Genomic DNA, 50,422 nt, shown 5'->3' with positions numbered 1-50,422 from the left:
GCGACCCCCCCCCCCCCCCGCCCCACCACCCCCACCGGCGCCCGCCCCACCGGGCCCGCCCCCCCGCCGTAGACGGCGAGGGCGACGCGGTGCGGGCGCAGCGTCGGATAGCGGGCCGGGGCGCTCTGGCGGACGGTGACGGCGCTGAGGCGTCCGGCGTCGTCGACGGCGATCCGCGGGGTCAGCGTGGTGACCTGCTCGCGGCGCAGCCACAGCTGGGCCCAGCCGGTGAGGTCCCGTCCGCTGGCCGTGGACAGGGCGGAGAGCAGATCGTCCAGGGAGGCGTTGGCGAAGGCGTGCCGGGTGAAGTAGGCGCGCAGGCCGGTGCGGAAGGCGTCCTCGCCGACCCAGGCGACGAGCTGACGCAGCACCGAGGCACCCTTGGCGTAGGAGATGCCGTCGAAGTTCAGCAGGGCGAGGGCGGTGTCGGCGACGTCGACGGGTGCGACCGGATGGGTCGAGGGCCGTTGGTCGGCGGCATAACCCCAGGCCTTGCGGCCGACGGCGAAACTCGTCCAGGCGTCGGTGAACCGGGTCGCCTCCGCGGTGACCCGGTAGCCCATGTACTCGGCGAACGACTCGTTCAGCCACAGGTCGTCCCACCAGCGCATGGTGACGAGGTCGCCGAACCACATGTGGGCCATCTCGTGGGCGATGACGACCGCGCGCAGCTGCCGCTCGGCGTCGGTCACCGCCGACCGGTAGACGAACTCGTCGCGGAAGGTGACACAGCCCGGGTTCTCCATCGCCCCGGCGTTGAACTCGGGGACGAACGCCTGGTCGTACTTGCCGAACGGGTACCGGTCGGCGAAAAGCTCGTGGTAGCGGTCCAGGCAGGCCCTGGTCACCTCGAGGATCTCCGCCGCGTCGGCCCGCAGATGCGGTGCCAGCGCCCGACGGCACAGCAGCCCGAGCGCGATCCCGTCGTGGGTGTCCTCGATGACGTGGTACGGCCCGGCGACCACGGTGACGAAGTAGGTCGCCAGCGGCGGCGTCTCGGTGAACTCCCAGCGTCCGGGCGCGGTCTGGTGGCCGGCGCCGTTCGCGCGTACCACCCAGTCCGGCGGCGCCAGCACCACCAGACGCACCGGGGCCTTGAGGTCCGGCTGGTCGAAACAGGTGAAGATCCGCTGGGCGTCGTCGAGGAACGTCTGGGCGTAGAGGTAGACCTCGCCGTCCTCGGGATCGTTGAACCGGTGCAGCCCCTCGCCGGTGTTGGAGTAGCGCATCGTCGTCGTCGTGACGAGCTCGTTGGACGCGCCGAGCTCGTCGAGCATGATCCGGTTGCCGTCGAGCGCCGCCGCCCCGAGCACCCGCCCGTTGAGCCGCAGCTCATGCACCTCCACCGCCTTGAGCTCGGCGAAGCCGCCGGTGGGGTGCTGGGGATCGCGCAGGCTGAACCGCACCCGGGTCGTCGAGCCGAACTCCGTCGACGTGCGGGCCGCCGTGAGGTCCAGCTCGATGTCGTAGCCGTCGACGCGCAGCAGCCGCGCGCGGGCGATGGCCTCGTCCCGGGTGAGCGTGTACATACCGCGAACCTACGAGATGTGGGCCGGGCCTGGTCAGCGGATGGCCGCGCGGGTGCGGCGCAGCCAGAGCAGCCCCACGATCGGCAGGATGACCGGGATGAACAGATAGCCGCTGCCGTAGGTGGACCACACGGCCTGGTCGGGAAAGGCATCGCTGTCGAGCACACTGGCGGTGCCGACGGCGAGCACCCCGACCAGCTCCGTGGCACAGGCGGCCACCGCGACCTGATGCCAGCGCCGCCCGCGCCGCGTCAGCGCCACCGTCGCCACGACATAGACCACGGCGGCGAACGCGGACAGCAGATAGGCCAGCCGGGCATGGTCGAACTCGGTGGCGATCTGGACCGCGGACCGCGAGCAGGCGGCCACCGCGAAGATCGCGTACACGGTCACCAGAATCCGCCCCGGCCCGCTCGCCGTGCCGCCGGTCAGGGGAACCTCAGCCACCGGTGTTCTCCCAGACCTGACCCATCCGGATGACCACCATCGCGGCCGCGAGAAACGCGACACCGAGCACCGCGCTACCCCAGCGCGTACGCTCACCCGCCGTCCACCAGACGCCCGCCGGGAGCACCAGGACCGAGCCGATCAGATACAGCACGAAGACAGCCGGTTCCCCCGCCTGCTCGCCGCCGATCAGCTTCACCACCGCGGCGACGGCCTGGGCGAGCAGGACGAGTTCGCATCCGCCGCTGGCCACCAGCACCCCCACCCCCACGGCCCGGTCCCGTGCTGTCTGCACCAGGCAGACCAGCGCGACGACCAGCGTTACGCTGATCACCGCGGCCTCAAGACCAGTGATCATCCATGCCCCCTTCGCCGTCGAGGTGCCTCCGGCCAGCTACTACCGATGGTAGGACTCGCCGAGCTGGCGACGACCCACGGCAGGTGGCGACGACCCACGGCAGGTGGCGAGGCGCGACGAGACGCGGTGAGACGCGGTGAGGTGGGCGGGGGCGGGGCGGCCGGTGGGCATCGATGTGCGGCTGGGCGTGGGCCTGGCGCTGTTGCTCGCGGTCACCGTCGGGGTCCTCACCTGGGCCCGGGTTCCGGATGGTCTTCTCCGTCGGCGCGGTGTCACCCACAGTGCGCACCCTGGTGGCGCTCGCCGGCAGCCTCATCGGCGGGACGATGACCGCCTGCACCCTCACGGGTCGACGTCTCGGAGACGGACTGCGCCGCCGCTGGGACGAGGTCGAGGCCTGGCTGGCGCTCGGCGCGTCACCGCGCCGAGCGGTCCTGGACATCGCGCGCGACAGCGTCGCCGAAGCGCTCGTCCCCGCGTTGGACCAGACCCGCACGGTCGGGCTGGTCACGCTGCCCGGGACGTTCGTCGGCGCGCTGCTCGGCGGCGCGTCGCCGGCCGGGGCGGCCCGCTTCCAGCTCGTGGTCCTCGTCGGCATGCTGTGCGCGCCGACCGCGGCGCCGATCAGGACGCCGCGGGCTCCAGCACGAAGAGAGGAATCACCCGGTCGGTCCTGCGCTGGTAGTCGGCGTAGTCCGGCCAGACGGCGACGGCACGTTCCCACCAGCGGACCTTCTCGTCGCCCGTGACCTCCCGGGCGACATAGTCCCGACGGTCGGCGCCGTCCTGCAGCTCGACGTGCGGATCGGCCACGAGGTTGTGGTACCAGACCGGATGCTTCGGCGCGCCGCCCTGCGAGGCGACCACCGCGTACGCACCGTCCTGCTCGACCCGCATCAGCGGCGTCTTGCGGATCTTCCCGGACCTCGCGCCCGTGGTCGTCAGAATGATGACCGGTACCCCGCGTAGTTCGTTACCGCGGGTCCCGCCGGAGCTTTCGTACTCGGCGACCTGATCGCGGACCGGAGCCGCCGGGCTGGGTTCGTACTCACCGGTGAGTGGCATTCCCCCAGTCAACCAGTCGGCCCCGTCCGCGGGAACCAACGCCGGTGGAATGACCGGGCCTGCCGGGTGACGGAGTCAGGAGCTGAACAGCATACGGGCGAAGCCGCCGTGCTTGGAGCGGCCATGGCCCTGACCGTGGCCCCAGGCCGGCTGGCCGTAATGACCGGGCTGGGCGTAGGGCGCCGGCTGCGCGCCGTAGTGACCGGCCTGCGGGTAGCCGCCAGCCGGGGGGTAGGGCGCGGCGGGCGGCGGCGGGGCGGCCGGCTGGCTCCACTGGCCCTCGAGCCGGGTCAACGCCTCCAGCTCGCCGTAGTCGAGGAAGATGCCGCGGCACCCGTCGCACTGCTCGATCTGCACGCCGTTGCGGTTGTACGTCCGCATCGCCGCGTGACACTTCGGGCACTGCAACGTGTAGCTCACGGATGCCACCTGCCGTTTCGGTAAGCGCCAGAGATCGGACCCTGACGCGAGCGTACCGGCCCGATGGCGCACCGACGCCGGCGAGTCACCTTCGCGACCGTGGTCCGCGCCCGGCGCCACTCAGGAGTGCGCCTCATGGATGCGGGCGCAGGCGGCGACGAACTCCCGGTCGACGTCCTCCAACGGAGCGGCCGTGCCAGCCGGGCCATGATCAGATGTGCTGTCCTGGCCAAGGCCGAGGTGGGCGGCGACGGCGGTCGCGGCGTACTCGACGGTGAGCGCGCGGGCTGGCAGGTCGAGCACCGGCCACGGGTCGTCGTCGGCCGGGACGGCCGGTCCGCCGCCAGCGCGATAGGCGTCCAGCAGGCTCGCCCAGCGTTCCAGTGAGAGCAGCCCGCAGGCGAACCACGCCGCGGGGCGGGCCAGATCCCAGGCGGGATCGCCCAGGCCAAGGTCGTCCACATCGATGATGCGCCAGCCGACACCGGGCATCTCGACGAGTTGGCCGAAGTGCCAGTCACCGTGCACCACGGTCGTCGGACGCCCCGGCCGGGACGCGGTCGGGCGGCCGAGCGTGTCATGGGCGGCGAGGACGGGGGCGACCAGCGGGTGGGCTGCGTGCGGGCGGAGCCGGGTGACCCGGTCGGTGAGGCGGCGCAGCACGTTCGCCGTGGGCACGGTGGCGAGGTCGTCGAGGCCGACGGGCTGGCGGTGGAGCCGGGCGAGCAGTGCGCCGGCCCGAGCCCAGGGGGCGGCGTCGACGTCGCGCGCGCCGAGTGCGCGTCCCGCGGGCCAGGCGCTGACCAGCTGGGAACCGACCTGCGCCACGAACGTCGCCGGCTGCCCGGCCAGAGCGAGCGGTCCGAGCAGCACCTCGCGCAGCGCCGGGCGCGCGGCGACCCGCAGCCGAGCGGCCAGCGACCGCGGGTCCGTGCCGATCGGATGCGCCTTGAGCATGATCTCGCCGCAGCGCACGATCAGCCGGTCATCGCGGCGGGACTCCACCACCGGTGTCCACGGCGCCGCCTGGGACGGGACGTCCGCGGCGGGTGCGAACAGCTCGGCGAGACGCGCCATCGCGGCAGGCAGATCCTCCGCCGACCCACGGGACGTGGGCCCGTCGGGCAGGGTCTCGCCGGGGGTGGTCTCGCCGGGGGTGGTCTCGCCGACCATGGTCACAGCATCGGCTTGCGCAGCCGCCAGATGCACTCGGACGGCCACCGCCGGGCCCACGCCTCGTCCTCGCGTGCACCGGAAGCCGTGTCCGCGCCGTCCTGGCCGTCGAACGCCGCCTGGCCGTCGAAGACCGCCTGGCCGTCGAAGACCGCCTGGCCGTCCTGGGTGGGGCGGGGCGGGCGGGGTTCGAGAAGGTCCTCGATGACGAGTCCGCTCTCGCGGAACAGTCGGATCCAGGTGCCGTAGGGCAGGTTCATGCTGACCAGGCCGTCCGCCTCGGGGACCAGGCGCAGACCGAAGTAGTCGCGGATCAGGCGGGTGCCGGGGGAGTCCCGGCCGGGGCGCACCGTGACCTCGTAGATCGGGCTGACATGGCTGAAGGCCAGCAGGCCACCGGGCCGCAGCACCCGCGCCGCCTCGGGGATCGCCCGGATCGGGTCGGCGAAGCTGAAGGCTCCGTGGTCGGCGAAGACGATGTCGAACGATGCCTCGGCGAACGGCACCGCCTCGGCGCTCGCCTGCACCAACGGGAAACCCAGCCCGGTGTCCGCGGCGAGCCGACGGCTGTGGCTGAGCTGGCGTTCCGAAAGGTCAAGCCCGACGGCGCGAGCGCCCCGGCGGACCAGCGCGGTCGACCACTGCCCGCCGCCGCACCCCATTTCCAGCACATCCCGACCGTTGACCTCACCCAGAACACCGAGGCGCGATTCGGGAATCTCCCACAGGCCCCAGGAGATATCGCCGGTGAACGCCTGGCGGCGGATCTGCGGTCCGTTCAGCCGCTGGTACTCGTCCGAGATCTCGTTCCAGCGTTCCCGGTTGGTGCGTACATGTGTGTCGACCACAGTGCCCTCGTCCTCCTCCCGGCGGACGCGGCGCGGGTCAGGCCGGAGCCGAGGGTGCCGGGTCGCCATGCGGGACATCGTCGTCCGGTCCGTCATCGTATGAGACGGGTACGGAGCACCTTTCGGTCGACCCTTCGTTCGCACACTGCCGAGGCCCGGCGAAGAAAATCGGGACACCGAATTCCTCGCCCGAGCCCCGGCAGGATCGCGCACATCCGTGCGGGTCAGTCCCGGGGTTCGGCGACGACGACCGCGGTGTGGGTGTCGCCGGTGGTGCGGGCGCGCACGGCGACGGTGTCTCCGGAGTGGATGTCGGTGACCTTCGCCGCCTTCTGGTCGACGCGGTACTTCGTGTCGCCGGTCAGGACGTAGGTCGCGGCATACCCGTCCTCGCTGGTGACACTGAGCGAGGTCGGGCTGATCGCGGTGACCTTGCCGCGCTGGCCGTTGACGACCTGGTATCCCTTGTCGGTCCTGACGGTCGCCTCGCCGTGCAGGGCGTTCTGGCGCAGTTGGCGGGCCTCGGCGAGCCGCGGGTGGTCGCGGCCGAGTCGCCGGCCCGCCGGTGCTTCGGTGTCCGGTGCGGTGGCGGGCGCCGACGCGGCGGTGGGGGCGGGGGTGTCCGCGGAGGCCGCGGTGCCGGTGAGTCCCAGGCCGACGCCCAGTCCGAGGCCGAGCATGCCCACCGACGCCACGGCGACACCTCGCCGTGTGCTCATGAACCTGCGCATCGTTACCTGTCCTTCCACCCGTCCGCACGCCGTGGTGACGGCGTGGCGCGCCGATGTGGCGCGCTGCCCCCACCACGGTGCCGTGCCGACATGTGAACCAGATGCGAACCGTGTCCGGCTCCGACGCGAACGCCGATGCGAACGCCGACGCGAACGTCGGTGGGGATACCGGTGCGAACGCCGTGCGGATGTCGGTGTGGGGTGGATCAGCGTGGTCCGGACGGTGTGGTGTGCGGTCGATCCGGCCGTGGGCGCGGCGGCTGCCCGGTGGCGTGCGCCGTGCGGCCGAGCGCGCGGCGACCATGTCCGCGGGATGGCCGGGGATCACCTGATCGGGGGCCTGGCCTGCCCGGAGGTGATACGCGCGGTGGTGTTCGTACGCGCGACCGCCCGGGCCAGGGAGATCGAACTCCTGACCCGGGCGGTCGTGGTGCGGGTGCGACGCTCAGACGCGGGTGGCGGCCCGGCCGTTCGCGTCGGGGGTGGGCTGGGTGGGGACCGGCGAGCGAGCCGCTCCCGTCCAGCTGGGTGCCTCGTCGCTCTTGGGGGGCAGCGACGGGGCGAAGTTGTCCCCGAGGCGTTGCAGGGCGGCCCGGGCGAAGATCTGCTGCTCCGTGCAGGTGCGCTCCGAACGGCCGCGGCCGATGAAGCTGACCGTCCAGTGCAGCAGGGTGGTCAGGCGGTGCTTGAAACCGATGATGTAGACGAGGTGCACGGCAAGCCAGACCAGCCAGGCGAGGAAACCGCTGAACTGGACGCCGCCGATCTTGGCCACCGCGCTGAACCGCGAGATGGTGGCCATGCTGCCCTTGTCGTGGTACTTGAACGGGTTGCCGGTGCGCTTGCCGGCGACCCAGCCCTGGATCTCCTTGGCGGCATGCCGGCCGCCCTGGATGGCGACCTGCGCGACGCCGGGAAGCCGGTCGAGGCTCATCATGTCGCCGATGACGAAGACCTCGGGGTGACCGGGCAGGGTGAGGTCGGGCAGCACCTCGACACGGCCGGCCCGGTCGATGCCGGCGCCGGTCTGCTCGGCGAGCTGCCTGCCCAGCGGGCTCGCGGCGACACCGGCGGCCCAGACCTTGCAGACCGACTCGATGCGGCGGCGGGTGCCGTCGGCGTCCTCGACCTCGATGCCGGTCGCGTCGACGTTGACGACCTTCGCGCCGAGCTGCACCTCGACGCCGATCTTCTCCAGCTTGTCCTGCGCCTTCTCGCCGAGGCGCTCGCCGAAGGGCGGCAGTACGGCGGGGGCGGCGTCGAGCAGGATGACCCGGGCCCGGGTCGGGTCGATGCTGCGGAAGTCGCGGCGCAGCGTGCGGCGCGACAGCTCGGCGATCTGCCCGGCCATCTCGACGCCGGTGGGGCCCGCGCCGACCACGACGAACGTGAGCAGGCGCTCGACGTCGGACGGGTCGGTGGAGGCCTCGGCGAGCTCGAACATGCCGAAGATGCGACCGCGCAGCTCGAGGGCGTCGTCGATGCTCTTCATGCCCGGGGCATGGGTGGCGAACTGGTCGTTGCCGAAGTACGACTGCCCGGCACCGGCGGCCACGACGAGGCTGTCGTAGGGCTGCACGGTGGTACGGCCGAGCAGCTGCGACGTGACGGTACGTGCCTTCACGTCGATCTCGGTGACCTCACCGAGCACGACCTGGGCGTTGTCCTGCTTGCTGAGGACCTCACGGGTGGTCGGGGCGATCTCGCCTTCCGACAGGATGCCTGTCGCCACCTGGTAGAGCAGGGGCTGGAACAGGTGATGGGTGGTCTTGGCAACCAGAGTGATCTCGACGGGCGCCTTGCGGAGAGCCTGTGCGGTGAACAATCCGCCGAAGCCAGAGCCGATGATCACCACGCGGTGCGGGGAGCTCCGGCGCCCCTCGAGCCGTTCCGGTTCGCCGGCGTGCCCAGTGTGGGCGCTGTCCGTATTCACGATCCTTCTCCGCTCAACCTCTTGACTCCCAGCGGTGCCCGTTGGCGCCGCGGAGACCGTATCCCCACGAGCACACGGGTCTCCCCTGACTATTTTCCGCCCTGTGCGCGCCCTGGCATCGTGTTCATCGTCACCTCACTCCGCGACGGTGGGACTCGCCTGGACTCACATTGTGTGGTGTGGAGCACATCCGATCCGGCGGGCGATTAGACCTAGCCCGGACGGCGCGCCGTGGGCGGTTGTTCTGTGGGCGGTGGCCCGCTCGTGGGGCAAAGCCAGGAAATGAGCCGTGCCGCGTCCGGCGACCACCATACCGCCCCTACCCCGCCCGGACCGGGTGGGGCCCGGCGGGCCCGCTGGCCTGCGGCGTCAGGGTTGGCCTGGCCTGTCGTGGGCCTGTCTGGGCCACCCGGCGCACCGGTGCACCGGGCGAACGGGGGTGCATGGGCGCGGTTCTCCGCATCGGTGTATTCCGACAGTGCTTTGTTCGGTGGATGTCCGGCGCGCCCTTCCGTCGGGTCCATCCACCCGCGCCCTCGACGCGTGCACCTTCACGTGAGAGCGAGAGGTATACACAGGATTCCGTCGGGTGACGATGCGTGTTGGTCCTTTTCCTGCCTCCGTCTGGCCTGGGTTGTCGTCGGCGGTGGGCTGTCGCCTGCGGTGATTCCCTGTGGACGGGCGTGGGTGGGCGTGGCCACGACGGCCTGGGCCGACCGGGGGTCGGCGGGTGGTGGTGACGCTGCGTGTGACTCGCTGGCCCGGCTTCGGTCGTCCAGCGCGATCTGGCGGACCCGCGTGGTGACGAATGTGGTGAGCATGGACAATTCTTTTACCGTCCGTGGCCACGCTGGGCTGGTCGAACAGGTGCACTGCCGCGAACGGCCTGGTTGCCGCGAACGGATGGGTTGCTGCGAACGGGGAGAGTGACGATGGCTGACGTACCCGGATGGGCATCGGGAGTGGACGTCGACCGGCCGAGCGCCGCGCGCATGTACGACTACGCCCTGGGCGGCTCGCACAACTTCGCCGCCGACCGGGAGGCCTACGCGGCGGTCGTGCGGACCTTCCCCGACGCGCCGCTGGTGGCCCGCTCGAACCGGCTGTTCCTGCACCGGGCGGTGCGCCACATCCAGACCGAGTTCGGCATCAACCAGTTCCTCGACCTCGGCTCGGGCGTGCCGACTGTCGGCAACGTGCACGAGATCGCCCAGCATCTCGACCCGCGGGCGCGGGTCGTCTACGTCGACATCGACCCGGTGGCGGTCGCCCACGCCGAGATGCTGCTCGCCGACAACCCCGGCGCGGCGATACTGCGCGCCGACGTGCGCGACCCGGCGTCGGTACTCGGCTCCGAACAGGTCGCCGCCCTGCTCGACCTGAGTCGCCCGGTCGCCGTCCTGATGGTCACCGTGCTGCACTTCATCCGCGACGACGACGATCCCGCCGCCATCGTCGCGGCCTTCCGGGACGCGACCACGGCGGGCAGCGCGGTGGCCGTGTCGCATCTGGTCGCCGACGACTGGGATGACGAGTCCCGCAACGTCCACGGGGTCTACGACCGGACGTCCACCGGTATCAACCCGCGCACCCGGGAGCGGATCGCCGGGCTGCTCGAGGGCTACACCCTGGTCGAACCCGGTCTGGTGCACCTGCCGAGCTGGCGTCCTGATCCGGGGTCGGCCGCCCTGGATCCACTGGTGGACGACCCGAGGCGGTCCGTGGCACTCGCCGCGGTCGGTCGCCGCTGACGAGCCGCCGGATGGACCGGACACAGACGGCGACGGCGGTGCGCGCCCAGGGGGTCGACGGCTTCGCCCGGGCCTGGGCGCGCGCGATCGCCGGGGCGAGCTTCCCGGACGCACCGCGCGTCGACGTCGAGCGGTGGCTGCACGGGCTGTCCGAACGGCTCGTCGACATCGTGCTGCGCGAGCCGTTCGTCGCGCGGGACGCGGCCGACATCGCCGCCGCCCTGCTCGAGCACACCTACGGTGCCAGTGACGTGCTCGCCGCGACCATCGAGGTCTGCGGCACCCACCTGCGCACCGCGCTGGAGTCCGCGCCCGGTCCCGAGCTCACCGATCGGATCGCCGCCCTGCAGGGCGCGTTCGCCCGCGGCTACACCCACGCGCTGCGCGAGCGCATCCTCGCCGACCAGGACCTGATCCACCGGGCCGCCCGGCGGGCCACCACCGAGCGGGTCCAGCTGATCTTCTCCGCGCCGACGGTCGGCATCGTCGTGGCCGACGAGTCCGGTCGCATCCAGGACAGCAACGACGCGTTCGCGCGGATGGTGGGGGTCTCGCGGGCCCGGGTGATCGGGCGGTCGCTACCCGACTTCGCCCACCCGGACGACGCGGCCCGCCTCGCCGCGGCCCTCGCCGACCAGCGCCGCGGCCCCGCGACCCGGCCACACGGCGAGACCCGGCTGCGCAGTGAGACGCGCCTGGGTGGCCCGGACGGCGGGGTCGTGCGCGCCGAGCTGTCGACGTCGTGCCAGTTCAGCGGCGGTCGGTGCGAGGTGCAGCTGACCCTCGTCACCGATGTGACGGACCGTCACCAGTTCCAGGAGTCGCTGCGCTACCAGGCCCGGCACGACGCCCTGACCGGACTGCCGAACCGCATCGCGCTCGGGGAACGGGTCGACGAGCTCACCGCCCGGGGCCAGTCCCGCCGGATCGGACTGTGCTTCGTGGACCTCGACCGGTTCAAGGCGGTCAACGACGACCTCGGGCACGAGGTCGGCGACCGGCTGCTGGTGGCCGTGTCCGCTCGCCTGCGAGCCACGCTGACGGACGGGCAGATGCTGGTCCGGATGGGCGGGGACGAGTTCGTCCTGCTGCTCGCCGACACCACCGGGATCGAGGACGTGACCGCGGTGGCCGCCCGGGTGCTGGCCGCGCTCGCCGAACCGATTCTGCTCGGCAGCCATGTGCTGACGGTGGGGGCGAGTCTGGGGCTGGTCGAGAGCGAGGTGCTCGAAGGCGACTTCGACGATCTGATGCAGGCCGCCGATCGGTCGCTGTACCGGGCCAAGGACGCCGGCCGCGGCCGTTGGGTCGTGTTCGACGCCGACCATGACAGCGGCCAGGCCAACCGGCATGTGCTGGCACCGATGCTGGCCAGCGCCGTGCGCGACGACGAGTTCGTCGTTCACTACCAGCCGATCGTCGCGTTGGGGCCGGGGCGGACGAGGTCGATGGTCGGCGCGGAGGCGCTGGTGCGCTGGCGCCATCCCCGCTTCGGGCTGCTGCCACCGGAGATGTTCCTCGGGTCGGCCGAGAACAACGGCCAGATCGCCGCGCTTGGCCGTCGGGTGCTCGAACTGGCCTGCGCCGAGGCGGCCCGCTGGCGGATCGACCACCCTGGGTATGCCCGGTATGTCAGTGTCAATCTCAGCGTGGGGCAGGTCCGCGCGCCGGGTCTGGTGGACGAGGTGGACCGGATTCTCGTGGCCACCGGACTGCCGGCGGATCTGCTGCAACTGGAGTTCTCCGAGGCGATGCTGCTGGGCCCGACCGGCGATGTGACCCGGGTGCTGGGCGATCTGGCCGAGCGGGGGGTTCGCCTGGCGCTCGACGACTTCGGCACGGGCTACGCCCACCTCGCCCGGCTGCACCGGTTGCCGTTGCACACCCTCAAGCTCGCCGGCCCGCTGGTGATCCGGGACGGGGACGCGGCCGCCGACCCGGGCACCGCGACCACCCTGCACGCGCTGGTCGCGTTGGGGCACGCGCTCGGGCTCATCGTCACCGCCGAGGGAGTCGAAACCGAGAACCAGGTCGAGCGGCTGCGTCGAGCCCGTTGTGACGCCGCGCAGGGCTACCTGTTCGCCCGTCCGCTGCCGCCCGAGAGACTGCGGGCCTGGCTGTCGTCCGAGGCACTGTTGGCGCCGGCGCAGTCAGGGAGCTGACAGTGCGGAATCTGTCACTGCCGGGTCTGGTTCGGCGTCGCCTCATAGGCTCGCGGAATGCGATCCTCGCGCGCCAGTCGCCCATCCGTGGTCGGGGTGACGCTGGGGCTCGCCGCGATGAGCGTCGGCCTGCTGGTCGGCTGCTCGTCGGGCGGGTCCGGGGTGGCCAGCGACGTCCGGGTCACCACGTGCACGCGCGACCCGGACAACCACCGGGCGGTGGTGCAGGGGACGGTGCGTAACAGCTCGTCCAAGCGGTCGAACTACGTCATCCAGATCGACGTCCGGGCGAACGACAGCAAGATCGAAAGTGGTCTGGCCTCCGTGCTGCGGGTCGCGCCGGGCGAGATCAAGACGTTCACCTCCCGCCCGGTCGGCGTGGACGTCCCGAGCGGAACCGCGCTGCGATGCACCGTCGCCCATGTCGGACGGATCGCCGCCGAGTAGCCGGGCCGAGTAGCCGGCTGGTGGCTACGGGTGATCCGGCTCAGCCGTGTGGCACGGGGCCGATCTGGGGCGCACGGACAAGGGCGAGCTGGTGGTGGCGGGCCCGCGGCGGCGGGACGGGTAGCCGCTGTGGCCAGCCTCCGTAGCCGAGCGTCGCCGGCTCGCGGACGATCTGACCGGTCAGCGTCGCGGCCGTGCTCACCGACGCACCGCCGATCTGGGCGGACGGCCCGTCACCGACGATCCGTGGGCCCGCGACCAGACCAGGACCGCCCGGGCGGTCGGGGTCGGGGCTGCCGGGGATGGCGCCACCGCGGAGCAGACCGACCCGGGCGGCGATGCCGAGGCTGTAGAGCAGGGCCCGGACCCGGGCGTCGATCTCGTCGCGGATGGAGCGGACCTCGTCGAGGGAGCACCCGGCCGGATCGTCGATCTCCCAGGCCAGGTACCGGGCATGCGGATACTGCGGGACCGCGTCACCACACCCCATCGTGATGATCACCGAGGCGGATCGCAGCGCGTCGTCGGTGAGCGGGGTCGGCTGGTGCGCGGACAGGTCGATGCCGAGTTCGGCCATGACCGTGACGACCACGGGTGGCGTCCACGGCGCGGGGCAGGTGCCCGCCGAATGGGCCTGGATGCGACCGTGGCTGTGCTGACTGAGCAGTGCTGCCCCCATCGGCGAGCGGCCGGCGCCCCGCGTGCAGACGAACAGCACCTCGGGGGCCTCGGTCTCAGCCGGCGCCGTGGCCATGGCGGGATAGGCGTGCGTCATGTCGGCCTCCGCGCCCGCAGGGGCGCGGTTCTGTCTGAAACTGTCGAAAGGGTGACAAAAGGGTATCTGTAGTAATCGTCCACCGGATTGGCCGGATGGAGGGTGATGGCGGTCTTCACGTCGAATGCGGGCATTGTGCTCATCCTACCGGGAGATGTGAAGGCCATCCGCTGATTATTGACCCGAATCACGCCGTGTCGGGCTGATCGTCGCGGTTGTATCGGAGCGGTCAGTACTACTGCTCGATCTGTGGCCTGGTCGGCTCCGTCGCCTGGTCGGCGCCGTCGCTCGGCCGGTGCCGTCGTGCGGATGGAGGCGGGGCCGCGCGCGGGCCGGCGCGGGGAGAGGCCGGGCCGGGACGGCGGTCGATCGGGTGTGCGTGGGTGGCGGGGACGAGGGCGACGCCGGCTGGGCAGCGTCCGCCGTCGTGCCTGTCCGCCGCGAGCCCCGGTCATCGTCGCATCATCAGCGCGTCGCCGAGCAGGTAGGCACCCACCATCTCGAAGTTCGTCGGCGCCAGTGTGATGTGCGCGACGGCGCTGTGGACGTCCCGGAAACAGCGATCCAACCGGCTGCCCTCGGCCAGTGACCGGGTGCCGGCCAGGCTGTGCAGGCTGTCGACGGCCCGGACGGTGTGCTCACCCACGGTGGCCGCGGCCAGTCTGATCAGCGCGGACAGGTCCTCGCCGCCGAGCGGACAGCGCAGTTCGGCGTGGTTGGCCGCGTCCTCGAGCATGAGCTCCGCGGCGCGCACCAGGCCGGCGGCCCGGGCGAGCCCGGCCTGCACGGTGTGGCTGGCGGCGAGGGTCTGCGTCCCCCGGGCGGGAACGGCGCCGACGGCGATGCCGGGAAAGGCGCTCAGCGCGTCCTGCGCGATTCCCAGGACGGTGGACGCGGTGGTGAACGGCCCGAAGTCGTAGTAGGCGATGGGATAGCCCCGCGAGGGCCGATCCTGCGGCGGGCGGCGGAGCAGGCTCCCGTCGACGCAGAACTCGGCGGGGACGAACAGATCGTCGGCGGTGAAACTCACGCTGCCGGTGCCGCGTAGCCCCATCGACCGCCAGTCGTCGTCGAATCGCACCGCGTCGGCGGGCACGAAGAGCATGCGCGTGGCCGGCGGCCGGGCGGCGTCCTCGGTACCGCAGGCGGGGCTGGTACCGCCGGCGGGGTTGCTGGCGTCCGCGGCGTTGGTGAGGGTGCTGGCGCAGACCAGCCAGTCGGCGTGGGTCGATCCGCTGGCGAACGACCAGCGGCCCCGAAGCCGGTATCCGCCGGGTACCGCCTCGGCCTGTCCGGTCGGGTTGATGCCGCCGACCACGAGGCCGTCGGATTCGGCGAACAACAGCCTGGAGACCTGCTCGGGCAGGTAGTCCGACATCCGGGAGATGACGCCCTGCACGCCCATCTGCCAGGCCACCGACGCGTCCACGCGGGCGAGTGCCTGCAACACGGCGGATCCGGTGCGGACGCTGACGCCGCCGCCGTCGAACGACGGGGACACCCACATGCGGTGGATGCCCTGTTCCCGCAGCGCGTCGAGGACGGCCGGGGATGTCACCCGTTCTCGTTCGGTCCGTTCACGCTCCTGGGTCAGCACCGGAGTGACGGCGTCGACACGGGCGAGCCACTGTTTCGTCTCCTCGTGCGAGTGCGCGGAACCGCTCCAGAACACGTCAGCCACCTACTCTGCTCGTCGGCTCGTATCGGCTCTGCGGGAAAGGGTCAGAACAAAGGTGCCGGCCGCCGGTGGGCCGGTCGGTTTCCGGCGTTTTTCGGGTCGGCTCAAAAATTACCAACTCTGTTGACGCCCGGCTACGAACAGAAGTCCGGACGCCCGAAGGTGCCAGCACCTGGTGGCCGCCGCGCGCCCTGGTTTCCGGGGCGCCGCGCCGCTCCGGAACAACAGTAACGACGCTGAGCTGCGGCGACATCACCTTCATCCCTTCTCGTTGCCTGGACCCACCCGCGGATCACGGACACATTGCGGGCCTCTTGCGCCGCAACTACGGGCTGATGGTAGCAATTTCGACGCAGATGCGGAACAAGCTCGCGTGTGGCGCCCGTGCCGGCGGATTCATGCCCGAACGGGGTAGGGGGCCACCCCCCGTATGTGGCGTGGTCGGATGAGGGGTGGCGGCGTCGGCGGCGGTCGCGCTCCGGTATCGATCGCATCGCCAAGGTGAGTCATCGTCGCGGCAACTCCTTCGATACATCCACCGGGTAGGATTTATTCATGGTCCTTAGTATTCGTAATCAATTCACCGGGATTGTGAGCGAAGTTGTCCACGGCTCCGTCATGGGGACCGTCGCCATGGAGATCTCCGGTGGGCACACGCTGACGGCCACCGTCACCATGGATGCGATCAAGGAGCTGGGCGTGGGCGTGGGCAGCCCCGTCGCCGCTCTGATCAAGTCAACGGACATCTCGGTGGCCATCCGCGAAACCGCTGGTCTGAGCATCCGCAACAAGCTGCGCGGGACGCTCGTCGACCTCGACTCCGGCGGCGCCATGTCGGTGGCGCGCATCGCGCTGGGCGAGGGCCTGGAGATCACCGCCGCCATCACCCGGGCCGCTGCCGAGGAGCTCGGGCTTGAGCCGGGTGTCGAGGTCACAGCATTGATCAAGTCGACCGAGGTCTCGTTCGCCGCGGTCTGACATCCCCTGTTCTGGCCGGTCGGAACAGCATTCCGACCGGCCAGAAAACCCTGTCGAGGGCCGCGTCCAAGGCGGGTGGATTTCCGGGTCGGCGGGTCGGCGGGAATCTGTTCCGGGCCAGGACGGATAATGCATCCCGGTCCATCGGAATGTCACCGCTGACGCCGCGCGGGGCGCCGATGTGACCCGTGGTACAGCGGCTGATGGCGCGCGAGAACCGTCCGGTGGGGGTGGTTCGAGCCCGCCGTGGGCACCCCCGTGGGAACACCCCGGTGCACCCGGGGGGAACCGGCCCCTGGCGCGCATCACACTGAATTCGCTGGCCAGCGGGGTATGCCCGGATGGGCACGCCCACCGGTCGCCGCCGGCTCCTAGGTGCACCCGTCGGCCGGCCCGAACGGGCGGCGCGCGGTGCCACGAACATCCGACGGGCCACTCGCCGATGGGGTGGGGGGCGGCGAGCGGCCCGTCGGGCTGAGGCGTCCCCGTCGCAGGGGCGCCTGGTCCGAACCAGCCGATGGCTGGTGGCTGGTGACCGGTGACCGGTGACCGGTGACCAAGGGGCAGGGGTCGGGGTCGGGTGCGGTGACCCGGCGCGGTCAGCCCTCCGCGGACCGCGCCGGGCCGTGTGTCGAACCGGCTAGTCGCCTGGCTGCCGGTCCTGGCCGTCGGTGTGTGGTCGGGTCGTCGGGCGCAGGGCGCTGCCGTGCAGGAGCAGGAAGCCGGACGGCCGATGATCACCTGGTCGGACGGGCGTCGGCGCGTCGAGGTTGTCGATGGCGTGCGCCCGCACCGCGACGAGGATCAACTCCCAGATCGTCGTGGGCAGCCGACGCTCCCGCTGCTCGTCCTGCCGTGCGCCGACCCGGATGATCACTTCGTCGGGCAGGCCGCGGGCGACCTGACCGTGGCCCAGACTCCACGACGTCCAGCCGTTCTCTCCGTCGGCGACGGCGAGCAGATCGAACCGTCCCCGCCGGACGTCGTCGACGAACTGCGACCAGAGCCCGTGGGGCATCCGCAGTTCGCATGTCCGACCGGCGTACCGGTAGCGGATGATCACAGTGTTGTCGCGGCAGGTGAACCGCAGCCCGGGAGCGCAGGCCGGCCGTCGCCAGTACGGCAACGCCCCGGCGGCGGCCCGCACCGCCGTGTGCTGGCCGGTCGTGTGCTGGCCGGTCGTCCGCGGGTCGGTCGTCCGCGGGTCGGTCGTCCGCGGGTCGGTCGTCCGCGGGTCGGATGGTGCGGGGTTGGTCGTGGGAACAGGGTCCGGGAGAGGACCTGGGATTGCGATGCGTGCGGTCCTCTCCCGGTGTGCCTCACCGCCCATACACGCCCGCGTGGCGATCCGCCCACCGCGATGGGGGATCGAATGCGAGCGGGGCAGCAACCCTCGGCGGAATCCGCAGTCCCAGGAGGAGAATCCCGTTGTACTCACCAGGAGCCCTCCTCGCCTCGGTAGCTGGGACGCGGTCTGTGCGTCCGCCGGTGAACACATCACACCGTGCTGGGCCGATCCCGCAAAGAGCGCAACCATCAGGTGCGGCCCTGCACGTCCCCCTTGCACCGTGGCAGGCCACCGCTGGTGCGGCCACCAGCCGCGGTCGTCAGGCCAGGTGTGGCCGTCGGTCGTCAGGCCAGGGGTGGCGGGGGGACGGCGCCGTGCATCGCCGTCAGGCCGCCGTCCGCGGGCAGGACGGCGCCCGTGATGTAGGCGGCGTCGGCCGACGCGAGGAACCAGATGGCCGCGGCCTGCTCCCGGGCAAGCCCCCAGCGTTGCAGCGGGACGCGCCGGCTGGACGCCTCGACCAGCCCCGGGATGTCGCGGTGGCGGGCCATCAGCGGTGTCTCGGTCAGGCCGGGGGCGATCGCGTTGACCCGGATGTGCGCGGCGGCGAGATCAAGTGCCGCCGCCCGGACCAGATTGATCACCGCGCCCTTGGACGCGTTGTAGGCCCAGTTGCCCGGGTCGGCCGCGAGCCCCGCGCTGGACGCCGTCACGACGATCGCTCCACCACCGGTGGCCCGCAGCGCCGGCACACTCGACCGGATGCCGATCGCGACGCCGCGCACGTTGACCGCCAGGATCTCGTCGAGCCGGGCGATCGCGCCCTCGTCCTCCCAGGGCAGGGTGCCGCCGATCCCGGCGTTGAGCACCGCGATGTCGAGGCGGCCGAAGTGCTCCAGCGCCGCGCGCACCATGGCCGTGCCCGTCTCCTGCCTGGACACGTCCCCGACCAGCGTGACGAGCTCGCCCGGTCCGGCCAACCCGTCAGCCCGGGCGGCTCGGGCCAGATCCTCGAGGCGGGACCTGTCGTTGTCGACAGCCACCACGTCGCAGCCGCGCTCGGTGAACAGGTGCACGCACGCGCGTCCGATCCCCGACGCCGCGCCGGTGACGATGACCGACGACCGTGCCACGCTGCCTCCGAAGGTCCGTGGTCCCTCGGTGACAAGCGTCCCCGGTCGAGGTGAACGCAGGGTCGCCGGGCAGTGACCCCTGCGCGTCGGCTCAGATGCGCGACGGTGGGCCGGATACGGACAACATCGAGACCAATCCGGGCTCGGACACGTGCTGGAACGGCGAAACCGCCATCACCGGTGAGTTCGTCTTCAACGGAACATCTCGGCCCGGCGTTGATAAAACCGCAATAATGTGACGCGCGTGATGACGCCGCCGGGGGCGCCCGTCAGGGGAAACCCGGCCGTGGTCGGCCGAGTCCGTCGAATGTGCTTCGACCAGGACGGTGCTGTGCTCGGCGGGTCGTTCGGGGTCGAGGCGAGCCGGAGCTTCGTTGGCCGGCTCGTCGCCTCGGGCATCGCGGTTCGGTGTCGGGCGGCCGGGATCGAGCGGCCGGGATCGTCGTCCCGGTTCGGCTCAGACGCCCCGGGTTCGACTCAGTCGTCGATGACGGCGGTCCACCTGCGGTCCCGTGAGGTGGCGGCGCCGAGTTCCTGGAGCCGCCGCAGGGCGGCGGTGACCTCGGACGACGGAAGGTCGAGCGTGTGCGCGAGGACGCGGGCGCGCAGTGGCCCGTTCGCGCAGCGCAGAGCGGCTCGTACGCGCGCGCCCGTCCGGTCGGTGCGGCCCGCGAGCTCGGCGCGGTGCCGTAGGTCCTGACGAGGCAGCTCTATGCCTAAGCCGCCGTCCGACGGGCCGACGATGGTGACGTGGTCCACAGAATGCATTAGGTCACTCCCGCAATTAGTGCTGACATCTATAACGATGCAACAAGAAAGCGGCTTGTTTCCTGCGACCTGCATCGCTTTACTGCGGGTAGTTCCAAAAATACTGTATGTATGCAGATTTTGTGGCGGTGCTGAATTGATAGCGTCGGCTCAGGGTACCGGTCGAGGGCGCACGGTCGAGCCGTCTCGGTGGCACTGGGCGTGCCTCGGCGGGCCTGGTGCAAAACGATGCCGCCCCGGTCGGTTCAGCCGGCACCCAGCGGGACGATGACATCCGCCGCGAAGCGCCGCATTTCGTCGATCGCCTCCCGGGAGCGAGCCCACGGCTGGACGATGATCCGGGTCACTCCGGCCCTGACGTAGGGCTCGATGTCCTCGGGCCGGCGCACCTGGCCGCTGATGGTGACCTCCAGCGGGTCGGTGCGTCCCGCGCGCTCGGCGAGGGCGGTCAGGCGCTCCAGGGATGCCGGTAGCTGCTCGGCGGTGTGGTTCATCGGCATCCAGCCGGTGCCGTACGTGGCGGCTCGGCGCAGTGCCGCGGCTCCGTCCCCGCCGATGTGCAGCGTCGGTCCGCTCGGGCGCACCGGTCGCGGTTCGAACGTGACCGGACCGAAGTCGAAGAACCGGCCGTGATGCTCGACGACCTCCTCGGTCCACAGCCGGCGCAGGACGTCGAGGATCTCGTCGATCCGTGCGCCGCGGGTGTCGAAGTCGAGGCCGAGCGCGTCCCACTCCGCCCGCAGCCAGCTCGCGCCGACCCCGAGGGCCAGCCGGCCACCGGAGAGGATGTCCACCGTCGTCGCCGCCCGTGCGGTGAGAAAAGGATGGCGAAGTCCAATATTAAACACATTTGTACCGATTTTTATCCTGGTGGTCTTCGCCGCGATGAAGCTCAGCATCGCCAGGGCGTCGTGCACCGGGACGTTCGGCGGGATCGGCGGATGGTCCGACCCGGCGAACGGGCTCCCGCTCGTCTCGATCGGCACGACCACGTGCTCGGGCACCCACACCGACTCGAACCCGAGCAGGTCGGCCTCGACCGCGACGTCCACCCAGGCCTTGGGGTTGACCGATCCCAGATGCACCCCGAACCCGGGTGTGCGCGGTCCGGACGCGATCCCGCTGGCCGTTGCGGGGGAAGAAGGCGAGGTCACGGGCACGATCCTCTCGACAGGTTCGGCCCTCTCGGGCAGGGGGCCCGTTCCGGTTGTACCGCAGGGCGATGCCGGCGGGCGCGCGGATCGTGGGCGGGGTCGCGGGTGCGTGTCCGCCTCCGACCGGCGGCGGCGGAGAGCCCGGACGCCACGGGATAGCGAATGTGGATTGTGCGATTGGGATAGTGTGATCAATGGTTGCCGGCGGCTGACGGGCCGAATATGGTGGCGGAACGGGCTGCGAGGAAATACCCAGGAGGGATTCTCCCATGCCGACCGCCACGCCGGAAACGGCGCACAGCTTCGAGGTCTTCACACACTACGAGCGTCTGCAGTGGAAGGTCTCCGACCTCGATCTTGACAACATCCGTCGCGATCTGGTCCAGCCCGCCTACATTCCCCTTGTCAAGGGCGTGGTGATGGGTGAGGCCACCTCTCTTCCCGGTCTGCACGGATTCCTCAGCGAGTTCGACGACGACTACGACTGCTCGGCCTTCGTCGCTGTCTGGGCCTATCAGGAACTCCAGCACCACTACGCGTTCCGGGCGTGGCTGCGAGGGGTCGACGTCCACATCGACCAGGCGAGGATCGAGGCGTTGCGGGAGCCGTACGAGGCCGGCGTCACCCCGAGCGCGACACTGACCACGAACGTGATCTCCGAGATCATTGTCAACACGGTCTACCGGGCGTTGTCGGAATGGGTCGAGGAACCCGTTCTGGCCGATCTTTTCCTGCGGGCGAGCCGGGACGAGGCGGGGCACGCCCGCGAGTTCCTCTACTATCTGAAGCGCCGGCTGGAGCAGCACCCACACGAGCTGAAGTCGGTGCTGGAGCGCATCCACTTCTACGTGACGAGCGCCCGGCTCAATCACCCGGTGGGCGTCTACAAGCACCAGCGGGTGGAACAGATGCGGGGCTACGAGACCGTCGACGACGTCATCGACGTCTATCTCCAGATCTCCGCGCCCGACGCCCTGGACAAGCTGCAGGCGAAGCTCCGGCGCATGCTCGGGACGGCCGTGGGTCTCGATCTCAGCCGCAACTCATCCATCCGTGGCGCCATGGCCGACCTGGCCGCGGCCGAGACGCCCGCCTGACCAGCCCGGGTCCGACCCGGCCATCCGACCAGGCAAGGAGTGTCAGCATGACCACCGCCGTGTCCCGAGACGAGATCCTTCGTACCGTCACCGAGATCGTGCATCGCGAGATCGGCATCCCACTGGACCGCCTCGCACCGGACTCGGACCTGCGGGGAGCCGAAGGCGCGGACTCGGTGAAGGTTCTCGTCATGATCTCGCGGGTCGAGCGCACCTACGGCATCGAGATCGACGACCAGGACGTCTTCACCCTCTCCTCGATCAACGACGTCGTCCGCGTCGTCCAGGCCGCCCTCTCCGAGCCGGCCCTCTGACCGAGCCCCCGCACCGGACATTCATTTCCGTGCGATGGGATGGGCGAACGTATTCGCACCTCGCTGACCATATGGCCGTGCTGATCGATCGATCCTTCTGATCGTCGTGGCCGTCCGGGACATCCTGGCCCAGGTGGATGCCCCGGACGGCCTTCCGGATTCTGATCGCGCGGGATCGATGGCGCCAGACGTCCGGCCGGATCAGGTGCTGGCCGGATCAGGTGCTGGCCGGATCAGGTGCTGGCCGGATCAGGTGCCAACGAGATCAGGTGCGGACGAGATCAGACGGGGAGAGCAGGACGAGGTGGCGGGTGGCGCGGGTCATCGCGACATAGCGGTCGACCGCGCCGGTGATGCCGACGCCGAAGGTCTCCGGGTCGACCAGGATCACCAGATCGAACTCGAGGCCCTTCGCGAGGGTCGGTGTCAGCACCTGAACGCGGGGAAGAGACCGGACGCGTTCCGACGGCTGGAAATCCGCGGTGCCGATCACGCAGGCAGTGCCCTCGGACCGCCCGTCCAGCCAGTCGATCAGAATGCTCTCCAGGTCGCTCACCGCCGCCCGGGTGACGGGCAGGCCGCTGGCGCGAATGGACGTCGGCACGTTGGCGTCGGGCAGCGCGGCGCGGATCACCGGTTCGGCCTGGGCCATCACCTCCTGAGGCGTCCGGTAGTTGATGCTGAGCGAGGCGAGCCGAACCTCGTCGAAACCGACCCGGGCGAGGCGTTCCCGCCAGGTCTCGGTGAAGCCGTGGCGGGCCTGAGCGCGGTCGCCGACAATGGTGAAACTGCGTGACGGGCAGCGGGCGAGCAGCATCTGCCACTGCACGTCGGTGAGTTCCTGGGCCTCGTCGACGACGATGTGCGCGAAGGGGCCGGCGAGCAGGTCGGGGTCGGTGCGGGTGAACGCGTCCGCGTCGACCAGGGCGTCGCGCATGTCCTGGCCGACGAGCATCGTCGCAGCCCCTTCGTAGTCGTCCTCGGCCGCGAGCAGACTGTCGACGACATGGGACATCCGTTCCCGCTCGGCCGCCGCCGCGGACGCCTGCTGGCGGCGCCGACGGGCGGACCGCGGGTCGCCGAGGCGTTGGCGGGCGAGGTCGAGCAGCGGCAGGTCGGCGTTCGTCCACGCCCGGGGGTCGGCGCGGCGCAGCGCCCCGACCTCCTCGCGGCTCAGCCACGGCGCACATCTGCGCAGGTAAGCCGGCACGGACCACAGGTCGGCGACGATGTCGGGTGCGTCCAGCAGCGGCCAGGCCCGTGCGAACGCGCCGCGGAATCCCCGGTCACGCAGCAGGGCCGCGCGCAGCTGCTCGGGGGGAATCTCCTCGTAGCCGTCCCCGTCGGGATCGCCGACCAGGACGTTGGCGAACTTCTCCTCGAGGATCGTGAGCAGTTCCTCGAGGACCTGGTCGCGTGCCTCGTTGTGCGGGGTGCCGACCTGCGCCACGTCGAACGCCTGCGCCCAGTCGTCGGCGGTGAGTCGGACGTCCGACCACGGAGTCGTGATCGTCACCGTGGCCGTCGGTGGCTCCTGGTAGAAGCGCACGGCCGTGTCGATCGCCTCCACCCAGCGTGCCGACGCCTTGAGCCGCTCGACCAGCGCCGCGGGCTCCTCGGCACCGTCGACCGCTCCGGGGACGCCGGGGCTTTCGGGGACGAGGTCGCGCAGGGTGCAGGTCTGCACGCCCTCCTCACCGAGACTTGGCAGGACGTCGGCGGTGTAGACCAGGTAGGGCTGGTGGGGGCCGACGACCAGCACACCGCCGCGTCGGCGCTGGCGCAGGCGCGGGTCGGCGTAGAGCAGGTAGGCGGCGCGGTGCAGGGCGACGACGGTCTTGCCGGTGCCGGGGCCGCCGTCGACGACCAGCGCGCCACGCGAGCCCGCGCGGATGATCGCGTCCTGATCGGCCTGGATGGTGCCCAGCACGTCCCGCATCCGGGGCGAGCGGCTGCTGCCCAGGCTCGCGATGAAGGCGGACTGGTCGTCGAGCGCGGCATGCCCTTCGAGCGTCCCAGCTTCGCCGGTGCCGTCCGTGCTGAAGACCTCCTCCCAGTAGTCGGTGATCCGTCCGAGGGTCCAGCGGTAGCGGCGTCTGCTCGCCAAACCCATCGGGTTCGCGTGGGTCGCACCGAAGAACGGCTCGGCGGCGGGGGAGCGCCAGTCGAGCAGCAGCCGCCGCCCGGCCTGGTCCAACAGGCCGAGACGACCGATGTACACCGGCCCGTCTGGGCTGTCTGGGCTGTCTGGGCTGCCGGCGTGGACCATCCGGCCCAGGCACAGATCCAGGCCGAAGCGGCTCAGTGTGCGCAGCCGGTCGGTGAGGCGGTGCACCTCCAGGTCGCGGTCCATCGCGGCCTGACCCTTGCCGCCTGGCCGGCGACGCGCCTGGACGAGACGTTCGGTGAGCTCGGCGATCTGCCGCTCGAGGCTGGCCGTGATGGCGGCGAAGTGCCGATCGTCGTCGCCGACCAGAGCCTCGTCGCCCTTCGCGGCGAGATGCTCGGGCAGGTCGAACGCGCTGGTGGTGAGGGAGTTCAACAGCGTCAGCTCCAGCTTTCGGTCGGAGGTCGCGGACGACCACTGCGCGCGGACCGGGCACCCGTTCCACCACGGATGCCAGCCACGGCTGGCGATTCTGCGGCATCCACCGGGTCTTGCGGCAAGCCCCCCACCGTGCTATAGCTTAGAAGTGGCAGAGAGTGGGCCCGCAACTTCTGGGGTCACGACTTCTGGGCCCACAGGTTCTGGGGTCACAGGTTCTGGGGTCACAGGTTCTGGGGTCACCGCTCAGGTGGCCGAGAAGCCGCCATCGACGAAGAGCGTCTGCCCGGTGATGTAGGCGGCCGACGGGCCGGCGAGGAAAACCGCGGCACCCACGAAATCCGAGAGTTCCCCGTTGCGCCCGATCATCGTACGGGCCGCGAGGGCTTCCGCTCGCCCAGGGTCCTCGAAAACGGCGGCGGTCATGGGTGTCCGAACAAATCCGGGTGCGATCGCGTTGCAGCACACCCCGTGTTTCGACCAGGCCTCGGCCTGCGATCTGGTCAGCGCGGCGATGCCCGCCTTGGACACCCCGTACGCACCGCTGTTCCCGAACGCCCGAATCGTCTGCTGCGACGCCAGATTGACGATCCGCCCCCAGCCGCGCGCCGCCATCGCCGGCCCGTACCGTCGGCCCAGCAGATAGGGCGCGTCCAGGTTCACGGCCATCGTCTGATCCCACTGCTGGTCGGTGAGGTCGCCGAACGGCGGCCGTAGGTTCACGCCTGCCGCGGTCACCAGGATGTCCGGTTCGCCGAACGGCTCGGCCGCGCGCTCCGCCACCCGACGCAGCTCCGCTCGATCCGCCAGGTCAACGCTGATGCCCTCCGCCGCGCCCCCGGCGGCGCGCAGTTCGGCCACCACCGCGGTGAGCGCGTCGGTGCGGCGGCCCAGTGCGACGACCTGGGCTCCCGCCCGGCCGAGTGCGCCCGCGATGGCCCGGCCGATCCCGGAGGTGGCCCCGGTCACCACCGCCGAACGTCCGTCCAACGAGAACAGGTCCGTCAGGAAATCTCCCACCGCGCACCTCTCATCCGCCACTGGCTAGTGGTCATGGGCGGAGAACGCCCACCGAATCATGTCAAGGTCGAACTCGTCGTCGATTTTCTCCGTCGCCTGGATCTCCGTGAACCACTGGTGTTCGGTCGTCGGCTGGGAAAGCTCTGGATCGGCCACCTGGCAGCTGTAGTACTGTTGGGATTCGCCGCCCGGGCGGTCGAAACTGTCGATCCTGTGGCCGATTCGAACAGTCAGGCCGGCGCGGGCGTGGAGTATCCACCGCAGTTCGCCCGGAACGTCCTTGACGGCTGTCATGTCATAGCGGGGCAGCGTCCAGGGGTCCGGGCTGAGCAGGACGCTGCCCTGGCCGCTGAGAAGCACGGGTGAGACGAGCAGGAGAAGCGGCTGTGCTCGAGGATGGCGACTGGAGTGGACATAGTCGTGGGCGCCCTTGAGGAATCCGAAGACCGATTTCACCTGTGCAGGAACAGGAAACCAAGAGTCAGGGCTGCTGTCAGTGTCGCCAGGGCTATCAGCGGAATCGCCCCGAGCAGAATCCGGCGGGCCGGGAACGGGCCTTTTGGGCCGCGCATCACCTCGGGCACCGTCGGCGTCGGCGTCGGCGTCGACGCCGTGGGGGCGGCCAGGGCGAAGGGGGTGGCGCTGTGCGGGTCGAGGATCAGCACGTCCGGGCCGCTGCGGCTGACCAGGGCGACCAGGTCGGGTGACGGGTTGGGCCATCTGCCGAAGTCCAGCAGGTTCAGCAGGACGGCGGCCCCGGCGGCCGTGCCCGTGAGCAGTGCGGTGACCAGCGTGAGCAGGGATTCCTTCGCCTCGTCGGCGGCCAGGCTGCCCACCACGACGTCCCCAGGCCACGGCCAGGGAGCGGTGGCCTCGGCGGTCGGCGTGGCCTCGTGCGGGCCGGTGACATCCACCGCCGCGGCGACGGCGTGGGCGACCTCGTCGGGCCCGGGGCGGGTGGTGTCGGTCAGGTACCAGGCGTCGACGATGTCCTCACCGGCCCACTGGTCGAGGCGGCGGCCCAGTCTGGCGCGCTCGTCCTCGACCAGCCAGGCGGTGACGAGGGCCCGGGCGAGGCCGACACCCTCGGCCTCGCCGGTGCCGCCGTCGAGAACGCAGGAGTACCGGATGCGGGTCGCCTGCGAATCCCTCCGTCTGGAGGGAATGCCGCCGGCGTACAGACGCCACGTACCTGCCTGGCCGTCCGACTCGACGAGCAGGGTCGGGTGCTCGAAGGACGTGTGGGAGCCGTAGGCGCGCCACCACGAGTCCGCCGGTGGTTCGGGGAAGAAGGTGTAGTCGTTCGCCCGGGCGCGACCCCTGGTCATCACCGTGACGCGCATGGGATCTCCTTAGAGGGTGCGAACCCGTGGGCCGTAGCTGCGGTTGCTGATCCCGGCGAGCACGTTGTCGTAGGCGTCGAGGGTACGCAGGGCCGCGGCGGCCTCGACGGTGGCGCCTTCCTTCAGCGTTTTCCGACGTTTCGTGGCGCCGTCCATCCGGTCCCGCACCTCGGTCCAGAAACCGAATCTGGAGGCGGCGTCCCAGAAGGTGAGGCCGTTCACTTCGGTGCGTCGTTCCTGTTCGGCCCGGGCGGCCTTCTCGAGGTTCTCCGCACTCTGTCGGGCGGCGTTGACGGCCTGGCTCACCAGCGGGATGAGAACGTCCTTGGCTCCGACGACACTGCGCCGACCGGGTGGGCGGACCAGGAACTCCGGGTCGGGTTCCAGTATTTTCCCGCCGTCGATGAGCGTCCAGTGCGGATCGACGAGTTCGACGCAGCCGATGCTGTCGATCGGCGCGTAGAGCAGCTGCGCGTGGCCCGCCTCGCGGTGGATGGTGTCGACCACGTTCGCGTACACTTCCTGCATCCTGCGGGCGAGTTCGTGGGAACGGTCGCGGCCACGGCCGCCCTGGTCGGTGAAGTAGCTTTCGCACTTCACCGGGCAGAAGATCACCGTGGCCGGTTCGCCGCGCCGGGTGTTGCGGCTTGTCGCCCAGGTCTCCGCGACTGTCCGGACGTCGCCCAGGCCCAGCAGGCGCGGTATCGCGCGGTGCTGGTCCTTGGTGCGCGCCTCCATGAGCACGACCGCGTCGATCGGGATCAGCAGGGCGGTGCTCACCCGGGTGAAGGCCAGGATCTCCGCCCATTCCGCGGCTCGGGTGGCCCGCTCGGACGGGGTGAGCAGCCGGCCGGGGAAGTCCATGAACGTCATGGCCAGGCCCTCGCCCGGAACATCGTCCGGCGTGATCTGCATGTGGTAGTAGTTGACGCTCTCCGTGCCCGACAGCGAACCCGCGCGGAACTCGCCGGCGAGCAGGTCCCCGGTGAGTTCGTCCTCGTTCTGGCGAATCCGTTTCCCGGTCACGCCGGGCGGTGATCGGCCCGCGGGCCTCGTCGAGCAGGTCGAGGTTCTGCTCGTCCTCCTCCCGCCACAGGGCCAGCCCCTGACCCGCCCGTTTCACGAGCAGGACCAGGTCGACGTCGTCGCGCAACGCCTCCATGTGGTGGATGTGCGCCTCCGCCGACACCTCGCCCAGACCCGGCAGGTCGACGACCGCCAGCCGGTCCACCCGCGCGTGCGGGAACGGGGTGTGGACGCGCAGTTCGCGGACCGCGAGGTAGGGGCGGCTCGCGCCACCGGCGGCCTCCTGCGACGCCGGTGGGTAGGTGACGTAGCCGCGGACGTCGGAAAGCGCGATGTCCTGCTCGGTGCCGCGCAGCAGTTCCCGGTAGGACCCGAAGGAGTCCTGCATGTCCCGCAGCCGGCGCAGCAGGGCCGCCTGGCGGTGGCCACCGCGTTCCTCGTTCGCGAGGTCGGTGACCTCCGGATACCGGTAGCGGGCGAACTCCTCCGGGGACGCCGGCACCGGAAGAATGTTCAGGCCCACGTGGTACGGCCGAAGAACGTGCTGTCGAAAGCTCTCGAAGGAATGCAGGGTGAGGGTGGCCCGCTGGGCGGCCGGGGAATGAAAGACCACGATGCGCGCCGCGGTCACCCGGGAACCGGTGGACGCCGGCAGCTGCCCGTCGCCGAGACCGGTGATGGACTGCAGCAGGGTGCTCTTCCCGACCCGCGCCTCACCGCTGGCGGCGATCGTCACGGTCTCCCGGGAGAACCGGCGCACGACGGCGCGAAACGACTCGACCACCTCGGCCAGTTCACGTCCGAGTGTGGGGGAGCGCAGTTCCAGCGCGGCGCGTTCGATCTCCGTGGCCGCGGCGAGCTCCGCGGGCAGCGCCGCCAGCGCGGCCGGCAGCGTGGCCAGGATCTCGCTGGCCGCCAGCCAGTTCTCCACCCGGGCGCGGGCCGCCGGCAGCCGACGCCGCCGGTCGTCGACGATGCGGGCGAGGGCCGCGGCCACGTCATCCTGGGTACGCGCGTCGGGATCGGCGGCCCGGTCAGGCTCGTAGCCCTCGGTTCTGGCGCTCATGTTCCCTGGTCTCCTGACAGGCGGACATCTCAGTGGCGCGATCCGACAGGAAGGAGCGCCGACAGGAAGGAGCGCCGGCAGGAATAAGCTTCTCCGGGCGCTGCCCGTCATTTCCCGGACGCGGTCATCGAGCCGGCGGAAGGCCGATGACTCCGATATCTGGAAGATGACGGTACAAGGGTATCGGTGTGGCGGGTCGACCTCGGGCCGGGCCGGTGAGGCGCCGCCCGGAGCACGCTTTCCAGAAGAAAAAACACCTGTTCAGGATGGTTGTCTCCGGTTGTCTCGGATCTGTGTCGCGCAGGATGGCGACACGCCGCCCGTCCAGGCGAAAAGCGAGGCGGGGAATTACTCAGTGCAATCATTCGGTGTATGTCGCGTGCTCGGGTGCTGGATACCCTGCTGGCCGTCATCGCTGTTCTGACAGTGGGAACGGTCGGGTGGGTGGGTGCCGGGACGGCCCGCGCCGAGCCGGCGGTGCCGCCCGAGCTGGTGGTGACGGCGGCGGTGACACCGTCCACCTTCACCGGCGTCGGCCAGGAGCTCACCCTCACCTTCCTGGTGGGCAACGGCGGCCCGGGCCCGGTGCGGGACCTGCGCGTGCAACCGGCCCGCACCGGGCTCACCCCGGTCACCTGCGCCGCCACCACACTGGCCCCGGCCACGGTCACGAGCTGCACCGCCTCGCACACCACCACCCAGGCGGACGTCGACACCCACGCGTTCGGCGTCACCGTCCTGGCGACCGCGACCCCGCTCGACGGCGGCCCGGTCGTCCTCTCGGCCCCGGTGAGCACCATCGCCCGCGACGACCCGGCGCTGGGCCTGGGCCTGCGTCTCGAGGCGGCGATCACCCCGCCGGTCATCAGCGGGTACGGCGAGGCCGTCACCTACACCTACCAGGTGACCAACACCGGCACCGCCACGGTCGGGGCGCTGCGCATCGCCTCGACCGCCAGCACCTCCGAGGCGACCTGCACGTCCTACCTGCTCGACCCGGGTGCGACCGCGACCTGCACCGCCACCGGAGGGGCCGGCATGTTCGACTTCAGCCAGAGCGCGGTGAACGTCACCGCCGTCGCCGCCGGACTGTCCGCGGACGGCACCTCGGTGCTTTCCGCCGCCGCGTCCGCCAGCGCGCCGATCGCCATCACCGGCCAGGTGGACCTGGCCTTCCTACGGGAGGACTCGCTGTTCACGACCGTCGGGCAGGAGGTGGTCACCACCTATGTCCTGACGAACAACACCAGCCGAATCCTGGCCGGCGCCGGTCTCGATCTCGACGTGCACTCCCCGAACGAGTACGCCATCTGTGAGAATCGGCGGGTCCTGATCGGGGGGTCGGTCACCTGCCAGGCGCATGTCCTGGGCTCCCAGGCCCAGATCGACGCCGGCGGGGCCGCGGCGACCGTACGCGGCTGGGGCATCCCGGTGATCGACCTCACCGGCCGGTATCTCTACTCCTCGACGCTGGTCCACGTCACCCCGTACGCCCCCGTGCCGGTGCCGGTGCCGGTGCCGCCCGCGCCGGGCAGCCCCGCGCTCACGCTCACCACCACATCCCAACCGCCGGTGATCTCCACGGTGGGCCAGGCGCGGCAGCTGCGTCACACCGTGACCAACACCGGTGACGTGCCGCTCACGGTGAGCCTGCTGCGCCGCTCGGAGTCGGCCGGCCCGATCGTCGACTGCGCGGTGCCGGAGCTCGTCCTCGCCCCGTCCGAGCAGGCCGTGTGCACGCAGGAGAGCAGCGTCTCGCAGAGCCAGATCGACGCCGGTCAGGCCGACAGCGACGTGGTCGCCGTCGGTCGGCCCGCGACCGGCGCCCCCGTGGTGTCCGACCCGTCGGTGCTGACGGTCCCGCGGAACACCCCCGGGGGCGTGTCGTTGACCGTCACCCCTTCCGCGCCGACGTTCTCCGATGTCGGTGAGTCGATCGGCCTCACCTACACCGTCACCAACAACGGCCCCACCTCGTTCCTGCTCACCTCGGTGGTGGACGGCCTGCGCCCCTGGGCGCCGATCCTCTGTGCCTTCCAGCTGGCCCCCGGCGCATCCGTGACCTGCCAGAACAGCTACCCGACCACGATCGTGGACGTGGCGCGCGGCTACGTCGCGACCAACGCCGTCGCCCTGGGCACCACCAACACCGGCCCGCCGGTCAGCTCACCACCGGCCGGGGCACGGGTGTTCCGGACACTGCGCACCGGTCTCACGGTGACGCCGACGTCCTACCCGACGACGTTCCAGACCACCGGCTCCGAACTGACCTTCGGCTACCAGGTCACCAACACCGGCGCCGATCAGCTGACCGACCTCGTCGCCTACGCCGCGAACCCCGGCGCAGCCCTGGCGCCGCTGACCTGCCCGACGACCGCCCTCGCCCCGGGCGCGTCCGTGACCTGCACCCGCACCTACACCGCCACCGCCGCGGACACCGCCGCCGGTGCGCTGACCACCACCGCCTGGGCCGGCGGCACGCCGTACACCGGCCCGCCGGTCACCTCGGCGCCGGCCACGCTGACGGTGCTGCGCCACTACCTGGCCCTGGTCGCCTGGCCGGCCCAGGGGTCGTTCACCGGTGCGGGGCAGAACCTCACCCTGCTGTTCTCGGTCACGAACGCCGGCGCGCGCCCACTGACCGGCCTCACCATCGACACCGGCCCCGGCGGACCCGCCGTCGACTGCCCCGTGACGACCATCGCCGCCAACTCCTCGCTGACCTGCTCCGCCACCCGCACCACCACCTCGGCGGACGTCAACGCCAGGTCGATCGCCGTGACCGCCCACGCCCAGGCCACGATCACCCCCACCGACCCGCCGCTGCGCTCCACCCCCGCCACCATCACCGTCCCGTACCGCTTCCCCTGGTTCTGATCGGCAGCAAGAACCCGCCTGGCGAGACTCTCGACCGAGTCGTCTGGACCGACCGCTATTTCCTGCCGCGCAATGACGGGACCTTCGTCGTACTCCGCGGTGACAAGATGGACGGACGGTCCGGTGACCTGATCGCCAGCGGCCAGGACCGCTTCGTGGACCGCGCTCCCGTACATGCCCTTTCCGCCATGCCGTGGCAACAGGGACGGGTGCACGTTGATGATGCGGCCGGTGAAGGACTCCAGCGTCCGGGGTCCGATCTTCTTCATGTAGCCCGCCGTGACAACCAGGTCGATCCGCCGCTCGTGCAACAGCGTGCAGATGGCGGTGTCGAGCTGGCCGGGATCGGGATGGGTGACTCCTGACATGTGCGCTGCCGGAACAGAATGGGACCGGGCATAGGCGAGGGCACCGGAATCCCGATTGTTGCTCAGCGCCAGACCCAGGCGAAACGCCGCACCGGCCCTGAGGGAAGCCTGATGCAACGCCTGTAGGTTGGTCCCGGTATGCGAGGCGAACACCGCCACGCGAAAGTCAGGCATGCCCGCTGCTCCCCGGCTTCTGCTCAACCACACGATCAGTTTAGGCCTCCGCACCGCGGTGCCGCCTTGGGATGGCGCGTGGGCGCCGTTCACGGACCGCCTGAACCACGCCCCCGCTGGGCGTCACATAAACCAGTGGGTGTGGAGCGCGCTGGCAGCTACCGTGGAGCCCCGACGGCCGGGGATTCGAGGAGAACCATGCGAAGATCTCCACAGTCAGGATCCATCCGCCGGACGAGGTCGAGATAGCGACTTTCGGGCTTGTCCCCGAGTTCGTCGGCTCCGGGGTCGGTGGTTACGCCCTCACTCTCACCACCGAAGCGGCGTGGAGCATCCCGCTTCCGAACCAGCTGGGAGCACGCCGAGTCTGGCTGCACACCTCGACGCTCGACCATCCACACGCCCTGCCGAACTACCTGCGCCGTGGCTTCCGCCCGTTCCACATCGTGGTCCGCGAGGATCCGACGGACCTCCGGTGACGGCGCGGATCTCCAGCGGAAGCCACAGACAGGGTGGTCAGCGTGCGCACTGGCTGCCAGGAAGGATCGTCGATACGGCAGCACCGTGCCGTATCGACTGGTGGGAGCGGGTGCGCCGTCAGGGACTTGAACCCCGAACCCGCGGATTAAGAGTAGCGGGCGGTTCGTCTGCAGATGTCCGTGGACGTCCGCTCCGTCGGCTCGACCTGGGCATCGGCTCCGTCCGTGTTCAGGTTCGTCCGCCGGTGTCCGCGGGCTCGGGTACAGAGTTTGGGTACACCGGGCTCGCTTCGTGTGAGCCGATATCCCGTGGCACGTCTCCGGCGGGGTGCGTCTTCGTACACGGTAATGGCTGTCAACGTCGCTATCAGGCAGGCAGTAGTTCGAAGCCGGGGCAGTGCCGTGGTGTCACCGCCAGGAAGTGCCGGCGGTCGATGGTGGCCAGTCGGGTGATGTCGAGGCGTTCGGCGATCGCGACGACGTAGGCGTCGGTGATGCCAAGCGGGAACCCGGCGTACTGCTCCACCAGTTCGACGGCGCGGTCGAAGTCCGACGTCGTCGGCGTGACCATCGCTAGGTCGCCGCCCTGAAAGGTCTTCAGCAACGCGATCTCGGCGCGGGCACCGAGATGCTTGGTCAGGTGGTAGCAGGTCTCGATCACGACCGGCGCGGGCACGAGGAGCGGTGGGGCTGTTCGCCGCATCAGGGCGGCGCTTGCCTCGTGGTGCTTGTCCCGGCGGTCGAACGCGGCGTAGAGAGGCCCGGTGTCCCAAAGGATCACCGTGTGTCACTCCCAGGGCTGTCGCTGTCGAACAGCGTCTCGTCCACCCGCTCGGACAGGTCATCACGACCGCTGTCGAACGCACCGATGAAGGACGGTCCCACCCACACCGCGCCCTGGGCCGTGGCTTCCTCGTCCAGGTCGGGATTCGCCGCGACGAGGCGCAACAGCGCCCGCCGGGCATCCGCGGTACGTTCCGGGGCAAGTCGGTCGACGAGGGCGTGCAGCTCCGAGTAGTGGTTGTGGGCCACGCTCATACGCTCCAGCGTAGCTCTACTTGGAGATCGTCTTGGAAGGCCGTGACGAGAGTGGCAGCTTGGGACCACGAAAATTTTCTGCACGTCAACACCAAGAGTCATTCGACCTGGTGGGAGCGGGTGCGCCGTCAGGGACTTGAACCCCGAACCCGCGGATTAAGAGATCATCGGTGGCTCGTCCGCTGATGTCCGTGGACGTCCGTCGGTGCTGGTCACGGGCTCGGTTTCGTCCGCTGAGTCCCGTGGCCGTCTCTCGCCGTCTGCGGGCTTGGCTGCCGCTCTGGCTGCCAGAGCCGTGTCACTGGGAATCTTCTGATCCGTAGATGTATCCGGCTGGTCGACCGAGGTCTATGGGATATCCACTCCGTCTGCTGGCCTGCTGCACTCCGTCCAGGAAGCCTGCGGGCATCCACTGACATCGGTGCCTCAATCGCGCACCATCCAACAAAAAGATTATCTCTTGATGTTCGTCGATGTCTGAGGTCAACCATCGCCGTTCACGAGTTTGGCTGAATATACAGCATCAGCAGCCGAATATGAACGACTCAGCTATCGAATAGAAGGAATTCGCGATTAGAATTATCCTCATCGTCTGGAGTGTACATGTCACAAGCTCTCGCGAGATCTGAGCTGCTCATGCGAAGGTGAGCAACGGCGCGCCCTGATGCTTCGAGGGTAACACCCTCCTGCTGAAGGACGGTTCTCGGATCATCGGTCCTCTGCGGATCGGGCCAGCGGATACTTGACGGAATAGATCCATTAAGCATCAGAACACGATGGGCATTTGGAACCGCTCGGCTTGGTAGCCACCGTCCAACGACATGCGCCGAGGTGCCGACCACTTCGGCCACATCCGAGTAGCTTGTCCATCGCCCGGCAGGAATCGATGAAAGAACCTGAGTAAGAATAGGCCAATCCAGGGTAGGCGACGGCGCGATAGCTGCTTGATCTTCAGGGCCAGGCCAAATCCTGGTGATTCGCTCGGCCAACATCCGACCACGATTGTGAACTTCCTCACGACCCCACCGGTCGCTCACCGCTATTTCTCGATTCATGGCTAGGCCGCTATCCATGAGAAGCTTCTTCTTCTCTGTGAATTCACGGTCGGCAAGTTTGGGATTGCTGCCCGTAAGTGTAAGGTTTCCGATCGTGTGCACCAAAGATCTATGAACTTCGTCTATCGTCTCGCCTTCTCTCGCGTCTTCTGCTAGAGTCTCGCGCCATTCCTCTCTATTGATGGTCTGGGGAAGAATGTGCTCGACGGTGAATTTCGCCTCCCAGTCCGGCGGCTCTTCATGGCCGTAGTCCTCTTCGAGGCATCGAAGCACATAAGTACGCTGTGGACCTCGGCCATACCAGTAGAACGGACTGGCGATAGCCGCGTCTCTTATCTGCTGGTCTGTCGGAAACTTTCTGCGGGGGCCGGAAAGCGCGCGCCTGATGGCGTCCGCGGTTGGCGTCGCGTCGCCTAGCTCCTTGACCAGAAGTGCTGAAATGATGTTACTGCCAGCACTGCTGGTGCCGACAATCATTCGCCGAACCAGGTAGCTCTCGGCCATTCGCAGTGCGGCAATGGCCTCATCGGTGTCCATACGCTCAGCAGCGTGCGCAATGAGGATCTTCAGTGCGATCGGGTGGACGACATCCGATCCCCACCTTCGCAGCCGATCGAGCGCCATGCGTAGATTCGGATCCGCCTCTTGCTCCGGGTCGAGTATCTTACTGAAAATTTTAGCCTTAAAATGCAATTCGGCAATCCACTCGGCTATTGAGTGCTCGCTCGGGAGCTTACTCAGATGCCGCTGTTGCGCATGGTAGATTCCGGACTTGGTTGCTTTACTGTCGCCGCGTATTACGAGGTCCAGCCAGATCAGGTCTTCGAGATGCTCCCCAATAAGACTTTGCATAGGGAACCACTGCCAATCGTAAATATGATCAGCGCGAGTTGGCAGTCTCATGAATAGATAGTTCCGGAGTAGGTCCGCTTGCGTCAAACGGAGACCCGTATGGTTTAGTGATTCGAAGATCTGATAAACGTCATCGTCTGGATGTGCGGCAATTTCGACAATTCCGAGTTGGCCGGTTATGATCTGTTCCACTCGACTTGGAGCCACAGGGATTTCGGCGCCCTCGGCCGCGGCGATTTCCGATCGGAAATATGCATATGCGGCATCTATCCCCTGGCTGCCGTTGCCGATGGGTGAACCTTCAACGAGTCCCGTCCATGTAGCACGGTCGGTCCGGGTGGGAAGGAGTGTGTATCTTTCCTGCCCCGTCGCATAGGGGTTGAGAAGGTATAGATCGTTAATCTTGTTTGCAAGACGCTCGTCGCTATTCCGGACGTGATCGCGTATTGCACACAGGAGAATACTGAGGGTTGTAAGGCGCTGTTGTCCATCGACCACCAACCAGACTGCGACGCCTGCTGGCGTTGTTGATGGACTGGGGGCTAGCACTACCGGGCCCATGAAGTGGGTAGCTCGCGGCCCCTCCGCAGCGACGCCGAGGATGTCCCTCCAGAGCTGCCGCAGATTCGCGGTCTTCCAGCTATAAGGACGTTGGTAGAGAGGCACTCCATACTGGCACTGGCCCTGGAGGAGCTCTCCGAGTGTTGTTTCGCTCGCTTTCATTGCCTGTCCCCCGGTTCCTGCTGCGCCGAGTACCGACGACGCCCCAACGCCAAACTAACCTTTTGCCCGCGATGCGAAGATACTACATGCTTGTCGCGAGACAGGTAGAGCCGGGGCGGTGGGTTGCGGCAGGGTTTGGCTCCCGTGCTCTGTAATATCTGGCCGCGGGTGCGACGCGCCCGGCGAGCACGGCCGCCAGGCCGCGCGCAGACGGCCGCGCGGCGCAGCCAGTCGCGAGCCTTGATCCTAAAACGAACAATTCGGCAGACACGAGGCTATCCGCCGCGGCTCGGGTGCCGGGGCGTGGCCATGGCGAACAGGGCGGCGGTGCGGGCGTCCCTGCCGTGCGCGGTGTCGAGGTGGTGTTGGGCGGCGTCGATGGTGGCTTGTAGCTCGGCGACGTTGTCCGTGGGGAACGGGTCGGGTAGGTGGCTTAGGGGTGCGGTGACGATGCCGTCGGCTCCAGCGGTCAGGCTTTCGGCAATGTGGCGGGCGGTGCCGTCCCACAGGGTGAAGTCCGAGCCGGTCGCGGTGCGCAGTGCGGCGATGGTGTCCGGTGGGACCTTGGAGATCTTAGCGGCGGCGGGCAGGACTCCGGCGGCCTGGGCGGCGGCGGCAAGCTGAGGTGTCAGGGTGGCGGGGCTGAACTCGGGATGGCTGAACACGTAGCTTGGGCGCGGCAAGTTGGCGAACAGGTTCAGCACGTCGTGGTCGCTGGCAAAGTCCCGTAGGACGACCATCGGGACGACTCCGGCGGCGGTGGCGTGGGTGATGTCGGCAGGCGTCCAACAGCATGCGGTCAGCCGGTCCACTCCGATCGTCTCCGCCCACAGCTCGACGACCGTGGCACGGTCGACTTCGCTGGCCAGATGTCCGCCGGTCGTGGTGCCGGACAGGATGAACCTGTGCGCCCACGTCCGCCCGGCACGGCGGGCATATTCGGCAGTCGTGGGCCTGTCGATGCCTCCGCTGGGCGTGCGGAAGGTCAGAGCCGGTAGCACCAGATGCATGGGCGGTCAGTCCATCGGGTCGTGCGGATGGATGGTGCCGGCAGAAGGGTCGGTGACGGCGTGGTTGATGACGTCGGCGACCTGCTCGGGCGACCGCCGGTCTGTCCGTAGGACCAGATCGAACAGATCCGTCCGGGCGGCCTTGTCGAAGTCGGCCAACGTCTCGTCCCACACGGTCAGCCGCGCGTCGACGTCGGTACTCCCACGCTCGCGGGCGCGGGCTTCGGTCACCTCACGCGGGCACCACAGCGACGCCGTCACCCATCGGGCGGGATAGCCGGTGTGCAGGGCTTCGATGCCGGCGATCTGGCCGAGATGCACCACCGGCACCCGGCCGGCGGCAATGAGTTCGTCCAGGCGGGGCCGGTCGATCGCGTACACGTTTCCGTATCGCTCGTTCGCGTACAGGATCAGTCCCTGCGCCTGGAGGCGGCCGAGCTCGGCGCCGGACGCGACCCGGTAGGGCGCACGGGCATTCGCCCCGACTTTCAGCCGGTCGAAATGCACGTACCGACCGGTCAGCGCCGCAGTGATTGTGTCCTTTCCGGATGCGGGCGGTCCGTAGAGGATGACGGCGTCAGGAGGCATCGCGGATCCGGCTGGCCAGGCGGCGGGCGTGTTCGGCGAGGTTGCTGCGGGCGTGGCGGCTGTTGTCGACCACGTAGTGCGTGCACACCGGCCGCTGGTCGGGGTCGATGGTGGCTACGTACTCGTCCCAGTAGGACAGCTTCCACGTGTCCCGGGCGGCGTCGCGGGATTCGAGGTAGTCGCGTTGGGAGTCGATGTCGCAGCGCAACCAGACGACGGCGATCGCTGCCCCGGCGTTCGCGCACCGCTTCTTCATCCGTTCCAACCATGCCGAGTCGGTCAGCTCGCGGACGAACGGTGCGGTCACCACGGTGGGCAGGCCCAACCGCAGGTTGTCGAACGCGGTGTCGAGCATCGCCCGGTACTCCAACGGGCGGATCCTTCCGGTGTACGTCTCGCCCTGGCGGTCGTTGGGGTCGGTGTCCAGCGAGAGCAACAGGGAGTCGGTGAGTGGGCGGCTCATCGTGTCCTTGTCCAGCAACGACCAGCCGGTGATCTCGCAGATGAACCGGGCGAACTCCGTCTTCCCCGATCCCGGGAACCCGGCCACCATCACCAGCGCCGGGGAACCCTCCCGCGGGCGGCCAGAACTCCACGCGCCCAAGACCTTCGATTCCAGGTCGAACGGCGGCAGCTCCACCCGACCGCCCCGACCCGCGGCCGGCGGCTCGATGCACGCGAGTAGCTGGCGGATGGAGTCGGTGACCTCGTCCCGGCGGGGTGCTGCCGGCGGTGCCCCGAACGCCGCCCCGGCCTGCTCGCGCAGATGACTCGGGACCCGCAGCGTCTCCTGCGGCGGATGCGGGGCGGCCCCGACCGCTCCGGACACCTCCCATGGGCGCGGGGCCAGACCGACCATCGCACCGGGGATCCGCAGACCATCGGCGATGCGCTCGATGACGTCGACGTCTTCGACCTTCGCCTTGCCCCCGGCGATCCGGCGCACCAGCGACTGACTGAACCCCTCGACCGATGAGTTGACCGTTCGCCAAGCCCTCCAACGCCGCGCGTGGGCGCACGGCTGCGGCGACGTGCCCTCCTGCGGGACGCCTCGTCGCTGCCCCCGGCGTACCGGTGGGGGACTGGTCATTGTCCAGCCGAAGTCTCGGGCGGGCCGGCGAACCATCGTGCTCCCGCCCGGCCTGGCGACTGATCTGCGCGCGCACCGTGCGACGCAACGCCAGGAAGCGGAAGCGGCCGGCAGCGCATGGCGTAACGAGCACGATTTGGCGTTCACGCAGCCGACTGGCCACCCGATCGACCCCAGTGCCGATCACCGGGCCTGGAAGGCGCTTCTCGACGCTGCGGGCGTTCGGGCTGCCCGGTTGCACGACGCGCGTCACACGATGGCAAGCCTTCTGCTCGCGCAGAAGGTCCACCCGCGGGTCGTCATGGAGATCATGGGGCACTCGCAGATCAGCCTGACGCTCGGCACCTACAGCCATGTTGCGCCGGAGCTGTCCACCGACGCCGCGGACCGGATGGCAGCGACGCTGTGGGACACCACGAACAGTGACAAGCCCCAGCCGAAGCCAGAGGAAGAAACGGAGGAGGAGCCAGAGGCCGAATAACTGCTGTGTGCCCTCTGGCTGCCAGCGTGGCTGCCAAGAAGGACCAACGCTACGGCAGGACCGTGCCGTATGGGCTGGTGGGAGCGGGTGCGCCGTCAGGGACTTGAACCCCGAACCCGCGGATTAAGAGTCCGCTGCTCTGCCAATTGAGCTAACGGCGCGTTGCCTTCGCGTTCCCAGCTGGTTGCCGCGTCGACATGGAGAACTCTACCAGGCTGCGCGGGGGGTGTGGCTGGGGGGTGGGTCGGACTTGGTGGATAGGTCGGTCACGGCGGGCGGCTCGGCCCGGTCGCGACGGTCGGGGCTCGGTGATCTGGGTGTGTCGGGGGTGCTGGTGGTGGGGCGGCGGTTCCGCGGAACACCCTGATCGGAACGGTGGTGACTGAAGGGATCTGGCTTGGTTCGCTACGTGATTGTTGGTGTGGTGGCTGGCCGGGGTTGGTGGTGGGGAGGAGGGGGAGGGTGTGTCCGGCGCGCCTGCCGGGTTGCGATCTTGTCGTGCCGAGGGGTGTTCGGTGCCATGCCGAGGGCTGGTCGGGGAATCAGGGGGTCGATTTCCGAACAGGCCTCGGCAAGCGGGTGGATGGGCTGGTTTGTCTGGCGGTGCGGTCGCGACGGTGGGGGCATGGCGGGAGGGGCGTCCCGGGCCAGGCGGGTCAGGGCGTGCACGGGTAATGCGGGCGGAGGTGGGGTGGGTTGCGGCAGTCCGGAACGGGTGGAAAAGGGAGATAAGGAGCAAGGAGGGCAGGGGGCTGGGTGTGGCGGCTGGGCGGAGGGCGGAGGACAGGGGGCAGGGGCTGAGTGTGGAGGGCGGGGTGTGGTCTGGTGGCGGTGTGGTGTGGGCATCAACGGCGTTGCGGGAATGTTGCGCTGATAGACACTGACTGGGCCGTGCACGGACGCCGACGGACGTAACGTCGAAGCGGCGGTCACGGACCTCCGCCGTCAGCTGTCCATCGCGTGAGCTCCGACGGCGGCTGGTTCGGCGCGCCCGCACATCCTGGAGGTCACCGCGAGCACCGAAGCATCCGCATCCGCGTCCACGGCTGCGTCCACGACTGCGTCCACGGCCGCGTCGCAGGCGACCACCGCGACGCCGCCGCATTCGACGTCGGACTCCCACGGGCGGCCCCAACCCAACGCCGACCCGTCGAGCACCGACTCGTCGAACGCTGCCCAGCCGAACGTCGAGCCCTCCAGTGCCGAGCAGCCGAACACCGAGCAGCCGAATGCCGAGCAGCCGAATGCCGAGCCGTCCAGCGCGGAGCGGGATCGGGGGTGGGTACGGCGGCTGCTGGGGGCGGTGCTGGTCTATCGGCGCAACGCGCTGCTGGCGTTCGGGGCGTCGCTGGTCGGGACGTTGATCACGGCGGCGGTGCCGTTGGTGGAGCGGTCGGTCATCGACAACGTGGTGGTGACGCATCGGCATGCGCTGGCGCCGTATCTGGTGGTGCTGCTCGCGTCCGGTGTGTTGATCTTCGTGTTGACGTTCGTGCGGCGGTACGCGGGCGGGAAGCTCTCGTTGGACGTGCAGTACGACCTGCGTGACCAGGTCTTCGCGACGATCGAGCGGCTCGACGGGAACCGGCAGGACCAGCTGTCCACGGGGCAGGTGGTGTCGCGGGCGATCTCCGATGTGACGGCGATCCAGGGGTTGCTGTCGTATCTGCCGATGGTCAGTGGGAACGTGCTGCTGTTCTTCGCGTCCATGGCGGCGATGGCGTGGCTGTCGCCGTTGCTGACGCTGATCGCGCTGGCGATGTGGCCGGCGCTGTACTTCCTGGGGATTCGGGCGCGGCACACCGTCTTTCCGGCGACCTGGGCGGCGCAGCAGCAGGCGGGGGAGGTCGCGGGGGCCGTCGAGGAGGCGGTCGCCGGGGTGCGGGTGGTCAAGGGGTTCGGGCAGGAGTCGCGGGAGCTTGACCGGGTCGCGGGGCACGCGCGGCTGCTGTTCGCGCTGCGGATGCGGGCGGTGCGGATCACCAGCCGGTTCGGCGCGGCGATGCAGGCGGTACCGGCGCTGGGGCAGGTCGCGGTGCTGGCGTTCGGCGGGTGGCTGGCGCTCACGGACAGGATCACGCTCGGCACGTTCCTCGCGTTCAGCACCTACCTTGGCGCTCTGATCGGGCCGACCCGCACTCTCGCGGGGCTGCTCACCGTCGGCCAGCAGGCCAAGGCCAGCACCGTGCGGATCTTCGAGATCATCGACTCGCGGCCCACGATCAGCGACGCACCGGACGCGCGTCCGCTCGAGGGCGCCGCCCGTGGCCTCGTCGAACTCGACGATGTCACCTTCGGCTACCAGCCGGAGCGGCCGGTGTTGCAGGGGGTGAGCCTGCGTGTCGAACCGGGCGAGACCCTGGCGCTTGTCGGGACGTCCGGCTCGGGCAAGTCGACGATCGCGCAGCTGCTGGCGCGCTTCTACGATCCGCAGGGCGGAGCGGTCCGCCTCGACGGGCACGACGTGCGCACGCTGACCCTCGCGGGTCTGCGCGGGCAGCTCGGCATGGTCTTCGAGGACAGTTTCCTGTACTCCGACTCGGTCCGGGCGAACATCAGCTACGGCCGGCCGGACGCGACCGAGGAGCAGATCGTCGCGGCCGCCCGCGCCGCCCAGGCCGACGGGTTCATCCGCGAGCTCCCGGACGGCTATGGCACGGTTGTCGGCGAGCAGGGGCTGACCCTGTCCGGCGGGCAGCGCCAGCGGGTCGCGCTCGCCCGCGCCCTGCTCACGGACCCACGGGTGCTGGTTCTCGATGACGCCACGTCCGCTGTCGACGCCCGCATCGAGGCGGAGATCCACACCGCGCTCGCCGAGGTGATGCGCGGGCGCACCACGATTCTGATCGCGCACCGCCGCTCCACCCTGCACCTCGCCGACCGCGTCGCCGTCCTGGACGCCGGCCGTGTCGTCGACCAGGGCAGCGAGGCCGAACTCGCCGCCCGCTGCTCGCTGTTTCGCCGCCTGCTCGCCGGTCCTGGCGACCGCCTCGCCGAGGAACCCGAGCAACCGGGACCGGAACCGGAACCGGAACCGGCGCCGGTGTCGGAGCCGGGGTCGGAGCCGGCCGCGGCGGCGTTGCCGGCACAGCCGCCGTCGATGCCAGCGGCGTTGCCCGTCCAGGCGATCTCCGCCGGGCAGCGGCGGTACACCACCACCGCCGCCGGCGCTGACGGTGGACGAGGTGGCTTCGGTGGCCGCGGTGCCGGGGGGATCGGCGGTGGCCAGGGGTTTCGCGGGCCGGCGGGGCGGGCGTTCGGGGGCGGGGGTGCGTTCGGGGATGTCCCGGCGACACCGGACCTGCTCGCCAAGGTCGACGCGTTGCCGCCGGCGACGGAGGATCCGCACATCGACCAGGGCGCGGCCGCCGCGCCCGACCCGGGTTTCACCCTGCGGCGACTGCTGGCCTGGGTGCGGATTCCGCTGGTGGTGGGCCTGGTGCTGGTCGCGTTGGACGCACTCGCCGGGCTCGCCGTGCCGGCGCTGGTGCGCCACGCCGTCGACCACGGGGTGAGCACGGGCGCGCGGAACGCGCTGTTCGCGACGGCTGGTGTCGCGCTGGCGGTGACCCTCGCCGACTGGGTGGTCCAGGTCTGGCAGACCAGGGTCACCGGGCGGATGGGGGAGCGGCTGCTCTACGTACTGCGGGTCAAGACCTTCGCGCAGTTGCAGCGGCTCGGACTGGACTACTACGAGCGTGAGCTCGCCGGGCGGATCATGACCCGGATGACGACGGACGTCGACGCGCTGTCGACGTTCCTGCAGACGGGGCTGACCACCGCGATCGTCAGCCTGCTGTCGTTCTTCGGGGTGCTGGTCGCGCTGCTGATCCTGGACGCCCAGCTCGCCCTCGTCGTCGTGGCCGTGCTGCCGGTGCTCATCGCCGCGACCGTGGTGTTCCGGCGGCGCTCGTCCGCGGCGTACACCGAGTCTCGGGAGCGGGTCAGCGCGGTCAACGCGTCCCTGCAGGAGAACCTGGCCGGGCTGCGGGTCGCGCAGGCCTTCGGCCGTGAACAGGTCAACCAGGAACGTTTCCGTGAGCTCTCCGACGCCTACCGGGTGTCCCGCGTCCGCGCCCAGCGGATGATCGCGATCTACTTCCCCGGGGTGGAGTTCCTGTCCCGGATCGCGCTCGCCCTGGTGCTCGGGGTCGGCGCGCACCTGGTCGACGACGGATCGCTGACGGCAGGTGGGCTGCTCGCGTTCATGCTGTACGTCAACCTGTTCTTCTCACCCGTCCAGCAGCTGTCGCAGGTGTTCGACGGCTACCAGCAGGCGATGGTGGGGCTGCGGCGGCTGTCCGACCTGCTGCGCACGCCGACGTCCACGCCGCCCGCCGAGCATCCGCGAGCCGTCGGCCGGTTGGCCGGCGAGATCATCCTCGATGATGTGACGTTCGCCTACACGGTGGGCGGGCGGCGGACGAAGACCCGGGCGGTGGACGCGGTGAGCCTGCGGATCGCGCCGGGGGAGACCGTCGCGTTCGTCGGGGAGACCGGGGCGGGCAAGTCGACGGTGCTCAAACTCGTCGCCCGCTTCTACGATGTCACCGGCGGGGCGATCCGCGTCGACGGGGTGGACGTGCGTGAGTTCGACCTGTCCGGCTATCGGCGGCGCCTGGGCATCGTGCCGCAGGAACCGTTCCTGTTCTCCGGGTCCGTGCGCGACGCCATCGCCTACGCCAGGCCCGACGCCTCCGACGAACAGGTACGTGCGGCGGCGCGGGCCGTCGGCGCCGAGGCGTTCATCGCATCGCTGCCCACGGGCTACGACCATCCCGTCGGCGAACGTGGCCGTGGGCTGTCCGCCGGGCAGCGCCAGCTGCTCGCGCTCGCCCGCGCCGAACTCGCAGACCCGGACATCCTGCTGTTCGACGAGGCCACCGCCGCCCTCGACCTCGCCACCGAGGCCGCCGTCACCGCCGCCGCCGAGGCCGTCACCACCCGGCGGACCACGATCGTCATCGCCCACCGGCTCACCACCGCCGCCCGCGCCGACCGGGTCGTCGTCATGGCCGGCGGACGTGTCGCCGAACAGGGCACCCACGCGGAGCTCCTCGACGCCGGCGGCGCCTACAGCCGGCTCTGGGCGGCGTTCACCGCGGGAAACGCCGACAATTCCGCGATGGCATGAGACGAACACGGCCTCGCCCTGGCGCTGCGTCGACCGGAGGAGGCCGAGACGTTCGCGGCCGACCTCGCCGACCGGCTGTGCGCGCTAGGGATGCCGGACCGTACCTACCTGTCCTGGCGGGATGAGCTCGGCCTGCACCGCCGTTCCGTCACGGGACGCCGCATCGCGACCACCCGCCGGGTCGCCTGAACCGCGCTCGCGGTCGGCCCCGGCGGACAGCGTCGCCTGGGCGATCGCCGCTCCGTAGCGGGCGGCGCCCGGCGACGGCAGCGGGCAGGGGGTCATCGGCGGCACCGTCAGCGGGCAGAAGTGGGTGCCGTCCGGGCTGCGGACGGTCACGAAGCCGCTCGGCCCGCAGGTCTCGCCCCTGGTGCAGTGCAGGGTCGGCGTGAACCGGCCGTTGTCGGTCACCACCCGTCCCGCCGGTGCGACGGTGACGACCCCGCCGGGACGATGGTCGGCGGCGATCCGCTGCCACACCCGGTCCAGCGCGGTGCGGCCCGCGGCGTCCACCGGCTGGTCCGACCGCGGCGGCGCCTCCACCAGGACGACGGCGACCCCGGCGGCGGTCAGCTGATCCACGGCCTGGCCGACGTCGGCCCGGTAGGCGGCGACCAGATCCCGGCCGCGCATACAGGGGGTGCCCTCGTTACCGGAGAACGCCAGCGCCGCCACGGTCGGACGGAACGCGCGGAGCTGGACCGCCAGATCGGGAAGCCAGTCGCAGGGGGCGGTCCCGCCCCAGGTCCGCACGAGCGCGGTGGCGTGCCGGTCGGCCTCCACGTCCCGGGTGAACACCGCCCCCGCCTCCCAGGCCAGCGAGTCGCCCCACAACACGACCCGCTGGCCCGCGACCGATCTGGTCCGCGACGCCGGATGCTGCACGACCCAGGTACCCGCGACGAGCACCACGGCCGTCACGAACAGCCACGAGATCGGGCTGAGTCGCCTGGTCCGGCCGATCACCATCGTCCGGCGGTCCGCATCCGACGGGGCCGACCGTCCGGATCGTAGATCGCGTGGTAGAGCGATCGTGCCCAGGCCTGCTGGACCCGGCCGAGCTGATGCGGGGTGTGCGGTACCACCCGCCCCGGCGGACGATCACCGACCCGCCCGCCGGCGTGCCAGGCGGCCAGCGCCGCCGCCCGTTCGCGGAACAGGGCGAACCCCGTCTCCGGGTCGATCAGGTCGTCGTCGGGACCGTCCCAGTCCAGGTGCTCACGCCACAGGTTCAGGCGCAGGTCACGGGCGTACACCCGGGCGCCGTCGCCGAGTCCGCCCGGGTCGCGTGGCTCCCGCGGGTCGAGCTCGTCGTCGATGGTCGCCACCGCGAGCTCGCTGTCGTGTGTCCAGGACCGACGGTTGAGGTTGTCCGACCCCACCGACGCCCACACGTCGTCGACCGTCACCGCCTTCGAGTGGACGTAGACGGGTGTGCCCGCGTGGTTCTCCACGTCGTACACCGCGACCCGGTCACCGCCCGCGTCGCGGCAGACCTGCAGCGCCTGCTGCCGGCCGACCAGGTTCGGCGGCAACGACAGCGCCCCGCCCTGGGTCGGATGCCGCGGCACCACGATGATCAGATGAAGCCGCGGGGAGCGGCGCAACGCCTCGGCGAACAACTCGGCGACCTCGATGGACCACATGTACTGGTCCTCCAGGTAGATCAGCCGGCTGGCCCGCCGCAGCACCTTCTGGTAGGCGCGGGCGATCGAACGCTCCCCGACCCGCGCGAACGGGTACGGCCCCCACCGCCGTCGCGGGTAGGTCCGCAGGATCTGCACGTTGTGCGAACCGGCCGGTGCCGGGTCGGCCTGCTGCGGGTCGGGTAGCGGCTCGGTGGACGTCGCCACCGGACGCAGCCGGTAGTACAGCCGCCGCACCGGGTTCGGGTTCTCCAACGACGTCGGATCATCCCAGCGTTCGCGGAACGTGTACTCGAGATCACCGACCGCCGGGCCACGCACCTCGACCTGAAGGTCGTGCCAGGGCGGGGCGTCGCCGTACGCCTTCGCGATCGGCTGGCTCTGCGGATCGCCGGCGTGGGCCGCGTCGTCGCGCCGGTTGTGACACAGGTCGATCCCGCCGGCGAACGCGACGCCACCGTCGGGGTCGCCGCCGCGGCGGGCGATCACGAGCTTCTGGTGGTGCGAGCCGCCGGCGCGCACCCGCTGGTCCAACGCGACCTGGGCGCCCGCTTCCACCAGCCGTTCGGCCAGCAGCCGGTTCGGCTTCGAGCTGAACGAGAGCAACTCCAGATGCGAGCGCCAGAGCAGCCCACGCACCGTGATCCCACGGGCGGCCGCCCGACCCAGCACCTCACCCACCTCGGAGCCGGCACCGTCCAGGCGCTGGTCGAGATCGCCGCGCCAGTCGGTGAACAGCAACAGGTCACCGGCGTCGAGGCTCTCGACGGTCGTCAGCAGCCGGCTGAAGTACTCCCGGCCATGGATGAGCGCCACGACCTGGTTGCCGGTCGTCCACAGTCGCCCGTCACCGCGCCGTCGATCCAGCGCGGTGTCCGGATTGCCCCGCTCGTCGCCCGCGAGGAACCAGGACGCGAGCATCTCCTCCTTGCTGGGCACGGGTAACACTGTCGCGCCGTCAACGGTCACCGTCGCCTCACTTTCTGCTTTCAGTTCCAGTACGACCCATACCGCCTCCTACCAGACCGCGAAGCCGGGGGACGTGACCGGACTCATAGCCATCGCCCCTGTGGGACAGTCTCGGCATGCGGCCCTCCGGCGTACCACTGATGGTGACGTTCGGCCTGACGGCCGGGGTGGCCTACGGACTGCCGTCGCTGGCGACCCTGCGCCGGGCCCGCATCCGGCTCACTCCACGTCTGGCCGGGATCGGCACGCCCGACCATGTCGCGCTTACCTTCGATGACGGACCTGACCCGGCATCCACCCCATTGTTCCTTGCGGTGCTCGCCGAGCTGGAGGTAAGGGCCACCTTCTTCGTGCTGGGCAGTCAGGTCCAGCGGGCGCCGGGCCTGGCCGCGGAGATGGTCGCGGCCGGGCACGAGCTCGGCGTGCACGGCTGGGATCACCGCCCCATGCTGCTGCGCGGCCCCCGCTCGACCCACGACCAGCTGCTGCGCACCCGCGACCTGATCGCCGAGGTGACCGGCCAACCGCCGCGTCATGTTCGCCCACCCCACGGCATCCTGTCGTCCGGGGTGCTGCTGGCCGCCCGGGCCCTGGAGCTCACCCCGGTGCTCTGGTCGGCCTGGGGTCGGGACTGGACCGCCGACGCCACCCCGGCCAGTGTGCTCGCCACCCTCGCCCCCGACCTGCGCGGCGGCGCCACGGTGCTGCTGCACGACAGTGACTGCACCAGCGCCCCCGGTGCCTGGCGCAGCGCGCTGGGCGCCCTGCCCGAGCTCGCCGCCCGCTGCGACGACGCCGGGTCGCGGGTCGGCCCGCTGGCCGAGCACGGTCTGGCCGACCATGGCCTGTTCGACCATGGCCTGTTCGCCCGGGCCTGACGCGGCACCGGGGATGAATGCGACATCACCGGATACCCGGCGGTATTACCACGATGCGACGCGCCTCGTCTATTTGCTGCACCGATAGATAACTTCGCTGCCCAAATGACGATTGGTCATTGGCGGCTCGTCGGGTAATCCCGACGGCTGCCACCTGCGTCCGTTTTCGGGCGGTCTGCGCGCCTGCTGGTGTCCGGTCGGTGTCCAGGGCGGGGGTCGGCTGGCCGGAACGGCTGCCGCATCGCGGACGAAACCGCTGATACCCGCAGTTCGCCGCGCCCGATCCCCGTATTATTTCCGGCATGTCGGATGCCTTACCGGGGATCGGCGCCACCACCTCGCCGACGCCGTCACGACCACTGGTATGTCCTTCATCACGTAGAGTGGATGAGTGTCCGAACCCTCTTTCGTTCGCGTCCGCGTCATGGGCCGGACGTTTCGCCGCTGATACCCGGGTATGTGATGACGGCCAGTGTTGTGCCGCCGTCGGCCGCTGAAGCCGGCACCGTCGAGGGCTCCGCACCGATTCGAGTCCTCGTCGTAGACGACCATGAGCTCTTTCTGCAGGGACTGCAGACCGTGCTGGAGATCGAGGACGACATCAGTGTCGTCGGTCAGGCCGGTGACGGCCAGGAGGCGCTGTCGCTGGCATCGGGCACCCTGCCGGACATCGTCCTGATGGACGTGCGCATGCCCGGCCGCGACGGCATCGCCGCCGCCAGCGCCATCCGCCGAGCGGTGCCGCGGACCAGGATCGTGATGTTGACGATGTCGGACGAGGAGTCCGACCTCTTCGACGCGATCAAGGCCGGTGCCGTCGGGTATCTGCTCAAGTCCATCCCGCCGCACGAGGTGGCCGACGCCGTCCGCGCCGTGCACAACGGCCAGAGCCTGATCAGCCCCTCGATGGCCTCGAAGCTGATGGTCGAGTTCGCCACCATGGCCCGCGGTTCGGATGATCGGCCACGTGCCCCCGCCCCCCATCTGACCGCCCGTGAGCTCGAGGTCCTGCGACTGGTGGCCGAGGGCCGGGCCAACCGCGAGATCGCCCGCAAGCTGTTCATCAGCGAGAACACGGTCAAGAACCACGTGCGCAACATCCTCGACAAGCTCCAGCTGCACTCTCGGATGGAAGCGGTCATGTACGCCGTCCGCCAGGGCCTGTTCGACATCGAATGACGCCACCCGCACCCTGAGCCCCTACCGGTGGGCCGGGTGCCGGCGGGTCCCGTACCGGCTGGCCCGTACCGGCGGTCTGCGCCGCCCTTGGCGCCGAGGTCTGCGCTGAGCTCTGCGCCGAGGGCGGTGACCGAGGGCGTTCGCTGAGGGCGATCAGGCTTCGGGACATCGATGGACTGACCTGAGTTAAGCCATGGTGACTCAACTTCCTGACGTGAGGGTGGACCACATGGCACAGCACAGGGTGTTGCCCGTCCTGCCCGGCATGGTGGTGTCCCTCGACCTGGCCGACGACGAGACCCGTGCGGCCGTGGATGCCGCCCGTGCCGGCGGGGCTCCCGGCGCCTCCGACGCTCGGGCGCCGGGCGTCTCCAGCCGGCCCGCCGGGGGCGGCGCGCAGGTGCTGCTCGTCCCACGGGTCGACGGTCAGCTCGCCCAGGTGGCCGCGGTCGGGGTGATCGAGCAGACCGGGCGGCTGCCGCGTGGCGGTTCGGCCGCCGTGGTGCGGGGGACGTCCCGCGTCAGCGTCGTCGCGCTGCGTCCGGCACCGCCCGCGCCCGACGCTGACGCCGCCGCGGGCGACGCCGGTGCGGGCGACGCCGTCAAGGTGCGCTGGGCCGAGGTCCGTGACCTCGAAGCCGGCGCTGACGAAGGTGCGCAGGGGCTGGCGCGTGAGTACAGGGCGCTGTTGACATCCTCCCCGGCCTGAAGACCGGGGATTCCCACCCTCGCGGGCAGGTTTTCCTGTTTCACCAACAGACGCCTCCCCACTCTAGGAGTGGGGTGGTCTCACTCCGTCTCCGCAGGCGATCACGGCGAGCCCCGCCGCGAG

43 protein-coding genes, 1 tRNA gene and 3 pseudogenes are annotated in these 50,422 nt (G+C 70.1%); 15 read left to right on the top strand and 32 right to left on the bottom strand.

Features of this window, described 5'->3' with window-relative positions:
- From pepN to MXD61_RS08410, 3 genes are all read right to left on the bottom strand, one after another.
- Window positions 1–1,529, bottom strand: a 1,529-nt coding sequence (gene pepN, locus MXD61_RS08420; protein ID WP_248812274.1) for an aminopeptidase N, incomplete at its 3' end; no start/stop codon positions are given.
- Window positions 1,530–1,562: 33 nt separating this feature from the next.
- Complete coding sequence (locus tag MXD61_RS08415) at window positions 1,563–1,976, bottom strand: hypothetical protein (protein WP_248812273.1); 414 nt, start codon at window positions 1,974–1,976, stop codon at window positions 1,563–1,565.
- On the bottom strand, window positions 1,969–2,334 hold the full coding sequence (locus MXD61_RS08410; RefSeq protein ID WP_248812272.1) for a hypothetical protein: 366 nt from the start codon (window positions 2,332–2,334) through the stop codon (window positions 1,969–1,971). Before MXD61_RS08410 ends, MXD61_RS08415 begins: the two co-directional genes overlap by 8 nt.
- Before the next feature lie 173 nt (window positions 2,335–2,507).
- Between MXD61_RS08410 and MXD61_RS27955 the strand changes: the two are divergent.
- Window positions 2,508–2,936: pseudogene (locus MXD61_RS27955) on the top strand (ABC transporter permease); the annotation flags it as partial.
- A gap of 22 nt (window positions 2,937–2,958) precedes the next feature.
- Here MXD61_RS27955 and MXD61_RS08400 read toward each other — a convergent pair.
- The 5 genes from MXD61_RS08400 to MXD61_RS08380 form a co-directional block, all read right to left on the bottom strand.
- Complete coding sequence (locus tag MXD61_RS08400) at window positions 2,959–3,399, bottom strand: nitroreductase family deazaflavin-dependent oxidoreductase (RefSeq protein WP_248812271.1); 441 nt, start codon at window positions 3,397–3,399, stop codon at window positions 2,959–2,961.
- Between the two features lie 75 nt (window positions 3,400–3,474).
- Window positions 3,475–3,819, bottom strand: coding sequence for a zf-TFIIB domain-containing protein (locus tag MXD61_RS08395; protein ID WP_163549824.1), 345 nt, complete (start codon window positions 3,817–3,819; stop codon window positions 3,475–3,477).
- Window positions 3,820–3,939: 120 nt separating this feature from the next.
- Window positions 3,940–4,992, bottom strand: coding sequence for a phosphotransferase family protein (locus MXD61_RS08390; protein ID WP_248812270.1), 1,053 nt, complete (start codon window positions 4,990–4,992; stop codon window positions 3,940–3,942).
- A 2-nt stretch (window positions 4,993–4,994) separates the two neighbouring features.
- On the bottom strand, window positions 4,995–5,909 hold the full coding sequence (locus tag MXD61_RS08385) for a methyltransferase domain-containing protein (RefSeq protein WP_251079622.1): 915 nt from the start codon (window positions 5,907–5,909) through the stop codon (window positions 4,995–4,997).
- Window positions 5,910–6,064: 155 nt separating this feature from the next.
- Window positions 6,065–6,559, bottom strand: coding sequence for a hypothetical protein (locus tag MXD61_RS08380; RefSeq protein ID WP_248812269.1), 495 nt, complete (start codon window positions 6,557–6,559; stop codon window positions 6,065–6,067).
- A 113-nt stretch (window positions 6,560–6,672) separates the two neighbouring features.
- Here MXD61_RS08380 and MXD61_RS08375 point away from each other — a divergent pair, with 113 nt between their 5' ends.
- On the top strand, window positions 6,673–6,903 hold the full coding sequence (locus tag MXD61_RS08375; protein ID WP_248812268.1) for a hypothetical protein: 231 nt from the start codon (window positions 6,673–6,675) through the stop codon (window positions 6,901–6,903).
- A gap of 113 nt (window positions 6,904–7,016) precedes the next feature.
- On the opposite strand, the gene MXD61_RS08370 is transcribed toward MXD61_RS08375, so the two are convergent.
- Window positions 7,017–8,504 carry an NAD(P)/FAD-dependent oxidoreductase gene (locus MXD61_RS08370; RefSeq protein ID WP_248812267.1) on the bottom strand — a complete coding sequence of 496 codons (1,488 nt, stop codon included), beginning with the start codon at window positions 8,502–8,504 and terminating at the stop codon, window positions 7,017–7,019.
- Between the two features lie 932 nt (window positions 8,505–9,436).
- Between MXD61_RS08370 and MXD61_RS08365 the strand changes: the two genes are divergently transcribed.
- Genes MXD61_RS08365 through MXD61_RS08355 form a run of 3 tightly spaced genes read left to right on the top strand, consistent with a single transcriptional unit; the run spans window position 9,437 to window position 12,864 of the window.
- On the top strand, window positions 9,437–10,255 hold the full coding sequence (locus MXD61_RS08365) for an SAM-dependent methyltransferase (RefSeq protein WP_248812266.1): 819 nt from the start codon (window positions 9,437–9,439) through the stop codon (window positions 10,253–10,255).
- An 11-nt stretch (window positions 10,256–10,266) separates the two neighbouring features.
- Window positions 10,267–12,417, top strand: a complete 2,151-nt coding sequence (locus MXD61_RS08360; protein ID WP_248812265.1) for a bifunctional diguanylate cyclase/phosphodiesterase — start codon at window positions 10,267–10,269, stop codon at window positions 12,415–12,417.
- 57 nt (window positions 12,418–12,474) lie between these two features.
- Complete coding sequence (locus MXD61_RS08355; RefSeq protein ID WP_248812264.1) at window positions 12,475–12,864, top strand: FxLYD domain-containing protein; 390 nt, start codon at window positions 12,475–12,477, stop codon at window positions 12,862–12,864.
- Window positions 12,865–12,904: 40 nt separating this feature from the next.
- Here the strand turns inward: MXD61_RS08355 and MXD61_RS08350 are convergent, their stop codons facing one another.
- Together MXD61_RS08350 and MXD61_RS08345 are read right to left on the bottom strand one after the other, a co-directional pair.
- Entirely contained in the window at window positions 12,905–13,639 is a 735-nt protein-coding gene (locus tag MXD61_RS08350) for a low molecular weight phosphatase family protein (protein ID WP_248812263.1), read from the bottom strand.
- Window positions 13,640–14,090: 451 nt separating this feature from the next.
- Window positions 14,091–15,311, bottom strand: coding sequence for an acyl-CoA dehydrogenase family protein (locus MXD61_RS08345; protein WP_248812278.1), 1,221 nt, complete (start codon window positions 15,309–15,311; stop codon window positions 14,091–14,093).
- Window positions 15,312–15,872: 561 nt separating this feature from the next.
- On the opposite strand from MXD61_RS08345, the gene MXD61_RS08340 reads away from it, so the two are divergent.
- On the top strand, window positions 15,873–16,295 hold the full coding sequence (locus MXD61_RS08340; protein ID WP_248812262.1) for a molybdopterin-binding protein: 423 nt from the start codon (window positions 15,873–15,875) through the stop codon (window positions 16,293–16,295).
- A gap of 640 nt (window positions 16,296–16,935) precedes the next feature.
- On the opposite strand, the gene MXD61_RS08335 is transcribed toward MXD61_RS08340, so the two are convergent.
- The 4 genes from MXD61_RS08335 to MXD61_RS08320 all read right to left on the bottom strand — a co-directional run bounded on the left by MXD61_RS08335 (window position 16,936) and on the right by MXD61_RS08320 (window position 20,638).
- Window positions 16,936–17,733: a hypothetical protein gene (locus MXD61_RS08335; RefSeq protein ID WP_248812261.1), complete on the bottom strand. Its 798-nt coding sequence runs from the start codon at window positions 17,731–17,733 to the stop codon at window positions 16,936–16,938.
- A gap of 194 nt (window positions 17,734–17,927) precedes the next feature.
- On the bottom strand, window positions 17,928–18,716 hold the full coding sequence (locus MXD61_RS08330; protein ID WP_248812260.1) for an SDR family NAD(P)-dependent oxidoreductase: 789 nt from the start codon (window positions 18,714–18,716) through the stop codon (window positions 17,928–17,930).
- Between the two features lie 477 nt (window positions 18,717–19,193).
- Window positions 19,194–19,484, bottom strand: a complete 291-nt coding sequence (locus MXD61_RS08325; protein ID WP_163550492.1) for a hypothetical protein — start codon at window positions 19,482–19,484, stop codon at window positions 19,194–19,196.
- Between the two features lie 245 nt (window positions 19,485–19,729).
- Window positions 19,730–20,638, bottom strand: coding sequence for an LLM class F420-dependent oxidoreductase (locus tag MXD61_RS08320; protein WP_248812259.1), 909 nt, complete (start codon window positions 20,636–20,638; stop codon window positions 19,730–19,732).
- Window positions 20,639–20,907: 269 nt separating this feature from the next.
- Between MXD61_RS08320 and MXD61_RS08315 the strand changes: the two genes are divergently transcribed.
- On the top strand, window positions 20,908–21,735 hold the full coding sequence (locus MXD61_RS08315; RefSeq protein WP_248812258.1) for a ferritin-like domain-containing protein: 828 nt from the start codon (window positions 20,908–20,910) through the stop codon (window positions 21,733–21,735).
- 47 nt (window positions 21,736–21,782) lie between these two features.
- Entirely contained in the window at window positions 21,783–22,049 is a 267-nt protein-coding gene (locus MXD61_RS08310; RefSeq protein WP_248812257.1) for an acyl carrier protein, read from the top strand.
- A gap of 265 nt (window positions 22,050–22,314) precedes the next feature.
- Here the strand turns inward: MXD61_RS08310 and helR are convergent, their stop codons facing one another.
- From helR to MXD61_RS08285, 5 genes are all read right to left on the bottom strand, one after another.
- Window positions 22,315–24,591, bottom strand: coding sequence for an RNA polymerase recycling motor ATPase HelR (gene helR / locus MXD61_RS08305; protein ID WP_248812256.1), 2,277 nt, complete (start codon window positions 24,589–24,591; stop codon window positions 22,315–22,317).
- 249 nt (window positions 24,592–24,840) lie between these two features.
- Window positions 24,841–25,614 (bottom strand): SDR family oxidoreductase, encoded by a 774-nt coding sequence (locus MXD61_RS08300; RefSeq protein WP_248812255.1) that lies wholly within the window; start codon window positions 25,612–25,614, stop codon window positions 24,841–24,843.
- A gap of 24 nt (window positions 25,615–25,638) precedes the next feature.
- Entirely contained in the window at window positions 25,639–26,070 is a 432-nt protein-coding gene (locus MXD61_RS08295) for a hypothetical protein (protein ID WP_248812254.1), read from the bottom strand.
- The gene (locus MXD61_RS08290; RefSeq protein WP_248812253.1) at window positions 26,067–26,957 is read right to left on the bottom strand and encodes a hypothetical protein; all 891 of its coding nucleotides are present in this window, start codon (window positions 26,955–26,957) and stop codon (window positions 26,067–26,069) included. The genes MXD61_RS08295 and MXD61_RS08290 overlap by 4 nt, the downstream gene beginning before the upstream one ends.
- Window positions 26,958–26,966: 9 nt before the next feature.
- The gene (locus MXD61_RS08285; protein WP_248812252.1) at window positions 26,967–27,983 is read right to left on the bottom strand and encodes a hypothetical protein; all 1,017 of its coding nucleotides are present in this window, start codon (window positions 27,981–27,983) and stop codon (window positions 26,967–26,969) included.
- A 614-nt stretch (window positions 27,984–28,597) separates the two neighbouring features.
- On the opposite strand from MXD61_RS08285, the gene MXD61_RS08280 reads away from it, so the two are divergent.
- Window positions 28,598–29,029, top strand: a complete 432-nt coding sequence (locus MXD61_RS08280) for a hypothetical protein (RefSeq protein ID WP_248812251.1) — start codon at window positions 28,598–28,600, stop codon at window positions 29,027–29,029.
- 392 nt (window positions 29,030–29,421) lie between these two features.
- Window positions 29,422–31,926 (top strand): hypothetical protein, encoded by a 2,505-nt coding sequence (locus MXD61_RS08275; protein WP_248812250.1) that lies wholly within the window; start codon window positions 29,422–29,424, stop codon window positions 31,924–31,926.
- Between the two features lie 56 nt (window positions 31,927–31,982).
- Here MXD61_RS08275 and MXD61_RS08270 read toward each other — a convergent pair.
- The 8 genes and pseudogenes from MXD61_RS08270 to MXD61_RS28410 form a co-directional block, all read right to left on the bottom strand.
- Window positions 31,983–32,468: pseudogene (locus tag MXD61_RS08270) on the bottom strand (formyltransferase family protein); the annotation flags it as partial.
- 846 nt (window positions 32,469–33,314) lie between these two features.
- Window positions 33,315–33,728 carry a type II toxin-antitoxin system VapC family toxin gene (locus MXD61_RS08265; protein WP_248812249.1) on the bottom strand — a complete coding sequence of 138 codons (414 nt, stop codon included), beginning with the start codon at window positions 33,726–33,728 and terminating at the stop codon, window positions 33,315–33,317.
- On the bottom strand, window positions 33,725–33,985 hold the full coding sequence (locus tag MXD61_RS08260; RefSeq protein WP_248812248.1) for a hypothetical protein: 261 nt from the start codon (window positions 33,983–33,985) through the stop codon (window positions 33,725–33,727). Before MXD61_RS08260 ends, MXD61_RS08265 begins: the two co-directional genes overlap by 4 nt.
- A gap of 545 nt (window positions 33,986–34,530) precedes the next feature.
- Complete coding sequence (locus tag MXD61_RS08255) at window positions 34,531–35,943, bottom strand: DUF1524 domain-containing protein (protein ID WP_248812247.1); 1,413 nt, start codon at window positions 35,941–35,943, stop codon at window positions 34,531–34,533.
- A gap of 12 nt (window positions 35,944–35,955) precedes the next feature.
- Window positions 35,956–36,615: pseudogene (locus MXD61_RS28775) on the bottom strand (DUF262 domain-containing protein); the annotation flags it as partial.
- Between the two features lie 275 nt (window positions 36,616–36,890).
- Window positions 36,891–37,625 carry a hypothetical protein gene (locus tag MXD61_RS08250; RefSeq protein ID WP_248812246.1) on the bottom strand — a complete coding sequence of 245 codons (735 nt, stop codon included), beginning with the start codon at window positions 37,623–37,625 and terminating at the stop codon, window positions 36,891–36,893.
- Window positions 37,626–37,631: 6 nt separating this feature from the next.
- Window positions 37,632–38,213, bottom strand: a complete 582-nt coding sequence (locus tag MXD61_RS08245; protein WP_248812245.1) for a guanylate kinase — start codon at window positions 38,211–38,213, stop codon at window positions 37,632–37,634.
- Window positions 38,203–39,159, bottom strand: a complete 957-nt coding sequence (locus MXD61_RS28410) for an AAA family ATPase (RefSeq protein WP_248812244.1) — start codon at window positions 39,157–39,159, stop codon at window positions 38,203–38,205. The genes MXD61_RS08245 and MXD61_RS28410 overlap by 11 nt, the downstream gene beginning before the upstream one ends.
- A 181-nt stretch (window positions 39,160–39,340) precedes the next feature.
- Between MXD61_RS28410 and MXD61_RS08235 the strand changes: the two genes are divergently transcribed.
- A complete protein-coding gene (locus tag MXD61_RS08235; protein WP_248812243.1) occupies window positions 39,341–39,784 on the top strand; it encodes a tyrosine-type recombinase/integrase in 444 nt (147 codons plus the stop codon).
- Window positions 39,785–39,872: 88 nt separating this feature from the next.
- Here the strand turns inward: MXD61_RS08235 and MXD61_RS08230 are convergent.
- A tRNA-Lys gene (locus MXD61_RS08230) sits at window positions 39,873–39,945 on the bottom strand.
- 784 nt (window positions 39,946–40,729) lie between these two features.
- A complete protein-coding gene (locus tag MXD61_RS08225) occupies window positions 40,730–41,002 on the bottom strand; it encodes a hypothetical protein (RefSeq protein WP_248812242.1) in 273 nt (90 codons plus the stop codon).
- Between the two features lie 85 nt (window positions 41,003–41,087).
- Here MXD61_RS08225 and MXD61_RS08220 point away from each other — a divergent pair, with 85 nt between their 5' ends.
- Window positions 41,088–44,918: an ABC transporter ATP-binding protein gene (locus MXD61_RS08220; RefSeq protein WP_248812241.1), complete on the top strand. Its 3,831-nt coding sequence runs from the start codon at window positions 41,088–41,090 to the stop codon at window positions 44,916–44,918.
- Between the two features lie 84 nt (window positions 44,919–45,002).
- Here the strand turns inward: MXD61_RS08220 and MXD61_RS08215 are convergent, their stop codons facing one another.
- Both MXD61_RS08215 and MXD61_RS08210 read right to left on the bottom strand, forming a co-directional pair.
- On the bottom strand, window positions 45,003–45,887 hold the full coding sequence (locus MXD61_RS08215; protein WP_248812240.1) for a hypothetical protein: 885 nt from the start codon (window positions 45,885–45,887) through the stop codon (window positions 45,003–45,005).
- A complete protein-coding gene (locus MXD61_RS08210; RefSeq protein ID WP_251079623.1) occupies window positions 45,881–47,485 on the bottom strand; it encodes a phospholipase D-like domain-containing protein in 1,605 nt (534 codons plus the stop codon). The genes MXD61_RS08215 and MXD61_RS08210 overlap by 7 nt, the downstream gene beginning before the upstream one ends.
- 164 nt (window positions 47,486–47,649) lie before the next feature.
- Between MXD61_RS08210 and MXD61_RS08205 the strand changes: the two genes are divergently transcribed.
- The 3 genes from MXD61_RS08205 (at window position 47,650) to MXD61_RS08195 (ending at window position 50,299) form a co-directional block, all read left to right on the top strand.
- Window positions 47,650–48,411, top strand: coding sequence for a polysaccharide deacetylase family protein (locus MXD61_RS08205; RefSeq protein WP_248812238.1), 762 nt, complete (start codon window positions 47,650–47,652; stop codon window positions 48,409–48,411).
- 462 nt (window positions 48,412–48,873) lie between these two features.
- Window positions 48,874–49,590, top strand: coding sequence for a response regulator transcription factor (locus MXD61_RS08200; RefSeq protein ID WP_163549301.1), 717 nt, complete (start codon window positions 48,874–48,876; stop codon window positions 49,588–49,590).
- Between the two features lie 229 nt (window positions 49,591–49,819).
- On the top strand, window positions 49,820–50,299 hold the full coding sequence (locus MXD61_RS08195; RefSeq protein WP_248812237.1) for an LON peptidase substrate-binding domain-containing protein: 480 nt from the start codon (window positions 49,820–49,822) through the stop codon (window positions 50,297–50,299).
- Window positions 50,300–50,422: the final 123 nt, after the last annotated feature.

This window comes from Frankia sp. AgPm24 (assembly GCF_023243055.1).
In the GTDB taxonomy this organism is placed as follows: Bacteria; Actinomycetota; Actinomycetes; order Frankiales; family Frankiaceae; genus Frankia; species Frankia umida.
This window is presented reverse-complemented; position numbering and strand designations above follow the sequence as displayed.

Bases quoted from the DNA above. Each gene is read 5' to 3' on its own strand.
- MXD61_RS08410 (WP_248812272.1), bottom strand. From the start codon at position 2,334: ATGATCACTGGTCTTGAGGCCGCGGTGATCAGCGTAACGCTGGTCGTC.
- MXD61_RS08400 (WP_248812271.1), bottom strand. From the start codon at position 3,399: ATGCCACTCACCGGTGAGTACGAACCCAGCCCGGCGGCTCCGGTCCGC.
- MXD61_RS08390 (WP_248812270.1), bottom strand. From the start codon at position 4,992: ATGGTCGGCGAGACCACCCCCGGCGAGACCACCCCCGGCGAGACCCTG.
- MXD61_RS08385 (WP_251079622.1), bottom strand. From the start codon at position 5,909: ATGGCGACCCGGCACCCTCGGCTCCGGCCTGACCCGCGCCGCGTCCGC.
- MXD61_RS08380 (WP_248812269.1), bottom strand. From the start codon at position 6,559: ATGAGCACACGGCGAGGTGTCGCCGTGGCGTCGGTGGGCATGCTCGGC.
- MXD61_RS08375 (WP_248812268.1), top strand. From the start codon at position 6,673: ATGCGAACCGTGTCCGGCTCCGACGCGAACGCCGATGCGAACGCCGAC.
- MXD61_RS08365 (WP_248812266.1), top strand. From the start codon at position 9,437: ATGGCTGACGTACCCGGATGGGCATCGGGAGTGGACGTCGACCGGCCG.
- MXD61_RS08360 (WP_248812265.1), top strand. From the start codon at position 10,267: ATGGACCGGACACAGACGGCGACGGCGGTGCGCGCCCAGGGGGTCGAC.
- MXD61_RS08355 (WP_248812264.1), top strand. From the start codon at position 12,475: ATGCGATCCTCGCGCGCCAGTCGCCCATCCGTGGTCGGGGTGACGCTG.
- MXD61_RS08350 (WP_248812263.1), bottom strand. From the start codon at position 13,639: ATGACGCACGCCTATCCCGCCATGGCCACGGCGCCGGCTGAGACCGAG.
- MXD61_RS08340 (WP_248812262.1), top strand. From the start codon at position 15,873: ATGGTCCTTAGTATTCGTAATCAATTCACCGGGATTGTGAGCGAAGTT.
- MXD61_RS08325 (WP_163550492.1), bottom strand. From the start codon at position 19,484: ATGCATTCTGTGGACCACGTCACCATCGTCGGCCCGTCGGACGGCGGC.
- MXD61_RS08315 (WP_248812258.1), top strand. From the start codon at position 20,908: ATGCCGACCGCCACGCCGGAAACGGCGCACAGCTTCGAGGTCTTCACA.
- MXD61_RS08310 (WP_248812257.1), top strand. From the start codon at position 21,783: ATGACCACCGCCGTGTCCCGAGACGAGATCCTTCGTACCGTCACCGAG.
- MXD61_RS08290 (WP_248812253.1), bottom strand. From the start codon at position 26,957: ATGCGCGTCACGGTGATGACCAGGGGTCGCGCCCGGGCGAACGACTAC.
- MXD61_RS08280 (WP_248812251.1), top strand. From the start codon at position 28,598: ATGCGCGCCGCGGTCACCCGGGAACCGGTGGACGCCGGCAGCTGCCCG.
- MXD61_RS08275 (WP_248812250.1), top strand. From the start codon at position 29,422: ATGTCGCGTGCTCGGGTGCTGGATACCCTGCTGGCCGTCATCGCTGTT.
- MXD61_RS08260 (WP_248812248.1), bottom strand. From the start codon at position 33,985: ATGAGCGTGGCCCACAACCACTACTCGGAGCTGCACGCCCTCGTCGAC.
- MXD61_RS08255 (WP_248812247.1), bottom strand. From the start codon at position 35,943: ATGAGACTGCCAACTCGCGCTGATCATATTTACGATTGGCAGTGGTTC.
- MXD61_RS08250 (WP_248812246.1), bottom strand. From the start codon at position 37,625: ATGCATCTGGTGCTACCGGCTCTGACCTTCCGCACGCCCAGCGGAGGC.
- MXD61_RS08245 (WP_248812245.1), bottom strand. From the start codon at position 38,213: ATGCCTCCTGACGCCGTCATCCTCTACGGACCGCCCGCATCCGGAAAG.
- MXD61_RS08215 (WP_248812240.1), bottom strand. From the start codon at position 45,887: ATGGTGATCGGCCGGACCAGGCGACTCAGCCCGATCTCGTGGCTGTTC.
- MXD61_RS08210 (WP_251079623.1), bottom strand. From the start codon at position 47,485: ATGCTCGCGTCCTGGTTCCTCGCGGGCGACGAGCGGGGCAATCCGGAC.
- MXD61_RS08205 (WP_248812238.1), top strand. From the start codon at position 47,650: ATGCGGCCCTCCGGCGTACCACTGATGGTGACGTTCGGCCTGACGGCC.
- MXD61_RS08200 (WP_163549301.1), top strand. From the start codon at position 48,874: ATGACGGCCAGTGTTGTGCCGCCGTCGGCCGCTGAAGCCGGCACCGTC.
- MXD61_RS08195 (WP_248812237.1), top strand. From the start codon at position 49,820: ATGGCACAGCACAGGGTGTTGCCCGTCCTGCCCGGCATGGTGGTGTCC.